65 protein-coding genes and 9 tRNA genes (2 of these 74 only partly in view) are annotated in these 56,803 nt (G+C 40.0%); 72 read left to right on the top strand and 2 right to left on the bottom strand.

From position 1 onward, the window contains the following. The 34 genes from rplR to VRHSUH10_RS04985 all read left to right on the top strand — a co-directional run. Positions 1-106, top strand: partial view of a 50S ribosomal protein L18 gene (rplR, locus tag VRHSUH10_RS05150; RefSeq protein WP_105089705.1) — the 3' end only. 275 nt of this gene lie to the left of the window's left edge; 106 of the gene's 381 nt are visible here — the last part of the coding sequence; its start codon lies off the left edge, out of view; its stop codon occupies positions 104-106. A gap of 18 nt (positions 107-124) precedes the next feature. After that, on the top strand, positions 125-628 hold the full coding sequence (rpsE, locus tag VRHSUH10_RS05145) for a 30S ribosomal protein S5 (protein ID WP_004695136.1): 504 nt from the start codon (positions 125-127) through the stop codon (positions 626-628). Between the two features lie 14 nt (positions 629-642). Then, the gene (gene rpmD, locus VRHSUH10_RS05140) at positions 643-822 is read left to right on the top strand and encodes a 50S ribosomal protein L30 (RefSeq protein WP_004695138.1); all 180 of its coding nucleotides are present in this window, start codon (positions 643-645) and stop codon (positions 820-822) included. Between the two features lie 22 nt (positions 823-844). Next, positions 845-1,288 carry a 50S ribosomal protein L15 gene (gene rplO, locus VRHSUH10_RS05135; RefSeq protein WP_060923780.1) on the top strand — a complete coding sequence of 148 codons (444 nt, stop codon included), beginning with the start codon at positions 845-847 and terminating at the stop codon, positions 1,286-1,288. Between the two features lies 1 nt (position 1,289). Continuing rightward, positions 1,290-2,552: a preprotein translocase subunit SecY gene (gene secY, locus VRHSUH10_RS05130; protein ID WP_060923781.1), complete on the top strand. Its 1,263-nt coding sequence runs from the start codon at positions 1,290-1,292 to the stop codon at positions 2,550-2,552. 12 nt (positions 2,553-2,564) lie between these two features. After that, positions 2,565-3,128 (top strand): adenylate kinase, encoded by a 564-nt coding sequence (locus VRHSUH10_RS05125; protein WP_005385513.1) that lies wholly within the window; start codon positions 2,565-2,567, stop codon positions 3,126-3,128. Positions 3,129-3,131: 3 nt separating this feature from the next. Further along, positions 3,132-3,902, top strand: coding sequence for a type I methionyl aminopeptidase (gene map, locus VRHSUH10_RS05120; RefSeq protein WP_060923782.1), 771 nt, complete (start codon positions 3,132-3,134; stop codon positions 3,900-3,902). Positions 3,903-3,925: 23 nt separating this feature from the next. Continuing rightward, positions 3,926-4,144 (top strand): translation initiation factor IF-1, encoded by a 219-nt coding sequence (gene infA, locus VRHSUH10_RS05115; RefSeq protein WP_004695147.1) that lies wholly within the window; start codon positions 3,926-3,928, stop codon positions 4,142-4,144. Between the two features lie 26 nt (positions 4,145-4,170). Then, positions 4,171-4,284, top strand: coding sequence for a 50S ribosomal protein L36 (gene rpmJ, locus VRHSUH10_RS05110; protein ID WP_004695148.1), 114 nt, complete (start codon positions 4,171-4,173; stop codon positions 4,282-4,284). Between the two features lie 23 nt (positions 4,285-4,307). After that, the gene (gene rpsM / locus VRHSUH10_RS05105; protein ID WP_059364029.1) at positions 4,308-4,676 is read left to right on the top strand and encodes a 30S ribosomal protein S13; all 369 of its coding nucleotides are present in this window, start codon (positions 4,308-4,310) and stop codon (positions 4,674-4,676) included. A gap of 19 nt (positions 4,677-4,695) precedes the next feature. Then, entirely contained in the window at positions 4,696-5,085 is a 390-nt protein-coding gene (rpsK, locus tag VRHSUH10_RS05100) for a 30S ribosomal protein S11 (RefSeq protein ID WP_004695151.1), read from the top strand. A gap of 71 nt (positions 5,086-5,156) precedes the next feature. Further along, positions 5,157-6,161 (top strand): DNA-directed RNA polymerase subunit alpha, encoded by a 1,005-nt coding sequence (locus tag VRHSUH10_RS05095; protein ID WP_105089704.1) that lies wholly within the window; start codon positions 5,157-5,159, stop codon positions 6,159-6,161. A gap of 12 nt (positions 6,162-6,173) precedes the next feature. Further along, on the top strand, positions 6,174-6,509 hold the full coding sequence (gene rplQ / locus VRHSUH10_RS05090) for a 50S ribosomal protein L17 (RefSeq protein WP_004695155.1): 336 nt from the start codon (positions 6,174-6,176) through the stop codon (positions 6,507-6,509). Positions 6,510-6,791: 282 nt separating this feature from the next. Next, positions 6,792-7,739: an energy-coupling factor transporter ATPase gene (locus VRHSUH10_RS05085; protein ID WP_105089703.1), complete on the top strand. Its 948-nt coding sequence runs from the start codon at positions 6,792-6,794 to the stop codon at positions 7,737-7,739. Further along, the gene (locus VRHSUH10_RS05080) at positions 7,739-8,599 is read left to right on the top strand and encodes an energy-coupling factor transporter ATPase (RefSeq protein WP_105089702.1); all 861 of its coding nucleotides are present in this window, start codon (positions 7,739-7,741) and stop codon (positions 8,597-8,599) included. Before VRHSUH10_RS05085 ends, VRHSUH10_RS05080 begins: the two co-directional genes overlap by 1 nt. Continuing rightward, a complete protein-coding gene (locus VRHSUH10_RS05075; RefSeq protein ID WP_105089701.1) occupies positions 8,589-9,392 on the top strand; it encodes an energy-coupling factor transporter transmembrane protein EcfT in 804 nt (267 codons plus the stop codon). The genes VRHSUH10_RS05080 and VRHSUH10_RS05075 overlap by 11 nt, the downstream gene beginning before the upstream one ends. Next, complete coding sequence (gene truA, locus VRHSUH10_RS05070) at positions 9,389-10,174, top strand: tRNA pseudouridine(38-40) synthase TruA (RefSeq protein ID WP_105089700.1); 786 nt, start codon at positions 9,389-9,391, stop codon at positions 10,172-10,174. The genes VRHSUH10_RS05075 and truA overlap by 4 nt, the downstream gene beginning before the upstream one ends. 270 nt (positions 10,175-10,444) lie before the next feature. Beyond that, a complete protein-coding gene (locus VRHSUH10_RS05065; RefSeq protein WP_105089699.1) occupies positions 10,445-12,196 on the top strand; it encodes a 2-oxoacid:acceptor oxidoreductase subunit alpha in 1,752 nt (583 codons plus the stop codon). 1 nt (position 12,197) lies between these two features. Beyond that, a complete protein-coding gene (locus VRHSUH10_RS05060) occupies positions 12,198-13,070 on the top strand; it encodes a 2-oxoacid:ferredoxin oxidoreductase subunit beta (RefSeq protein WP_105089698.1) in 873 nt (290 codons plus the stop codon). A gap of 341 nt (positions 13,071-13,411) precedes the next feature. Then, positions 13,412-15,262: an MAG1210 family protein gene (locus VRHSUH10_RS05055; protein ID WP_233187080.1), complete on the top strand. Its 1,851-nt coding sequence runs from the start codon at positions 13,412-13,414 to the stop codon at positions 15,260-15,262. Then, the gene (locus VRHSUH10_RS05050; protein ID WP_105089697.1) at positions 15,255-15,974 is read left to right on the top strand and encodes a LemA family protein; all 720 of its coding nucleotides are present in this window, start codon (positions 15,255-15,257) and stop codon (positions 15,972-15,974) included. Before VRHSUH10_RS05055 ends, VRHSUH10_RS05050 begins: the two co-directional genes overlap by 8 nt. Positions 15,975-16,046: 72 nt before the next feature. After that, on the top strand, positions 16,047-17,393 hold the full coding sequence (locus tag VRHSUH10_RS05045) for an MATE family efflux transporter (RefSeq protein ID WP_105089696.1): 1,347 nt from the start codon (positions 16,047-16,049) through the stop codon (positions 17,391-17,393). A gap of 101 nt (positions 17,394-17,494) precedes the next feature. After that, positions 17,495-18,382 (top strand): prephenate dehydrogenase/arogenate dehydrogenase family protein, encoded by an 888-nt coding sequence (locus VRHSUH10_RS05040; protein WP_105089695.1) that lies wholly within the window; start codon positions 17,495-17,497, stop codon positions 18,380-18,382. A 190-nt stretch (positions 18,383-18,572) separates the two neighbouring features. Continuing rightward, complete coding sequence (locus tag VRHSUH10_RS05035; RefSeq protein ID WP_105089694.1) at positions 18,573-19,610, top strand: nicotinate-nucleotide--dimethylbenzimidazole phosphoribosyltransferase; 1,038 nt, start codon at positions 18,573-18,575, stop codon at positions 19,608-19,610. Further along, entirely contained in the window at positions 19,607-20,710 is a 1,104-nt protein-coding gene (locus VRHSUH10_RS05030) for a nicotinate-nucleotide--dimethylbenzimidazole phosphoribosyltransferase (protein WP_105089693.1), read from the top strand. The genes VRHSUH10_RS05035 and VRHSUH10_RS05030 overlap by 4 nt, the downstream gene beginning before the upstream one ends. Before the next feature lie 198 nt (positions 20,711-20,908). After that, positions 20,909-20,983: transfer RNA gene (locus VRHSUH10_RS05025), tRNA-Gly, on the top strand. A 5-nt stretch (positions 20,984-20,988) separates the two neighbouring features. Beyond that, positions 20,989-21,064, top strand: a tRNA-Asn gene (locus VRHSUH10_RS05020). Between the two features lie 5 nt (positions 21,065-21,069). After that, positions 21,070-21,145: transfer RNA gene (locus VRHSUH10_RS05015), tRNA-Lys, on the top strand. A gap of 4 nt (positions 21,146-21,149) precedes the next feature. Beyond that, positions 21,150-21,224: transfer RNA gene (locus VRHSUH10_RS05010), tRNA-Glu, on the top strand. Positions 21,225-21,229: 5 nt separating this feature from the next. Then, positions 21,230-21,305: transfer RNA gene (locus VRHSUH10_RS05005), tRNA-Val, on the top strand. 3 nt (positions 21,306-21,308) lie between these two features. Beyond that, positions 21,309-21,383: transfer RNA gene (locus VRHSUH10_RS05000), tRNA-Gly, on the top strand. A 7-nt stretch (positions 21,384-21,390) separates the two neighbouring features. Next, a tRNA-Asn gene (locus VRHSUH10_RS04995) sits at positions 21,391-21,466 on the top strand. A 9-nt stretch (positions 21,467-21,475) separates the two neighbouring features. Beyond that, a tRNA-Glu gene (locus VRHSUH10_RS04990) sits at positions 21,476-21,550 on the top strand. A gap of 3 nt (positions 21,551-21,553) precedes the next feature. Further along, positions 21,554-21,629, top strand: a tRNA-Val gene (locus VRHSUH10_RS04985). Positions 21,630-21,682: 53 nt separating this feature from the next. On the opposite strand, the gene VRHSUH10_RS04980 is transcribed toward VRHSUH10_RS04985, so the two are convergent. Both VRHSUH10_RS04980 and VRHSUH10_RS04975 read right to left on the bottom strand, forming a co-directional pair. Continuing rightward, a complete protein-coding gene (locus tag VRHSUH10_RS04980) occupies positions 21,683-22,006 on the bottom strand; it encodes a YnfA family protein (protein ID WP_105089692.1) in 324 nt (107 codons plus the stop codon). Positions 22,007-22,201: 195 nt separating this feature from the next. After that, positions 22,202-23,101, bottom strand: a complete 900-nt coding sequence (locus tag VRHSUH10_RS04975) for a LysR family transcriptional regulator (protein WP_105089691.1) — start codon at positions 23,099-23,101, stop codon at positions 22,202-22,204. A 297-nt stretch (positions 23,102-23,398) separates the two neighbouring features. Here VRHSUH10_RS04975 and rpsD point away from each other — a divergent pair, with 297 nt between their 5' ends. From rpsD to VRHSUH10_RS04790, 38 genes are all read left to right on the top strand, one after another. Next, positions 23,399-23,986 (top strand): 30S ribosomal protein S4, encoded by a 588-nt coding sequence (gene rpsD / locus VRHSUH10_RS04970; RefSeq protein WP_004695181.1) that lies wholly within the window; start codon positions 23,399-23,401, stop codon positions 23,984-23,986. A gap of 214 nt (positions 23,987-24,200) precedes the next feature. Then, on the top strand, positions 24,201-24,641 hold the full coding sequence (gene rplM, locus VRHSUH10_RS04965; RefSeq protein ID WP_005381375.1) for a 50S ribosomal protein L13: 441 nt from the start codon (positions 24,201-24,203) through the stop codon (positions 24,639-24,641). A 20-nt stretch (positions 24,642-24,661) separates the two neighbouring features. Continuing rightward, entirely contained in the window at positions 24,662-25,054 is a 393-nt protein-coding gene (gene rpsI, locus VRHSUH10_RS04960; protein ID WP_005377846.1) for a 30S ribosomal protein S9, read from the top strand. Between the two features lie 186 nt (positions 25,055-25,240). Further along, the gene (locus VRHSUH10_RS04955) at positions 25,241-26,032 is read left to right on the top strand and encodes an enoyl-CoA hydratase (protein WP_105089690.1); all 792 of its coding nucleotides are present in this window, start codon (positions 25,241-25,243) and stop codon (positions 26,030-26,032) included. A 170-nt stretch (positions 26,033-26,202) separates the two neighbouring features. Beyond that, positions 26,203-26,958: a 6-phosphogluconolactonase gene (gene pgl, locus VRHSUH10_RS04950; protein ID WP_105089689.1), complete on the top strand. Its 756-nt coding sequence runs from the start codon at positions 26,203-26,205 to the stop codon at positions 26,956-26,958. 36 nt (positions 26,959-26,994) lie between these two features. Continuing rightward, positions 26,995-27,237, top strand: a complete 243-nt coding sequence (locus tag VRHSUH10_RS04945; RefSeq protein WP_105089688.1) for a twin-arginine translocase TatA/TatE family subunit — start codon at positions 26,995-26,997, stop codon at positions 27,235-27,237. A gap of 14 nt (positions 27,238-27,251) precedes the next feature. Then, positions 27,252-27,560 carry a heavy-metal-associated domain-containing protein gene (locus tag VRHSUH10_RS04940; RefSeq protein WP_105089687.1) on the top strand — a complete coding sequence of 103 codons (309 nt, stop codon included), beginning with the start codon at positions 27,252-27,254 and terminating at the stop codon, positions 27,558-27,560. 65 nt (positions 27,561-27,625) lie between these two features. After that, a complete protein-coding gene (locus VRHSUH10_RS04935; protein ID WP_105089686.1) occupies positions 27,626-28,069 on the top strand; it encodes a cupin domain-containing protein in 444 nt (147 codons plus the stop codon). Positions 28,070-28,200: 131 nt separating this feature from the next. Beyond that, complete coding sequence (locus VRHSUH10_RS04930) at positions 28,201-29,604, top strand: DASS family sodium-coupled anion symporter (protein ID WP_105089685.1); 1,404 nt, start codon at positions 28,201-28,203, stop codon at positions 29,602-29,604. Between the two features lie 237 nt (positions 29,605-29,841). Further along, positions 29,842-29,973 carry a hypothetical protein gene (locus tag VRHSUH10_RS09580; RefSeq protein WP_255403554.1) on the top strand — a complete coding sequence of 44 codons (132 nt, stop codon included), beginning with the start codon at positions 29,842-29,844 and terminating at the stop codon, positions 29,971-29,973. 193 nt (positions 29,974-30,166) lie between these two features. Beyond that, the gene (gene ilvD, locus VRHSUH10_RS04925; protein WP_105084905.1) at positions 30,167-31,837 is read left to right on the top strand and encodes a dihydroxy-acid dehydratase; all 1,671 of its coding nucleotides are present in this window, start codon (positions 30,167-30,169) and stop codon (positions 31,835-31,837) included. Between the two features lie 41 nt (positions 31,838-31,878). Further along, positions 31,879-33,102: a threonine ammonia-lyase gene (ilvA, locus tag VRHSUH10_RS04920; protein ID WP_105089684.1), complete on the top strand. Its 1,224-nt coding sequence runs from the start codon at positions 31,879-31,881 to the stop codon at positions 33,100-33,102. 18 nt (positions 33,103-33,120) lie between these two features. Then, positions 33,121-34,830 (top strand): biosynthetic-type acetolactate synthase large subunit, encoded by a 1,710-nt coding sequence (gene ilvB / locus VRHSUH10_RS04915; RefSeq protein ID WP_105089683.1) that lies wholly within the window; start codon positions 33,121-33,123, stop codon positions 34,828-34,830. Then, on the top strand, positions 34,830-35,318 hold the full coding sequence (gene ilvN, locus VRHSUH10_RS04910; RefSeq protein WP_105089682.1) for an acetolactate synthase small subunit: 489 nt from the start codon (positions 34,830-34,832) through the stop codon (positions 35,316-35,318). The genes ilvB and ilvN overlap by 1 nt, the downstream gene beginning before the upstream one ends. A gap of 11 nt (positions 35,319-35,329) precedes the next feature. Then, positions 35,330-36,115 (top strand): ABC transporter ATP-binding protein, encoded by a 786-nt coding sequence (locus VRHSUH10_RS04905; RefSeq protein ID WP_105089681.1) that lies wholly within the window; start codon positions 35,330-35,332, stop codon positions 36,113-36,115. A 184-nt stretch (positions 36,116-36,299) separates the two neighbouring features. Beyond that, the gene (ilvC, locus tag VRHSUH10_RS04900; RefSeq protein ID WP_004695212.1) at positions 36,300-37,307 is read left to right on the top strand and encodes a ketol-acid reductoisomerase; all 1,008 of its coding nucleotides are present in this window, start codon (positions 36,300-36,302) and stop codon (positions 37,305-37,307) included. Positions 37,308-37,452: 145 nt separating this feature from the next. Next, a complete protein-coding gene (locus VRHSUH10_RS04895; RefSeq protein WP_105089680.1) occupies positions 37,453-37,962 on the top strand; it encodes a hypothetical protein in 510 nt (169 codons plus the stop codon). A gap of 123 nt (positions 37,963-38,085) precedes the next feature. Next, positions 38,086-38,547: a DUF3290 family protein gene (locus VRHSUH10_RS04890; RefSeq protein ID WP_105089679.1), complete on the top strand. Its 462-nt coding sequence runs from the start codon at positions 38,086-38,088 to the stop codon at positions 38,545-38,547. Positions 38,548-38,559: 12 nt separating this feature from the next. Further along, entirely contained in the window at positions 38,560-39,279 is a 720-nt protein-coding gene (locus VRHSUH10_RS04885; protein WP_105089678.1) for a DUF421 domain-containing protein, read from the top strand. Positions 39,280-39,341: 62 nt separating this feature from the next. After that, positions 39,342-41,069 carry a radical SAM protein gene (locus VRHSUH10_RS04880; RefSeq protein ID WP_105089677.1) on the top strand — a complete coding sequence of 576 codons (1,728 nt, stop codon included), beginning with the start codon at positions 39,342-39,344 and terminating at the stop codon, positions 41,067-41,069. Between the two features lie 9 nt (positions 41,070-41,078). Continuing rightward, complete coding sequence (gene pgeF, locus VRHSUH10_RS04875; RefSeq protein ID WP_105089676.1) at positions 41,079-41,933, top strand: peptidoglycan editing factor PgeF; 855 nt, start codon at positions 41,079-41,081, stop codon at positions 41,931-41,933. A gap of 210 nt (positions 41,934-42,143) precedes the next feature. Then, positions 42,144-42,830: a YggS family pyridoxal phosphate-dependent enzyme gene (locus VRHSUH10_RS04870; RefSeq protein ID WP_105089675.1), complete on the top strand. Its 687-nt coding sequence runs from the start codon at positions 42,144-42,146 to the stop codon at positions 42,828-42,830. A 51-nt stretch (positions 42,831-42,881) separates the two neighbouring features. After that, positions 42,882-43,379 (top strand): cell division protein SepF, encoded by a 498-nt coding sequence (locus VRHSUH10_RS04865; protein ID WP_105089674.1) that lies wholly within the window; start codon positions 42,882-42,884, stop codon positions 43,377-43,379. Positions 43,380-43,405: 26 nt separating this feature from the next. Beyond that, entirely contained in the window at positions 43,406-44,200 is a 795-nt protein-coding gene (gene proC, locus VRHSUH10_RS04860; protein WP_105089673.1) for a pyrroline-5-carboxylate reductase, read from the top strand. A gap of 2 nt (positions 44,201-44,202) precedes the next feature. After that, the gene (locus VRHSUH10_RS04855; protein ID WP_060924544.1) at positions 44,203-44,988 is read left to right on the top strand and encodes an RNA-binding protein; all 786 of its coding nucleotides are present in this window, start codon (positions 44,203-44,205) and stop codon (positions 44,986-44,988) included. Between the two features lie 57 nt (positions 44,989-45,045). Next, a complete protein-coding gene (locus VRHSUH10_RS04850) occupies positions 45,046-45,693 on the top strand; it encodes a bifunctional precorrin-2 dehydrogenase/sirohydrochlorin ferrochelatase (protein WP_060924543.1) in 648 nt (215 codons plus the stop codon). Beyond that, positions 45,662-46,933: a glutamyl-tRNA reductase gene (hemA, locus tag VRHSUH10_RS04845; RefSeq protein WP_105089672.1), complete on the top strand. Its 1,272-nt coding sequence runs from the start codon at positions 45,662-45,664 to the stop codon at positions 46,931-46,933. The genes VRHSUH10_RS04850 and hemA overlap by 32 nt, the downstream gene beginning before the upstream one ends. Before the next feature lie 4 nt (positions 46,934-46,937). Beyond that, positions 46,938-47,876 (top strand): hydroxymethylbilane synthase, encoded by a 939-nt coding sequence (gene hemC / locus VRHSUH10_RS04840; protein ID WP_105089671.1) that lies wholly within the window; start codon positions 46,938-46,940, stop codon positions 47,874-47,876. Next, complete coding sequence (cobA, locus tag VRHSUH10_RS04835) at positions 47,873-49,381, top strand: uroporphyrinogen-III C-methyltransferase (protein WP_105089670.1); 1,509 nt, start codon at positions 47,873-47,875, stop codon at positions 49,379-49,381. Before hemC ends, cobA begins: the two co-directional genes overlap by 4 nt. A gap of 9 nt (positions 49,382-49,390) precedes the next feature. Further along, on the top strand, positions 49,391-50,365 hold the full coding sequence (hemB, locus tag VRHSUH10_RS04830; protein WP_105089669.1) for a porphobilinogen synthase: 975 nt from the start codon (positions 49,391-49,393) through the stop codon (positions 50,363-50,365). 9 nt (positions 50,366-50,374) lie between these two features. Continuing rightward, positions 50,375-51,682, top strand: coding sequence for a glutamate-1-semialdehyde 2,1-aminomutase (gene hemL / locus VRHSUH10_RS04825; protein WP_105089668.1), 1,308 nt, complete (start codon positions 50,375-50,377; stop codon positions 51,680-51,682). A 61-nt stretch (positions 51,683-51,743) separates the two neighbouring features. Continuing rightward, positions 51,744-52,205, top strand: a complete 462-nt coding sequence (locus VRHSUH10_RS04820; RefSeq protein WP_005385599.1) for a helix-turn-helix domain-containing protein — start codon at positions 51,744-51,746, stop codon at positions 52,203-52,205. 302 nt (positions 52,206-52,507) lie between these two features. Next, positions 52,508-52,936: a hypothetical protein gene (locus VRHSUH10_RS04815; protein ID WP_105089667.1), complete on the top strand. Its 429-nt coding sequence runs from the start codon at positions 52,508-52,510 to the stop codon at positions 52,934-52,936. 83 nt (positions 52,937-53,019) lie between these two features. After that, positions 53,020-53,508: a hypothetical protein gene (locus VRHSUH10_RS04810; RefSeq protein ID WP_105089666.1), complete on the top strand. Its 489-nt coding sequence runs from the start codon at positions 53,020-53,022 to the stop codon at positions 53,506-53,508. A gap of 59 nt (positions 53,509-53,567) precedes the next feature. Beyond that, complete coding sequence (locus VRHSUH10_RS04805; protein WP_105089665.1) at positions 53,568-53,999, top strand: hypothetical protein; 432 nt, start codon at positions 53,568-53,570, stop codon at positions 53,997-53,999. A gap of 78 nt (positions 54,000-54,077) precedes the next feature. After that, positions 54,078-54,545 carry a hypothetical protein gene (locus VRHSUH10_RS04800; protein ID WP_105089664.1) on the top strand — a complete coding sequence of 156 codons (468 nt, stop codon included), beginning with the start codon at positions 54,078-54,080 and terminating at the stop codon, positions 54,543-54,545. 310 nt (positions 54,546-54,855) lie between these two features. Continuing rightward, positions 54,856-56,553 carry a ShlB/FhaC/HecB family hemolysin secretion/activation protein gene (locus VRHSUH10_RS04795; RefSeq protein ID WP_105089663.1) on the top strand — a complete coding sequence of 566 codons (1,698 nt, stop codon included), beginning with the start codon at positions 54,856-54,858 and terminating at the stop codon, positions 56,551-56,553. Between the two features lie 65 nt (positions 56,554-56,618). Beyond that, on the top strand, positions 56,619-56,803 hold the start of the coding sequence (locus VRHSUH10_RS04790; RefSeq protein WP_233187079.1) for a hemagglutinin repeat-containing protein. The gene runs 6,295 nt beyond the window's last position; 185 of the gene's 6,480 nt are visible here — the first part of the coding sequence; it begins with the start codon at positions 56,619-56,621; its stop codon lies off the right edge, out of view.

The following is a 56,803-nucleotide window of genomic DNA, read 5'->3' as shown; positions in this document are numbered from 1 at the left end:
CGCTAAAGGCATTGACACAGTAGTGTTTGACCGTGGTGGTTACATTTACCACGGCCGCGTAGCAGCCCTTGCAGAAGGTGCTCGTGAAGCAGGCTTAAAATTCTAAGAAGGAGGAACTATAGACATGGCGAGAATTGACTACACCAGTCTTGATCTTAAAGAAAGAGTAGTATTCATCAACCGCGTAGCCAAAGTAGTTAAAGGCGGTCGTCGTTTTTCCTTCAGCGCTCTTGTAGTTGTTGGTGATGGCAACGGTTATGTAGGCGTTGGCTTAGGTAAAGCAGCGGAAGTACCAGAAGCAATTCGCAAAGGTATCGATGATGCTAAGAAAAATATTGTAAACGTAGCAATTAAAAATGGTACAATCCCTCACAGCGTAACAGGCGTATTCGGCGCAGGCCGCGTATTCTTGAAACCAGCTGCTGAAGGTACTGGCGTTATCGCTGGTGGCCCTGTTCGTGCCGTATTGGAATTAGTAGGTGTTCGTAACATCTTGACTAAATCTTTGGGCTCTTCTAACCCTAACAATATGGTTCGCGCTACAATCGAAGGTTTGAAAGATTTGAAACGCGCTAGCGAAGTTGCAGAACTTCGTGGTAAAACCGTTGAAGAAATCTATAACGCGTAATAAGGAGACAAGAAATGGCACAAGTTAAAGTAACATTAACAAGAAGCTTAATCGGTCGTCCTGAAGATCAACGCGCGACAGTTAAAGCTTTGGGCTTGAAAAAAACTAATTCTCAAGTTGTAAAAGAAGTAACACCTCAAATCGAAGGTATGCTTCACAAAGTTAGACATTTAGTAAAAGTTGAAGAAGTTTAATACTGATAAGGAGGTGCACTGAATGAAACTTCATGAATTACAACCAGCTGCTGGTTCCAAAAAAGCTCGTACTCGTGTAGGCCGTGGTTTAGGTTCTGGCTTGGGTAAAACATCTGGTCGTGGTCAAAAAGGTCAAAACTCCCGTTCTGGCGGTGGCGTTCGCTCCGGTTTTGAAGGCGGCCAAATGCCTCTTTATCGTCGTTTACCAAAACGTGGTTTCAACAACGTTTTTGCTAAACAATATGCTGAAGTTAACGTAGAACAATTGAACCGTTTTGAAGACGGTGCAACAGTTGATCCAGTAGCTCTTATTGAAGCTGGCATTTTGAAAAATGTACGCGATGGCATTCGTATTTTAGGTAACGGTACATTGGAAACTAAAAACTTAACTGTTATCGCTAATGGCTTCACTAAATCTGCTGAAGAAAAAATTACAGCAGCAGGCGGAAAAGTAGAGGTGATCTAGGGTGCTAGATAGCCTCTCGAACATCTTTAAGATTACCGAATTACGTAATAAGATTCTTTACACATTAATGATGTTTGCCATCTTTAGAGCTGGTATCCACATTCCTGTTCCAGGCGTTGATGCGTCTGTTATCGAATCCTTGTTTACATCCGGTAACCTATTCGGTCTATTAGACTTGTTTGCTGGTGGTGCGCTTAGTAAGTTCTCTATCTTTGCAATGAGTATTACACCTTACATCAATGCTTCCATCATCATGCAACTGCTTCAGTCTGTAGTTCCTCAGTTTGAAGCATGGAGTAAAGATGGTGAAGACGGGCGTAAGAAAATAGCGAAGGTAACTCGTTATGGCACCGTAGTCCTCGGCTTTGTACAAGCCGCAGGCATGGCATTTGCTCTTAGAGCAAACAACGCTTTGGTAAATAATGATTTCCTTAGTGTATTCGTTGTGGCCATCATCCTAACAGCAGGCACATGCTTGTTGATGTGGATTGGTGAACAAATCACAGCATATGGTATAGGTAATGGTATTTCCTTGATCATCTTTGCTGGTATCGTAGCTCGATTACCAGATGGTTTAGAAACTATTTATCAATATATCCAAAACGGAACAATTAATATGTTCCAAGCATTCTTATTTGCTGTAATTGCTCTTGCGATGATTGCTGTCGTAGTTGCAGTTACACAAGGCCAACGTCGTATTCCGATTCAATACGCTAAACGCGTAGTAGGTCGTAAAATGTACGGTGGTCACTCTACATTCTTGCCGTTGAAAGTCAATCAGGCAGGTGTAATCCCAATTATCTTTGCGTCATCTGTGTTGATGTTCCCTGTGACGATTGCGCAATTTATTGACAATGAATATGTTCATAAAGCTGCGGATCTCTTTACATGGGGTACGCCGTTACAAACGGCATTGTATGCATTATTGATTTTTATCTTTACGTATTTCTATACTGCAATCTCTATCAACATTACAGATATGGCAGATAATATGAAAAAATACGGTGGTTTTATCCCAGGTATTCGTGCGGGTAAACCAACTGCTGATTATGTGGATAACGTGATGACCAAGATCACTTTGGCTGGCGCTGTATTCTTAGCTGTCGTTGCTATTATACCGAATTTCCTCGGTAGTATTACCGGCGTCCAAGGCGTATACTTTGGTGGTACGGCTCTCCTTATCGTTGTAGGTGTAGCACTTGATACAATGCAACAAATTGAGTCGCTCATGGTAACACGCCACTATAAAGGCTTTGTGAAATAGGAGGGAAACAATATGTATATTCTATTAATGGGACCTCCTGGTGCTGGTAAAGGCACTCAGGCAGCTCGACTTATTGAAAAATACGGTATTCCCCAAATTTCAACAGGTGATATGTTCCGCGCTGCGATTAAGAACGAAACACCTCTTGGAGTTGAGGCTAAGAAATACATCGATGCTGGTCAATTGGTACCTGACAGTGTAACTGTTGGTATCGTACGTGATCGCTTGGTGAAAGATGACTGCAAATCTGGATTTATTCTTGATGGATTCCCAAGAACAACAGCGCAAGCTGTGTCCTTGGATGCAATCCTTAAAGAATTAGGAATTTCTTTGGACGCTGTACTTAACTTAAACGTTCCTTCCGAGGAATTAGTTAAACGTATTAGCGAACGAGCTGTTCTAGAAAATCGTGCTGATGATAACCCTGAAACAGTACAGAAACGTCTAGCTGTGTACGAAGAATCTACTAAACCTTTAATCGACTACTATCGCAATAGCGGTTTATATGAAGAAATTAATGGTTTACAAGATGTAGACGCAGTATTTGCTGACATCATTAAGGCTTTGGAGAAATAATCCATGATTATTTTGAAATCGCCCCATGAAATTGAATGTATCCGCAAGGCAAGTAAGCTTACAGCAGACACGTTGTCCTTGTTAGTAGAAAAGGCTAAACCTGGCATCACGACGCTTGAGTTAGATACAATTGCCGAAGAATATATTCGCAGCCACGGTGGTATACCAAGTTGTAAAGGGTACTATGGATTCCCTGCTACAATCTGTGCTTCTATCAATGATGAAGTTGTTCATGGTATTCCGAGCGCTAAGCGTAAGCTTAAAAACGGTGATGTCCTCAGTATTGATCTTGTATCATCTATTGATGGATATCACGGCGATTCGGCTGTGACGATTCCTATCGGTCACGTCAAACCTGATGTGATGAAATTGTTAAAAGTTACAGAAGAAAGTCTGTTCAAGGGAATTGAACAAGTGAAAGTTGGCAACCGTATCGGTGCTATCGGTCATGCTGTTCAAACGTATTGCGAGAAACATGGTTACGGTGTCGTTCGCGACTTCGTAGGTCATGGTTTAGGCCGCGAAATGCATGAAGATCCACAAATACCAAACTATGGTAGTCCTGACCAAGGACCTCTTATGAAACCTGGTATGGTATTGTGTATCGAACCGATGATTACTCTAGGTACACATCGTGTTCGTGTATTAGGGGATGACTGGACAGCAGTTACCGTAGATGGTAAACCTGCTGCTCATTTCGAACATACAGTGGTTGTTACAGAAAACGGCCCTGAAATATTAACCATGCGTGATGAACCGCGGTTAATTAAATAAAACAGGTAACCGGAGGAAAAGATATGTCAAAAGAAGACGTTATTGAGGTGGAAGGTACGGTAGTTGAGGCTTTACCGAATGCCATGTTCCAAGTTGAATTGGAAAATGGTCATATCGTATTGGCTCATGTGTCAGGTAAAATGCGTATGAATTTTATCCGTATTCTTCCTGGTGATAAAGTTACTATGGAACTGACACCGTATGACTTAAATCGTGGTCGCATCACCTATCGCTTCAAATAAGCATAGGGTCCACAAAGGAGGTACTAATGAAGGTTCAACCATCAGTTAAAAAGATATGCGAAAAATGTAAAATCATTAAACGCAAAGGCCGTGTAATGGTTATTTGCGAAAATCCAAAACATAAACAAAAACAAGGATAATCTGATAGGAGGTGGATGATTAGATGGCACGTATCGCCGGTGTAGATTTACCTCGTGATAAACGAGTGGAAATTGGTTTAACTTATATTTATGGTATTGGTCCAACTTTAGCAGCTGAAATCATTGCTAAAACTGGCATCAATCCTGACACACGTGTTCGTGATCTTTCTGAAGATGAAGTAGCGAAAATCCGTGAATTGTTAGATGCTGATTACAAAGTTGAAGGTGACCTTCGTCGTGAAGAAGCTCTTAACATTAAACGCTTAATTGAAATCAACTCCTATCGAGGCAAACGTCATCGTATGGGTTTACCACTTCGTGGTCAACGTACTAAAACGAATGCACGTACTCGCAAAGGTCCTAGAAAAGCAATTGCTGGTAAAAAGAAATAAGATAAAGGAGGGATAAAGCGTGGCTAAAAAAGTTGTTAGAACTAAAAGAAAAGAAAAGAAACATATTGAATCCGGTGCGGCTCATATTCGTTCTACATTCAATAACACTATCGTAACTTTGACAGATACAAACGGTAACGCGTTGTCTTGGGCTTCCGCTGGTGGCTTGGGCTTCCGTGGTTCCCGTAAATCCACTCCATTCGCTGCTCAAATGGCTGCTGAACAAGCTGCTAAAGCTGCAATGGAACATGGTCTTCGCACTGTTGAAGTATTCGTAAAAGGTCCTGGATCCGGCCGTGAAGCTGCAATCCGTGCTTTACAAGCTGCAGGTCTTGAAGTTACTTCCATTAAAGACGTAACTCCAATTCCTCACAATGGTTGTCGCCCTCCAAAACGCCGTCGTGTATAATTTATAGCGGCCGATTTGATACGGTGCTATAATTAAACTATGAACGTGTGTTGTATAGGAGGATGTTCCTGATGAGCGAAGAAAAGAAACTTAAAATCGAGAAAGTGGACATCGCCGAAGGCGGTCGCTATGGTAAGTTCGTATGTGAACCATTAGACCGTGGCTATGGTATCACTCTCGGTAATAGCTTACGCAGAATTTTGCTTTCATCCTTGGATGGGGCAGCTATCACCTCTATCAAAATTGATGGAGTTCTTCATGAGTTCTCTACTATTCCTGGTATTCGCGAAGACGTTACGGATATCATCCTTAACTTAAAGCAATTGTGCATCAAAGTTGAAGAAGATGTTCAATTACCTTTGGAAGTTCATTTTGACTTCCAAAAGGACGGCGTATTGACAGCTGCTGACTTAGCTGAACAATTCCCACCAGAAGTAGAAGTATTGAATCCTGAACTAGTGATTGCGACAATGGATGAGACAGCTCATCTCGTAATGGACGTAGTAATCGAACGTGGCAAAGGTTACGTTCCTTCCACGAAGAATAAAAAAGATACAGATGTAATCGGTTGTATTCCAATCGATTCCATCTTCTCTCCAATTCTTCGTGCCAAATACGAAGTGAGTGATGTTCGTGTAGGCAATGAAATGGACTTTGACAAACTTACATTAGAAGTTTGGACTGATGGTTCCATTACTGCTGCTGATGCAGTAGCAAAATCTGCTGCCATTATGATTGGTTATTTAGGGAACTTCACTAAATTAGCGCACTCTGCAGATGTTGTAGATGTAAACACAGGTGAAGGCGGTATCGTTGTTGATCCAGTAGGTTCCGATAATGAAGAACCAGCTGTAGATGACGGCCCAGCAAAGATTTCCATCGATGAGTTGGAACTCTCTGTTCGTGCGTATAACTGCTTGAAACGTGCTGGCATTAATACAATTGCAGATTTGCTAGACAAAACCATTGATGACTTAGGAAAAGTTCGCAATTTAGGCAAAAAATCCATCGATGAAATTGAGGAAAAACTCAACAATCATCCAGGTGGTTTTCAACTTAAACAAAAAGGCGAATAAGGAGGAAGACGAATGTACAGAAAATTAGGCCGCGACAGCTCCGCTCGTAAAGCGTTGTTCCGTAGCATGTTAACATCTTTCTTCCAATATGAGCGTATTGAAACTACAGAAGCTAAAGCGAAAGAACTTCGCTCTTTAGCTGATCAAATGGTAACTTTGGCTAAACGTGGTGATCTTCATGCACGTCGCCAAGTTCTTGCATACCTCATGGATGAAAGCGTAGTAAAAAAATTGTTTGATACAATTGCTCCAAAATATGCAGACCGTCAAGGTGGTTACACTCGTGTAATCAAAACTGGTCTTCGCAAAGGTGACGCTGCACCTTTGGCTATTATCGAGTTAGTTTAATCAAACTCATACGGTGTTGTAACTTATGTTGCAGCACCGTTTTTTTATTGTCAATTTTATGGTACAATCGATTAGTATAATATCGTAATATGTTAGCAGTTATCGTAAAGAATGAATAAATATTGTTAACCTTTTCACATAAATCTATGGCAATCATTAATGCTTAATCTATACAGTGGATTACATTAATTTGTTGTTGTTAATAGGTCAATACTGTTATATACAATTTAAAGGTTATACTTTCACAAAGACGAAATTGACTAGAAAGATATGAGGTTATCCATGAATGAAAAAGACATTATGATTGACGTCAATCATATGAGTCATATTTATAGTGATGAAAATGGCAATGATGTACATGCACTAAATGATGTGAGTTTATCCATCAAGCGTGGTGAGTTTGTTTGTATTATCGGTACTAATGGTAGTGGTAAAAGTACACTAGCCAAGCATTTCAACGTGTTATTACAACCTAGCGAAGGTTATATCAATGTATGTGGCTATGATACGCGTGATGAAGCGCATATTTGGGATATACGTCAACATGTAGGCATGGTGTTCCAAAATCCTGATAACCAAATTGTGGCGGCTGTCGTAGAAGAGGACGTTGCCTTTGGTCCAGAAAACCTTGGTATTCCTAGCGCGGAAATTAGAAAACGCGTCGATGCAGCGTTAGAGGCTGTAAATATGACTGAATATAGAGAACATGGTCCTCATTTGTTGTCTGGTGGTCAAAAGCAACGCATTGCCATTGCCGGCGTACTTGCTATGAAACCAGATTGTATCGTCCTTGATGAGCCAACAGCTATGCTCGACCCTAAAGGTCGCCGTGAAGTACTTGAAACAGTTCATAAACTCAATAAAGAGGAAGGTATTACTATCGTATACATTACACACTTTATGGAGGAAGCTGTTACAGCTGATCGTGTGGTAGTAATGAAAAATGGCGTGAAGTTACATGATGGAACCCCTCGTGAGATTTTTAGCCATGTAGATACTTTAAAAGGCCTTGGCCTCGATGTACCAGTTGCGTCTGAAATTGCTTTCAAATTGAATGAAAAAGGTTATGAAGTAGGTAAGAGTATCATCAACAATGAAGAATTAGCAGAAGGACTAAAACATTCTAAATTGGCGGATCAATTACTAAGTGAACATAACGTAAGTGCTCACAAGATGAGTTCTCCTAACAATGAAAATTCAAATGTAGTAAGAGGGGAGGGCACACACTAATGGCGATTGTATTAGATAATATTACCTATACCTATGGTGTAGGCACTCCATTTGAAAAAACGGCCCTTCATGGTGTATCTCTTACTGTTGAAAACGGTGAGTTTTTGGGCATCATTGGTCATACCGGGTCTGGTAAATCTACCTTTGTACAACATTTGAATGGTTTATTACATCCTACTACCGGAACCGTTACTGTTAATGGTGTAGATATTAGCGCTTCTACAGAGGAAGCTAAGAAGATGCGCCATAAGGTAGGCATGGTCTTCCAATATCCAGAACATCAACTATTTGAAGAAACCATTGCTGAAGATATTGCCTTTGGTCCTAAGAACTTAGGTCTTAGTGCAGCTGAAGTGGATGAACGCGTGCGAGATGCCATGAAATTTGTAGGCCTCGACTACGACACTTATGCAGAGCGTTCTCCATTCCACCTATCTGGTGGTCAAATGCGTCGCGTTGCTATTGCCGGTGTAGTGGCTATGAATCCGGACTTCCTAGTTCTTGATGAGCCATCTGCAGGCCTTGATCCATTTGGTCGTGAAGAAATCTTTGAAGAAATTATTCGTCTTCATAAAGAAAAGGGTATTACAGTAATCCTTGTATCTCATAATATGGAAGATATTTCGCGCATGGCATCTCGCCTTGTAGTCCTAGATAAAGGTCGCATCGTTCTCGATGGAGAGCCGATGGATATCTTTAATAATCATCGCGATGAATTACAGGCGGTTGGTGTAGACGTACCACCAGTGTCTGTCACTATGGAGTATTTGCGTGAACAGGGACTAGATGTGTCTAATCGTGTATTATCTGTAGATGATGCAGTACAAGCCATTCTAGAAGGAGGTAGCCATGTTAAATAACATTACTATAGGGCAATACTTCCCAGGAAACTCCTTCTTGCATCGCATGGATCCTCGTGCAAAGATTATTGCTACTACAATATTTGTGGTAGCCATCTTCCTAGCGAACTCTCCTCTTGCGTATGGCTTGGTAGGGGCATTTACAATCTTTGCTATGCTTTTATCACGATTGCCATTACGCTTGATGTGGTCTGCTATTAAACCACTTTGGATTATCATCGTATTTACCATGGGCATTCATATCTTTACAACACCAGGTAATACAATCTTCCAATGGTGGATCATCAATATTACAGATCAAGGCTTGGCTATGGGTCTACAAATGGCAGCGCGATTAATCTTTTTAATCTTGTTCTCGTCCTTATTGACCTATACGACATCACCAATTCGTTTGACCGATGGTATTGAACATTTGCTCAATCCATTCCGTTGTATTGGTGTGCCAGCTCACGAATTAGCAATGATGATGACTATTGCATTGCGCTTTATTCCAACTTTACTAGATGAGACAGATCGTATTATGAAAGCTCAATCTGCTCGTGGTGCAGACTTTGTAACCGGTTCTATCATTCAACGTGCTAAAAATATGGTGCCTCTCTTAGTACCATTATTTATTAGTGCTTTTAGACGTGCAGATGAACTAGCTATTGCCATGGAGGCTCGCTGTTATAGAGGCGGTGTGAATCGTACGCGCATGAAAGAACTACAAGTTACCTATGTAGATTATATCGGTGTAGGGGCGGTCATTCTAGTTACCATTGTACTCATCGTTTTATGGTGGCTTGATCTATGAGAAATATACGGATTATAGTCGCTTATGATGGCACTGACTTAGCAGGCTATCAAAAGCAACCCGACGATAAGGGCTTAACGGTACAAGGCTGTTTAGAATATGGATTGTCAAAAATTTGTAATGAACCAATTCAAATCTACGGTGCTTCTAGAACCGATGCAGGGGTACATGCGAAGTTTCAAGTCTGTACGTTCCAAACATCTGGATCTATACCGGCAGAAAATATTCCTCGCGCTATGATTGCACATATTCCAAAGGATATAGTTGTTCTTGAGGCGGTGGAAATTCCCCTCGATTGGAAGCCGCGATGGAATATATATGGTAAAGAGTATGTATATACCATCCATAATCAACTCATTGCCAATCCACTGACAAAGCGATACCATTGGCACGTTAAGAAGCCTCTTAATATTGAGCTTATGCAAGCAGCCGGTAATGAACTATTAGGCACGCATGACTTTACAACCTTAAAGGGTACGAATTCAACGCCTGCAGATCCAGTAAAAACAATCATGGGAATTCACGTAGAGGCAGATGGTCCTCATGTTACCATTTCTGTTATAGGTGATGGCTTCTTATATCACATGGTTCGCAATATTGCGGGATTGCTCGTCGATGTAGGGCTGGGACGACGTAAGGTAGAGGAGATTAAGGGCTATTTAGCAGCTAAAGATCGCCGTGTAATAGGCAAAACGGCACCAGCTCAAGGTTTGTGTCTAGAGGAAATCTTCTTTACCGAAGAACGGCAGCAAGAGGTATTACAGAATAAATATTCTATATAATTTTGTATAGACTACATTCTCCTATAATTTATTTAAAACGATAACTATTAATACTAAAAGGATACTACATAGCATGTAGTATCCTTTTTTCTTATAATTTTTAGTTATAATGCCTTAATTTATACCTATTATTATGTGAAATGATACATTGTAAACCCAAAATATACATGATACAATGACGATATAGACAGGTTCGTACTATAAAACATTAACATAGTAAGGTAGACTCTTGTCAGCAGTGTAATTTTTATCCTAAGGAGGGTGAATCTCTTGCAAAAACGTAAAGATTTTATCTGGAAAATGGGCGGCCAACAAGGTGAAGGTATTGAGAGTTGTGGCGAAATCATGGCGACAATCCTCGCTAAAGAAGGTTATTCCTTGTATAGCCAACGTTTATTTGCATCTCGTATCAAAGGTGGTCATACTACATTCGCATTGCGCGTTGCATTAGAACAAGTTATGTCCATTGGTGAAGGCGTAGACTTCTTGCTTTCTCTTGATCAAGAAACAGTTGATATGCATGGTTCTGAAGTTCGCGATGGCGGTTACATCATTTGTGACAGCAAAGTAAGTCCTGACTTCTCTAAATTTGAAGGTACAAAGGTTAATTGCTTGTCCTTGCCAATTTCTGAAACAGCAATGAAACAAGGTTCCATGTTGATGCGTAACATCGTTGCACTTGGTATGTCTGTTGCACTTCTTGGTTTTGATACTAAGATGTTCAAAGATGCGATTGCTGCTAAATTTGCGAAAAAATCCCAAGAAATCGTGGATAAAAACTTGGCTGCTTTTGACGATGGTCATAGCCTTGTAATGGAAAAATTAGGCGATGTTGAAATCGATACATTGCCAGCTCCTGGTAAGAAAGATCAAATGTTCTTATTAGGTAATGAAGCATGTGCTTTAGGTGCTATCGCAGCGGGTTCCCGTTTCATGGCATCTTATCCTATTACTCCAGCATCTGAAGTAATGGAATATATGATTAAAAACATGGATAAATTGGGTGCTACAATCGTTCAAACAGAGGACGAAATCGCAGCATGTATGACAGCTATGGGCGGCGTATACGCAGGTGTTCGTGGCTTCACATGTACTTCTGGCCCTGGTCTTTCCTTGATGGCTGAATCCTTATCCATGGCTTCCATGGCTGAATTGCCAATGGTTGTTATCGATGTTCAACGTTCTGGCCCATCCACAGGTATGGCTACAAAGGTTGAACAATCTGATATTGATGCGGCTTGCTACAATGCACATGGCGATTACGCTGGTATCGTAATTTCTCCAACATCTATCGAAGAATGCTTCTATGAAATTCAAAAAGCATTCAACTTGGCAGAAATGTACCAATGCCCAGTTATCTTCATGCCTGACTTACAACAAGGTTTGAATAAACAATCTGTTCCTTCCTTCGACTTGAACCGTGTGCCTATTAACCGCGGTAAAATGATGAAAGAAGCTGACCTTCCTGAATTGGAACAACCTCATTATTTCAAACGCTTTGAATTGACTGAAGATGGCATTTCTCCTCGTACAATTCCTGGCATGAAAAATGGTCTATTCCTTTCTACAGGTCTTGAACATAATGAAGAAGGTAAACCAGCAGAAGCGCCTACAATGCACGTAGCGCAAACTGATAAACGTTTCCGCAAATTGGAAACTGTAGCTGATAACTATGAACCATTCTTGAATAATGCTAAATACGACGAAGCAGATGTACTTGTTGTAGGTATGGCTTCCAGCCGTGGTGCTATCGAAGAAGCAGTTGCTGAATTCGATCAAGAAGGCGTTAAAGTTAACCACTTACAATTGCGCTTGATTAAACCATTCCCAGCAAAACAATTACAACCATTTATGGATGCTGCGAAAAAAGTGGTTATCGTTGAACACAATGCAACAGGCCAATTGACTAACTTATTTAAAATCAACATGCATAAGAAATCTAAAATTTCCAGCTGCTTGAAATACGATGGTAATCCATTCACAAAAAGTTATGTGAAAAATGCTATTAAGGAGGTCCTATAATATGACAACAGCTAAAGATTACAGAAACGATATTCGTCCAAACTGGTGTCCTGGCTGTGGCCATTATGGGGTTCAAGCAGCAATTACTGATGCTGTAGCAGCAAGAAATATTCCACCAGAAAAATTAGCAGTAATTTCCGGTATCGGTTGCTCTAGCCGTATCGGTGGTTATTTCTACGCATATGGTGCACATACAACTCATGGTCGTGCGCTTCCTTACGCACAAGGCGTTAAACTTGCTAACCAAGACTTAGAAGTTATCGCTTGCTCCGGTGATGGTGATGCATTCGCTATTGGTATGGGTCACACTATCCATGCTTTCAAACGTAATGTAAACATGACATACATCGTTATGGATAACCATGTATATGGTTTGACTAAAGGTCAAGCATCCCCTCGTTCCGACATCGGTTTTGTTACAAAAACAACTCCTCGTGGGGCATTCGAATCTCCATTGTCCGTTTGTGAAACTGCAATTGCTGCAGGTGCTACATTCGTAGCGCAAGGTTACATGATTAACCGTGCAGAACTTGTTGATTTGATTCAACAAGCAATGGATCATGAAGGTTTCTCCTTCATTAACGTATTCAGCCCATGTGTTACTTACAATAAACACAACAGCTATGACTGGTTCAAAGAACACCTAGTTGCATTGCCAGAAGGTTATGATCCAACAGATCGTGCAACAGCACTTAAAACTTTGGGTGAAACAGATGGTTTGGTTACAGGTCTTATTTATCAAGATACTACTAAACCTTCCTTCGAAAAAGCTATGGCTGCAGCAAATGGTGGTCCACATCCTCGCCCATTGACTGAAGATGTTGTAAAACCAGATCAAGCACTATTCGATAGCCTTTGCAATCAATTTAAATAATCTTATTTAAATTGGATCATTTATGATCTGAACCCCTCTTTACTGGATGTCTAGTAAAGAGGGGTTTTTACATTATTAATCGTATGATTACTTTAGCGTATCATGAATAGTATGGTTATTTTATAGTGATATAAGTAATATGGTTACTTTATTGTGTTATGAATAGTATTCTTACTTTACGGAGGTTTTCTTAATTGATATACTAATTTATAATTTAGGATATTTATAATTAAGTAAAAAATTGAAAGCTTATAAGTATAAGAGGCTGTTATTTCAGAATATGAGGCATAATGGAAACGTATAGATGTAGTACTTACTGTACGATTCATTAAGGAGAGGGAATGAGTAACGTGTCGAATGAATATAATGAAGCATTGCTAGAGCCGCTTAAGTATTATCGGGAAGAGTTAAAGGATGCCTTCCAGCAAGTCACCGAGGAATACTTTCAAGATTTAGTCAATCAATCCAAGGTAGATATAGATACCAATAAAGTTTTAATAGACAAATATACCTCTGTATCAGAGAATCGAGATCAATCGAATACATCATATAAACGATTTGGCATTATTAAAAAGATTGATATTGTTATCGGTATAGGGGCCATTATTTATGGTGTCTATCAGTTTTCACAAAATCATGTAGATATTGTATCTATTATTATTTGTATTGCGGTTCTAGTTCTATGTGTAGGTTTATATCTATATTGGATTAAGCCCAATAGTAAGAGCCTTGAGGAAAAGCTTAAAGACCTAGATGCGGCCTTAGCTCAAATGCGCCAAGAAGGTTATGAGATGATGGCGCCTTTGAATAATCTCTTTCATAGTGAAATGACTATGGAACTCATAAAAAAGGCGATTCCTTTTATTCATATGGATTCTAATTTTAATATTGAACGATATGAACAGCTCGTTAAAGATTATGGATTCTTGGAAAAAGGTGATGTGAACCATTCCACATTAGATATTGCATCTGGCGATATTTTAGGAAATCCCTTTGTGTTTCTTAAGCGTATAGTCCACTGGCTGGATGACTATACCTATGAAGGCACATTAGATGTGACCTATACTGAGGAGTATGTAGATTCTAATGGGAATTTGAAGACTAGAGATGTGAACGAAACACTACGTGCAGTCATAAGACAACCTGGTCCGTATTATGCCAATAGAGTATCTTTAGTGTATGGCAATCATGCGGCACCTAACTTAACATTTCATAGAAAACCACCGGAAAAAGGATTCTTTAATTTTGGTGGTGCCAAGAGTCGCTTAGCAAAAGGCATTGCTAGTCTTAGAAAGAAAGCTGAAGATTCATTGGAGGACGGAGGTAATTTCCAAGCTCTAGCCAATGAAGAGTTTGATGCTCAATTTAATGCATTAGATCGTAATAATGAAGTTGAGTTCCGTGTATTGTTTACGCCGTTAGCACAAAGCAACTACAAGGATATTTTTGAAAACTCACCGTATGGCGATGATTTTATATTTAACAAAGAATGTAAAATTAATGAGGTTAAAGCTGACAACTCTCAAAACTGGGATTTTGATACTTCGCCATCTCAGTATTATGATTTTTCATTCGAAAAGATTAAAGAGAAGTTCATTAATTACAACTGTAGTTACTTTGATCATATGTATTTCTCATTCCTCCCAATTTTAGCAATTCCTGTGTATCAACAGATGGCATCTAATGATTATATTTATAGTAAATCTTATGCTTTCAAATATAATGATTACATTACAGAAATGCTAGCCAATAAAATGGGACTCAATTTATTTGTTCCCCCTAATGCGTCGGAGCGTAATAATGTAAAAACAATCCTTAAGACTAGCCACCATAAAAATGAAGGTGACTCAGAAGTGATTAAGGTAGATGCCTATTCGTATAGAACGATTGAACACATAGATGAAGTGCCTGTGCGAGCGGGTAATGGTAGAACCTATTATGTACCAGTCCGCTGGGACGAGTATGTTCCTGTTACAAAACACGAATTGATAGAGGTTTCAGAAATTAAATCTGCTGGAGAGGATTTTAATCATATTAAAGGTCTAGACCAGTATCAAAAATCTGAAAATAATAGAGATCGGTCTTTTGCATACGATCACTTTATGGCAGGTAAACTATATCGACAAAATCAGTCTCTCGACGATTTATTAAATACTATTTACAAAGAATTTGGAGGTACCCAAAATGGCTAACCAACTCGACGAAATGAATCCGGAAATTATGTCTGAAGGCAGAGATGTGCATGTTATCGCTAAGGTAATCCCTGTTGAAACTAGTGGCTTTGAAAAACTTCTTCCAACGATCCTTATGGCAGTTGGTGTTATCGGTATCGTTTTAGGCATAGTTATAGACAAGTATCTAGTATCTATTATTGGCGCCATTGTATTGATTTATCCATGGTGGCGATTAAAACAAATTAGCTCAGAGTTTAATATGATGGAACAAAGAATTCAAAATGCTGCATCTGAAATTGATAACTATATGGAGCAACGTGTTGTGATTCTTTCTAATGCGGCTAAACTTGTGGAAAAATCTATTGAAGTTGATAAGGATATCCTTGTAGACATTGCTAAGTATAGAAGTGGTAATTTTTCTGAAGAATCTAGAAGTGATGTGAATGCACAACTTAACAAGGCTACAAGAGCCCTCAACGTAGCTATAGAAAATTATCCAGAATTACAAAGCCAAGATACAATTCGTGATGCAATGCAACAAAATTCTTACTTACAAAAAGAAATTACTGCAGCTAGAACGTTGTATAATGATGCTGTAAATACTTGGAATAGAGAAATCTTTGAATTCCCATTTAAAAAGATTGTAGCGGCCAAAGAAGGTAGAACTACTAGAATTCCATTTATTGCAGATCAAGAAACTAAAGAAAAATCTAAAGGCGTTTTCTTTTAAGGGATAGGCAATTGGAGGTTAGTGTATAAAGGGCATACTATAAAATCTGACATTAGTATATAAGGGGATACTATGAAGTCTTATGAAAAAGGGATTAGCTTGTCTATCTGGACATTGAGCTGGCCTATATTTATCGAAGTATTCCTACAGCTGTTAGTAGGTAATATAGACCAAGTAATGATGAGCCATTACTCTCCTCAAGCGGTAGCAGCTGTGGCTAATGCCAATCAAATTTTAAATATCTTTATTATGCTCATCATTGTTATGAGTACAGCTACGACGATTTTGATTGCCCAGTATTTAGGGGCTAAGAATCAGTCTAAGCTATCTGAGGTGTGTACGGTCAGTTTGGTGTTGAACTTTTTGTTTTCATCTGTTGCGGCCGTATTCTTTATCACCTGTCATGAATGGATTTTTACATGGCTAGGTATACCTCCCGAAACGATGAGTGATACGTCGATATATACGACCATTGTGGCCGCAGGATTACCGATTCAGGCTATGTATTATGCGCTGGTTGCCGTATTTAGAGGCCATTCATTAACGCGTGTTACTATGTATATCGCGTTAGTTATGAATGTTATCCATATCACAACTAACTATGTATTAATATTTGGTCATGGTCCCATACCAAGCCTTGGTGTACTAGGGGTATCAATTTCTACCTGGTTATCTAAGGTGGTAGGCCTCGTAATTATTGGCTATACCTTTAAGAAGTTGCTTACTTTAGAGGTGAGCTTCAAATTTTTAAAACCATTCCCGTGGCATACGGTTAAGTCTTTACTGAATATCAGTGTTCCCTCTGGTGGTGAAACATTAAGCTATCAGCTATCTCAGACAACGATTATGAAAATGGTCAACATCCTAGGGCTAGCTGTTATTAATACAAAGGTGTATGTATCAGTTATTGCCATGCTTTGCTATGTATATACCATAGCATTAGCAAATGCATCTCAAGTTATTGTGGGTTACCTGATGGGGGCTAAACGACAAGCTGAGGTGACAAATCGCGTATGGCATTCTATGTTGTTAGCCATTGCCATTAGTGTAGGACTGGCTACGTTCTTTTATATTACCAGTGATATTGTACTATCCATATTTACTACGGATCCAGAAATCCTATCGTTAGCACATAATGTATTACTGATTGAGATTTTTCTTGAGTTAGGTCGTGCCGTTAATATTGTTATGGTTGGCTGCTTACAAGCAGCAGGGGATATTAGAACACCGATGCTCGTAGGCATTTTTGGCATGTGGTTATGTGCTGTACCATTGTCCTATCTATTTGGAATTTACTGGGAATGGGGGCTCGTAGGCATTTGGATTGCCATGGCGGTAGATGAAATTTTACGAGGTTTATTATTTGTATATCGCTGGTATAGTGGGAAGTGGAAAAATAGACGCCTCATAGAGGCATAGTCTTATATTTACACGATTTCAATATACTTTTAGTAGTTTGTAGATATAGTTAGCCTTACATTAGAGAGTGTAAGGCTAATTATTTGTGAAAGTAGGTTTATATGAGTAAGACAGTAGGCATTATTGGCTTAGGTCTATTAGGTGGTTCGTTGGCGAAGGCTTTAAAGGCCTATACCGATTATGAGGTAGTAGGGTATGCTCGTCGCCAAGAGGTTTGTGATGCGGCCATTCAGGATGGGGTGGTAAAAGCTGCTTGGACTGAGGTAGAACCATTGATTGAAAATTCAGATATCGTTGTATTTTCATTGCCTCCAGATACAAATGCAAGACTATTTACAGAAATGGCACATCTTTTTAGACCAGGACAAGTGGTGACTGATGTATCTAGTGCAAAGGAAAACTTTGTACGAGCTGTATATGATTCTATTCCGAAAGGGACAATTTTTGTGTCTGTTCATCCTATGGCTGGCTCTGAAAAGGGTGGCTACGAAGTATCTCATAAAAACCTATTTAAAGGTATGGGTTGGATTGTACTAGAGGATAAGGCCTCTGATGTATATAATGAAGAGGTTGCTCAAGAACTAGCTGAAATGGGACGCGCTGTAGGATCACGTATTGAATTCGTCGATATCTATGCTCACGATGCGTATTTAGCTATGGTGAGTCATATGCCACATTTATTGGCATCCATTTTAACTCAAGTTTCCGGTGGTGATGAATTAGGCGAGTTGCGCATGAAATTATCTGCAGGAGGCTTTAGAGATTGTACACGTGTTGCCGGTGGTTTGCCATCTATGTGGCGTGAAATCATTTATGGTAATAGACACAATGTAATTGAAGGTCTTTCACAAATCGAATCCGAAATCAAACGGGTAAAAGAGATACTTTCACAAGAAGATGAAGGTCAAGCTTTAGAATCCTATCTTGAACGAGGAAGAGAAATCCGCGGTAAATTACCATATTTAACCGGTCAAATAAAGAATAGCTAATGATAAATAATTATTAGCTAAGGCTATACATTGATTAGCACTCATAGAATACTGACAATGAATAATTAACATTCATTTGAACTTGATGTATATTTATGTAGCTGAAGCAACGCGGTTTATGCAGTATAATGTGTATACTAGGGTTCGTAAAGAATATACATTTAACATATTATTTAGTTAAGGAGATACCATGAGTTTGTTACAAGAAACTTGTGACTCTATTAGAGGTCGCAGTCATGAAATTGAACAACATATAATCGATAGTTGGAATGTAGGTTCACCTGTAGAGCAATATGGGCGACTTGTAAACGTGGTGGCTCAATATGGTGCGGCTACAAATCAGGAACAGTTAACAGTTCCAAAACCTTGTATGATTATTGCCTCTGCCGATCATGGCGTGGCTGATATGGGCGTTAGTGCGTACCCAAAGGAAACAACCGTAGGGATGACACAAAATTACCTAATTCCTAAAGGGGCTGGCGCTAATTCCTTAGCTAATTACTGCGGTGCTCAAATGGAAGTTATCGATATGGGTATTGATGCGGATATGAGCTGGGTACCAGGATTACGTATTCATAAACTTGGCATGGGTACAAAGAACTTTGTGGAAGAACCTGCCATGACACGTGAGCAAGCTATTGAAGGTATTGAAACGGGTATTCGTCTTGTAAAAGAGAAAATTGACGAAGGCTTTAATGTCTTCTTAGTAGGGGAAATGGGTATTTCCAATACTACCGCTAGTGCTCTTATGACTGCTAAATTTGCAGGACTCACAGCAGAGGAAGCGACAGGTCGAGGCACTAATATTTCTGACGAACGTTTGAAATTAAAACAACGCATTGTGCATGATGTATTAGAAAAATATAAAGATATTCCAAAAGACGATGCCATCGGAATTTTATCCTCCGTGGGGGGCTTTGAATTCTCCTGTATCGTAGGTGTTATTCTAGGTGCTGCAGCTAATAATGCATTAGTTATTATTGATGGCTTTAATACATCTGCTTGTGCGTTGGTTGCTAAGACATTGGTGCCACAAGCGATGGACTATGTGATGGCATCTCATTTATCTGCTGAAAAAGCGGCTAAATCTTCCTTAGAAAATCTAGGCCTTGAAGCCTATGTTGACTTAGGACTTTGCCTCGGTGAGGCATCTGGTGGCTCCATTCAAATGGGTATGCTAGACCTTGCCGTTCATATGTATTTGGCTGTTACAGGAGGTAAGGTATGAGAACATTTACAATCGAACCATTACATGCGCCATCCATGGAAGCATGCCGATTACGTATCGATAATTTAACAAAACCTATTTATAGCCTTGCTACATTAGAGTTAATAGCTGAGCGCTTTGCGGGCATTCTGGCAGATCCTCAACCAAATCATTTGCGATATGGTGTATTTGTGGTGGCGGCGGATCACTTGGTAGATGGTCCTCAAAATAGTCAGCATGGCAGTGAAAGCAACGCAGCTATTAAGCGTTTCAATGATGGTAGAACGGCTACGCAAGGTGCGGCAAATAAGTTACAAGCAGCTGTACATGTAGTAAATATAGGCCTTGAACAAGATACGACAGATTTGACGAATATTGAACAAAAGGTTATCCGTAAGGGGTCCCACTTCTTTGGTGTAGAACCTGTTATTTCTCGTGATGAGTTAGAAGCGTCTATTGAACTAGGCTTTTCCTATGCTGATAAACTGCACAACGAAGGATTACAAGTCGTTGCTCTTGGTAACATAGGGGAGAGGGCATTCCTCGATTCCCTTGTAACGACTGCAACTATTACAGGTTGTGCTTATGACGATATTCTAGTCCATACTGAATGTGGACCTACCATTGAGCAACGAGCTGCTCATATTCATTCCTTTGTAGATCGTTTCAACATTGATGTTGATGATTGGTCTGCTTTGAGTGAAAGCGAGCGTCGTGATGCGGTATTGCATTTGCTTCATGTCGCAGGTGGTTTAGATATTGCATTCTTAACTGGTTTTATCTTAGGTGCTGCTAGTCATCGTATGGCGGTAGTATTTGATAATGCCGTAACAGGTGCAGCTGTATTGGCTGCCGTTACTATTGATCCATTAGTTAAGGACTATATATTCCCATCCGCCGCATATGAGGAGCCAATCCATAAGGAGCAATGTCGATTCTTAGGTGTAAAACCATGTTTGCACTATAACTTACAAATTGATGAAGCATTGGGCTCCACAATGGGACTATCCATTATCGATGCATCCATGCATATGTTAAATGATATGAAAACCTTCGTGGAAGCTGAGGTTAAAGCAGCTGAAGATGGAGCCGGTAAAGGTAGACAAAAGAACAAAGATTAATCTATATAAAAGAGGGAGTATTAAATCCCTCTTTTTATATGTTTTATGCTCAATTATGCAAAATTAACTGAGAATTTCATGGAAAAACCATTGACACTATATGTGTAAATTGATATTATTATAGGGCAGTCAGGACAGACATAAATTGTTCTTGACGACAGATTGATGATTATGTTATATTAATTATCGGTTCTGTATGCGGGAATAGCTCAGCGGTAGAGCACCGCCTTGCCAAGGCGGGGGTCGCGAGTTCGAATCTCGTTTCCCGCTCCATACATTCCTCGATAGCTCAGTTGGTAGAGCAATCGGCTGTTAACCGATCGGTCGTAGGTTCGAGTCCTACTCGAGGAGCCATTTATGACTCACTAGCTCAGTTGGCAGAGCACCTGACTTTTAATCAGGGTGTCCCGCGTTCGAGTCGCGGGTGAGTCACCATTCTGGCCCGTTGGTCAAGCGGTTAAGACACCGCCCTTTCACGGCGGTATCCCGGGTTCGATTCCCGGACGGGTCACCACATATGGACGATTAGCTCAGCTGGGAGAGCGCCTGCCTTACAAGCAGGATGTCGGCAGTTCGATCCTGTCATCGTCCACCACATGCGGGAATAGCTCAGCGGTAGAGCACCGCCTTGCCAAGGCGGGGGTCGCGAGTTCGAATCTCGTTTCCCGCTCCATTAATGTTCCTCGATAGCTCAGTTGGTAGAGCAATCGGCTGTTAACCGATCGGTCGTAGGTTCGAGTCCTACTCGAGGAGCCAATTTCATATGGCCCGTTGGTCAAGCGGTTAAGACACCGCCCTTTCACGGCGGTATCCCGGGTTCGATTCCCGGACGGGTCACCACATGGACGATTAGCTCAGCTGGGAGAGCGCCTGCCTTACAAGCAGGATGTCGGCAGTTCGATCCTGTCATCGTCCACCAACGTAAGCGGTCATCTTCAGATGACCGCTTTTTGTTATAGTAAACAAGACATATTAACGTGGCGCGTACATGATGATATAAACGCCTACAAGACATACGAGACCACCGATGATATCATATGTGTCTGGTCGTAAACCATCGATGAGCCAACCCCATAGGATGGAGAGAGCGATAAATACGCCACCATAGGCTGCGTAAACTTTACCGAAGCTTGCTTCCGGTTGGAAGGTAGGGATGATGCCGTATAAAAATAGGATGATCGCACCAGCTAGTAAATAGACAGGACTTTTATCGTCGCGCATATATAGCCATACGAGATAACCGCCGCCAATTTCAGCTAAACCAGCCAATATAAAGAAGAAAATAGATAAGAGCATAATAACCTCACAATATTAATTGAAATCTATTCTCTATTTTACAACTTGTAACGGTAGAGAGCAATTGTTTAATGGGATAAGATTGATAGCTACTAGTTGTAAAGAAAAGATTATTAAAGATAGCTATTGATGGAGAATAAATAAGTGACATTAAAAAACCCGTACACACATATGTGTACGGGTTTTGTTTCTCTTTTATAAACGTGCTGGTGATTCGCTATGCACATAATCCATAAAGGTATGCATTGTTTCAGATTTAGAGTTATTCTTTTTGAATGCGAAGCACACTTGTAATTTAAATGGTTTTTCTAAAGGTATGAAGCCATCATTGATGTTTAAAGAATTTAAGATTTGGCGTGCTACGATGCAGCCAGATTTATTTTTTTTGCAGTAGTCGATCATTGTATATGGGTTGGATAAACGGCTACCTCTAATATGTAGATTTTGTTGGCCGTTACCCACATAGTTTTTCAATGTGCGATACATAAAGTACTTAGGTGGATACATAAGCAACGGTTGTTGCTGAATTGCTTTCAAACTAGCAACTTCCATACCATCGATAATGTTTGGAGCATAGTATACGAATTCGTCCTCCCGAAGGGCCGTAGATTCATAGGCTGACATATCTTTGTTGTTTGGTAAGTAGAGGAGAGCGATGTCAATACGATTTTCGCGTAAGTCGAGCATCAATTCTTCTTCTTCCATGTCGTAAATGCTAACTGAAAACTCAGGATGGTTTTGGAAGAAGTGAGATACATAGCCATTAAGACGGATATCACCTAAACTACGCAATACACCAATATTTAAGATCGGACGCTCTACCTTGCTGGCTAAACGAATCGATTGGATAGCGCGTTCCAATGTGTCAAGAACTTGCTCTGCTTCTGGTAGGAATAATTCGCCTTCAGGCGTCAAACGGCTACCTCTTGTGGAGCGTGATATTAATTTCACACCAACTAGACGCTCTAATTTTTTCATTTGAGCGCTGAAAGCTGATTGTGTAATATTCATAGATTGTGCAGCTAATGTAAAGCTTCCTGTTTTATTATAGGTAATAAAACTTTGTAGCTCTTGCATTGTAGGTAACTCTTTCATAGTATTCCCCCAATATTGACATAAAACTCCAATGATACCTATTACCTTTCTTACTCATATTGTAGCATACTATAATTGTTTTTTCATCTAAATCTATAAAATATGATGAATCATGCACAATCGATATAGTGGGCAATATTATCGTAAAAAATCGTGATAAATAAATGCGATTATGCACTTATTTCAATGACTTTCACAATTATCAATAATTGACATAACTAAATGAAAATGATATTATACATGAGTACCATTCCGTGTAGGTACAGGTTTATATTAATCTTATGAGGTGATAATCACATGGCAACGAGAAGAGAGGCTCGATTCAAACTTTGTCGTCGCTTTGGTGTGAACGTATTCGGTCACGCAAAAGCCTTGAATCGCGTCAAAAAAGACCAACGTCAGAAAAAAATGTCTGAGTATGGCACACAATTATTAGAAAAACAAAAAGTTAAAGCTTACTACAACTTGCTAGAACGCCAGTTCGTACGCTATTATGATAAAGCGAAAAAAATGCAAGGTGTTACAGGTCAAAACATGTTGATCCTTTTGGAACAACGTCTTGACAACCTTGTATATCGCATCGGCTTCGGTAACTCCATTCGTCAAGCTCGTCAAATGGTAAACCATGGCCACATTTTGGTAAACGGTCGTCGCGTAGACATTCCTTCCTTCTCCTGCAAACCAGGCGATGTAATCGAATTGCGCGAAGCATCTCGTGACAACGAAATGTTTAAAACTAACTTCCAAGAACTTCGTTCTTTCGAACTTCCTTACATTGAAAAAGACTTGGAAGGCTTCAAAGCTACATTCACTCGTCTTCCTCAACGTGAAGAACTTCCTATCGAAGTTAACGAAACACTTATCGTCGAATTGTACTCCAAATAATTTGGCGCTTATGGGAAAACCACTCAGAATTGGGTGGTTTTTTCTTTATGACATATCACTGTTAATGGGCTATAACAGTGTAAAAAACAATTGACATAGAACACCAAAATCTGTATACTATTTTGAGTAAGCTTTAGTCGTGTTTCCATTAGCCCCGGAAGCGAGGACTAGCTGATTTTGGTAGAATTATGACGTTATTAGGAGGATATGCAGCATGAAAACTACATTTATGGCCAATCCGAACACAATCGAACGGAAATGGTATGTTGTTGACGCTGAAGGTAAAACTTTAGGACGCCTTGCTGCCGAAGTTGCAAAAGTTCTTCGGGGCAAAAATAAACCAACTTTCACACCACACGTAGACACTGGTGATCATGTGATCGTTGTAAACGCAGAAAAAATTCGCGTAACTGGTAAAAAATTGGAACAAAAGGAATACTTCCGTCACTCTGGTTACCCAGGTGGTTCCCGTTTCACTAAATTGTCCATGATGCTTGAAAAACAACCTGAACGTGTTGTTGAAATGGCAGTTCGTGGTATGCTTCCAAAAAACAAATTGGGTGCACAACAATACCGTAAATTAAACGTATACGCTGGTCCTGAGCATCCACATGCAGCTCAAAAACCAGAAGTATTAGAAATTTCCGTACGATAATCTAGAGGGAGGAACATATAATGGCAGTAGCACAATATTACGGCACTGGTCGTAGAAAATCTTCCGTTGCTAGAGTTCGTCTGGTACCGGGCACAGGTAAAATCACTGTTAACAAACGTGAACTTAATGAATATTTCGGTCGCCAAACTTTGGAATTGATCGTAAAACAACCTTTGAACTTGACTAATACAGTTGAACAATACGATGTAATCGCAACTGTAGCTGGTGGCGGTCCTTCCGGTCAAGCTGGTGCAATTCGTCACGGTATCTCCCGTGCGTTATTGGACGTAGATGGCGAACTTCGTCAATCTTTGAAAAAAGCTGGCTTCTTGACTCGTGACCCACGTATGAAAGAACGTAAAAAATACGGTCTTAAAAAAGCCCGCAAAGCAAGCCAATTCTCCAAACGTTAATATTTGGAAAACAGGTTATTACACCTGCAGACAATGTCTGCAGGTGTTTTTTTATACTATGATTACTATAATATTGTCGTTAGAGTGGAAATTTATTTTTACGTTTACATCTATATTTAATTCCCCTATAATAGAGATATATCATCGAATTTTTTCGAATATAGATTTTCATATAGGAGAACTCATATGATTTATAATACAATTCAGTACGTAGTGGACAACGGCATTGGTACGTTGACATTTAATCGTCCCGCAGTGGCGAACGGTTTTAACATCGAAATGTGCAAGGAGATCCTTGAGGTCTTAGATAAGGCTCACAACGATGAAAGTGTTCGTGCGTTGCTCATCAATGCAGAAGGTAAAGTATTCTCTGCAGGTGGTGACTTAACAGAAATGGAACGCGCTGTAAATGATGGCGATACAGAATCCTTGTTTGAAATTGTTGAGCTGGTAGCTCAAATTTCTATGGCTATGAAACGCTTGCCTAAACCTGTTATCATGAGCCTTCAAGGTGCTGCAGCAGGTGCGGCATTTAATATGGCATTAGCAGCGGACTTTGTGGTAGCAGCTAACAACGTACGCTTTATTCAAGCTTTTGTGAACGTAGGTCTTGCTCCTGATGCAGGCGGTTTATTCTTGTTGACTCGTTCCATTGGTATGAACCGTGCTATGCATATCGTTATGACTGGCGAAGCTGTATCTGCAGAAAAAGGTAAAGAATGGGGCTTTGTATATAAAGTTTGCGAACCTGAGGACTTAGAAACTGCTACAAGACGTCTTGTTGAAAAATTAGCTAAAGGTCCTGCACAATCTTACCGCGTTATGAAAGAAATGATGTGGAATAGCTTCTTATCTGGTTGGGAAGAGTACAAGAAGTTTGAAGTAGAAAATCAATGCTCTTTAGGCCTTTCTGAAGACTTTAAAGAAGGCGTACGCGCATTTACTGAACGTCGTCGTCCTAAATTTGGTCAAAAATAATAATTATTCTCTTGTAATTCTATGAAATATCATGTATTTTATAAGCAGTTACTAATATAATTCGAACCGATGTGGCTCTATATATTGAGTTACATCGGTTTTTGCTTTCATAAAAAAGCAAAAGTGTATATAATAGTACTATTATAATAGTTTTAGGAGGTCATTATTACATGGCTCAAGATACAATTAAATGTTATGACAGTCCTAGTGATGTAGTCCAAGCTTTAGCAGAGGATTTTATTGCTTTCACCAATGATGAAATAAGCCGTACAGAAACGTGCGTTGTTGGTATTACTGGGGGCACTGTCGTAAATGGTTTGTTAGAATTACTTAACTCACCTGAATATATTGAGCGCCTCAATTGGGAACGCATATTCTTCTTGTGGACGGATGAACGTTTCCTACCGCAATCGAATGAGGATAATTACTTTAATCGCGTAAAACCTCATTTGCTATGTAAGGCAAAGGGGGCTGCTCACTTCTTGCCAATTAATACGGATTCTAAAACCGTATTAGAAGCGGCTGAAGAATATGAAAAAGAGGTTCGCAATGTCCTCAAGGCGTGTAAAAAATCTGGTCTCGATTTAGCTTTACTTGATCTAGGCGAAGATGGTCATACAGCAGGATTATTTGCAGGCTCTCACGCGCTTCGCGTGGCAGATCAAGAGGTGGTTGCCGTTGAGGATGGTAAGGTATGGGAACGGATTTCTATGACATTCTCGTTCTTGGCTAAATCCGATGCCGTTTGGTTTACTGTAACTGGTGAAAGCAAGCGAACTGCATTGACAAAGGTATTGTACCAACGCGAGGATTACGAAGATTTAACGTGGGAAAAACGCATTGGTCGTACATTGCCTGGTGCTGTACTTTCACAAGAAGCTATGACCTGGTATGTGGACAAGGCAGCCTATAATGATGTACACTAAAGGATGTAAGTTTTAGTAAATATAAAGGAGATACATATGGGATCTATAGGAACACCTGAATTAATAGTTATATTAGTGATCGCTTTAGTTATCTTCGGACCTGGTAAGTTGCCTGAAGTAGGTAAAGCTATAGGTAAGGGCATCAATGAATTCAAAGATGCTATTTCCGGCCCTAAAAAAGCTGTTGAGGAAACGAAAGAAGCCGTTAAACAAGCGACGACTATCGACGTGACAGCAGGGGCTAAAAACGACGATAAACATAAAGAAGCTAACGATTAATAGGAGGTATCACTATGTGCAAAGATTGTGGTTGTGGCGAAGATAATGGCGTTGTAACAAAGGTATTTACTGTACCTGGTATGATGTGCAATAACTGTAAAGAAACTGTAGAGGGCGCATCCCTTGGCTTGCCTGGCGTATTAAGCGCAGAAGTGGATTTACCAGAAAAAACTGCTACTGTTTCTTTTGACCCAAACAAAGTATCTGTAGATGTTATCACAAAAGCTATCGAAAAAACTGGTTTTGAAGTAGAGAGCATTGCAGATGGTGTACAAAAACATAGTCATGGTTTACTAGGAACATTGAAACGTTTCTTTAAATAATTGAACCGATTGGGCTGTATTGAAACACTGTTTCGATGCAGCCTTTTTTTATGAGAGGTAATAGAATGATACGCAAGTTTGATGCTAAAAATTTCAAGTGGGATGGCGTCGATACCTTGGTGTATAAGCAAGACGGTAGTCCGTTTAAAGACGTAACACGTCAAGTCTTATACGATGGAGCTTTTGATATTCCATGCCAATTCCGCTATTTTGAATGCTTGCCAGGAGGTTACTCCACACTTGAATATCATGAACATACACATATGGTTATGATATTCCGTGGGAAGGGTCAAGTCTTATTAGGCGATGAGATCCATGATGTAGAAGCTGGTGATTTTATTGAGATTCCAGGTAAAACGATACATCAATTCCGGGCTAATAAAGGAGATTATATCGGATTCCTCTGCTTGGTTAACCAAGATCGGGATAAGGTTAAATTATTATCCCCTGAAGAGATGGATACATTGCGCTCTAATCCGAAAATCAAAGAATTTTTGGAAAGTTGTTAATTCATATGGCGGTTATGTGTGATGACCGCCATATAGTTTTTTATAATCAACTGTAACTGTAACTGTAACTGTAACTGTAACTGTAACTGTAACTGTAACTGTTGATATGTGTAGTTTGATAGGGAGGTTCTATGAATACCTTTACACGCGCCGCACTGACGGTACTGGTAGGACTTGTAATCTGGTTCTTGCCTCATACGGAGGCAATTAAGCCGGAAGGTTGGCATTTATTAGCTATCTTTACGGCTACTATTGTGGGCTTTATTTTAAGACCGTGGCCAACAGGCATTATGGCACTCTTTGGTATTGTTGCTGCCGTAGCAACAAATTCTATTACCATGGTACAAGCATTAGGTGGTTATGCTGAGGCTAATGTATGGCTTATCGTGGCAGCTGTATTCTTTTCTAGAGGTATTATTAATTCTGGTCTCGGTAAGCGTATCGCGTATACCTTGATTCGTGCGTTTGGTACTAGTTCCTTAAAGTTAGCCTATGCATTGGCTTGTACGGATCTTATTATTTCTCCTGCCACACCATCTAATACGGCGCGTGGGGGCGGTATTATTTTCCCAATCGTACAAAACATTTCCTTAGCTTTTGACTCTGAACCGAATGGTAGTACAGCACGTCGCATAGGGGCGTACTTGATGACTACAGCCCACACAATTAATACCATAACCGTAACAATCTTCTTGACTGCTTGTAGTGGTAACTTATTGATTACATCATTGGGGGCCAAATTATTTGGCTATGATATTTCTTGGTGGGAATGGTTCCAAGCAGGTGTGATTCCTGGTGTACTATGCATGATTTTGATGCCTTGGTTTATCTATAAAATCTATCCACCAGAAATTAAAGAAACTCCACAAGCAGCTGAAATGGCTCAAAAGGAGTTAGATGCGCTTGGTCCGATTACAAAGGCTGAAATTTCTGTAGCTATCATCTTTATACTTTGTATCTTGCTTTGGGCTACAGCGATTTGGACGAAGTTACATCCTACAGTAGTTGCTATGATGGGCGTTCTTGCTTGTGTAGTAACTGGATCCCTTACCTGGGAAGATATTCTCGGTGAACGCACTGGTTGGGATATCCTTATCTGGATGGGCACACTTGTAGGTATGGCTGGTTTACTTGGTAAATTAGGTGTTGTAGCTGTATTTGCAGATTTTGTAAGTCAACATCTTGTAGGTATTGATTGGTTCTGGGCATCCTTTATTATCTCTGCAACCTTTGTATACTCTCAATATTTCTTTGCCAGTGGTACAGCGCGTATTACAGCGTTGTTCTCCGCTTTTGCAGCAATCTTGGTGGCAATGGGTGCACCAATTCCGTTTACCATCTTGCTCTTTGGTTTGATGAATAGCCCTGGCTGTACATTAACGCATTATAGCTCTGGTGTAACGCCAATCTTCTTCGGTGCAGGCTATGTACCGCAAGGAACATGGTGGCGTGTAGGTCTTGCTATTTCTGTAGTAAGCTTCCTTATTCACTTCTGGGGCGGTACCCTCGGCATGTGGTTATTTGGAATCTTATAATATAAAAATCCCTCGCTTCGGTGAGGGATTTTTTTTTGAGCTGAGCTGTATATAGGTTGGTTATCTATTTATTTTGTATAAGCGCTATATAGATGTTGTATCTAATAGTATTTGCTATAGTTTTTATATATGGTAAACTTTAAAAATTTATATAATAAATCTATAGAATATTTATTGCATGTAGAAATATAAAGTGTTATTATTATTTTATGATTACAGATTACTTTAGGAGGAAACATGTTGGGTTTAGTCATTAGCTTGTTGATTATCGCGCTCGTCGTGATTATTAAAGACATTCGAATTATGAACAACAACTTAACACGTTTTTGTCTTAACGGTTCCACGAATGGTTTAATATACAATCAATAAGATTTGACTATATGGTTTGTTTCTTATGTGTATATATTCCAAGGGGTACATAGGATTGTTTATGTATATCGGAATTCTGTAAACAAAAGGAATATCATTTGTAAACTTTTAAGACGATTCATAAGAATCGTCTTTTTTTGTTAAGTTGAAAGACATCCAAGTGGATGCTTTCAAGAAAAGTGAGGAGATTAACATGAGTTGTAGAAGTGACAATTTAAAAACAGGCGTAGCACGTGCACCACATAGATCTTTGCTAAAAGCTCTTGGTTTCGTTGATGAAGAAATGGGTAGACCAGTCATTGGTATTGCGAACTCTTTCAACGAAATTATCCCTGGTCACGTGGGCTTGAAAAATATTGTACAAGCCGTAAAAGACGGCATTCGCAACGCAGGTGGTGTGCCAATCGAGTTCAATACAATCGGTATTTGCGACGGTTTGGCTATGAACCACATCGGTATGAAATACTCCTTGGTAACACGTAATATCATTGCTGACTCCATCGAAGCAACAGCTATGGCAACACCTTTTGATGCTATGGTATTCATTCCAAACTGCGATAAAGTAGTACCTGGTATGTTGATTGCTGCGGCTCGTCTTAACATTCCATCTGTATTCGTATCGGGTGGCGCTATGCTTGCTGGCGTACACAATGGCAAAAAAATCGGTTTGTCTGACGTATTCGAAGCAGTAGGTAAACATCAAACTGGTGAAATGGGTGATGCTGAGTTAGCTGAAATCGAAAATACAGCATGTCCTACATGTGGTTCTTGCTCTGGTATGTATACAGCTAATACAATGAACTGCTTAACAGAAGCTCTTGGTATGGGCCTTCCTGGTAATGGTACAATTCCAGCAGTATACTCTGAACGTTTACGTCTTGCTAAATTAGCAGGTATGCAAGCAGTAGAGGTATTGAAAGCAAACCTTCGTCCTAAAGATATTATGACACGCGAAGCCTTTGAAAATGCAGTAGCTCTTGATATGGCTTTGGGTGGTTCCTCTAATACAGCTCTTCATTTGCCAGCTATCGCTCACGAAGCAGGTGTACCATTGTCCTTGGACGACTTCGATCGCATTGCACAAAATACACCTCAATTGTCCAAACTTTCTCCATCTGGTAAATACTTCATCGAAGACTTGTATGCTGCAGGTGGCGTATCTGCTGTGTTGAAACGTTTAGCAGAAAATGGTCGTTTACATACAGACTGCAAAACTGTAGCTCTTAAAACACAAGGTGAAATTGCAGCGGTAGCTCATGTAACTGATGAAGATGTTATTCATCCTTGGAATAATCCTGTTCATGAAACAGGTGGTATTGCCGTTCTTAAAGGTAACCTTGCTGTAGACGGTTCCGTTGTAAAAGCAGGTGCCGTAGATGAAGATATGCTCGTTCACTCTGGCCCAGCAAAAGTATTCAACAGCGAAGAAGAAGCTGTTGAAGCTATTACAGGCGGTAAAATCGTAAAAGGTGATGTGGTAGTTATCCGTTACGAAGGTCCTAAAGGCGGCCCTGGCATGCGTGAAATGTTAACACCAACATCCATGATCGCAGGTATGGGTCTTGATAAAGATGTAGCATTGTTGACTGACGGTCGTTTCTCCGGTGCTACACGTGGTGCATCCATTGGTCACGTATCTCCAGAAGCTGCGGCTGGTGGCACAATCGCTGTTGTTGAAGATGGTGATATCATCAATATCGATATTCCAAATGGCAAATTGGAATTAGCTGTATCTGACGATGAAATCGCTCGCCGTAAAGCAGCATTGAAACCATTCAAATCCAATGTAACTGGATATCTAAAAAAATACGCTCTTCACGTATCCTCTGCAGCACAAGGTGCTATCGAAGTATTTGAAGACTAATAGTAGACTTTCATTAATACTAACTAGAGGAGATGGTGCAGATGCATAAGTTATATGATTTTATGGAGGCTCGTGAGCGACTAAGCACAATTACTGTAAAAACAAAACTGCTTCACAGTGATGTGTTCTCCGATGAAAGTGGCAATGATGTATATATCAAGCCAGAAAACTTGCAAATAACAGGTTCCTTTAAGGTTCGTGGTGCATATAATAAAATTGCAAAATTAACAGAAGAAGAAAAGGCGCGCGGCGTTATTGCCGCGTCTGCCGGTAACCATGCGCAAGGTGTAGCGCTTGCTGCAAAACGTCTAGGCATTAAAGCGACAATCGTCATGCCAAAGCATACGCCTCTCATTAAGGTGAATGCCACAAAACAATATGGTGCAGAAGTCGTTCTGCATGGTGAAATTTATGATGAAGCTTACCAAAAAGCGATGGAATTACAACAAGAGCACGGATATGTGTTCGTCCATCCTTTTGATGACGAAGATGTTATCGAAGGGCAAGGTACAATCGCATTAGAAGTTCTTGAGGAATTGCCTGATGCGGATGTATTGCTAGTTCCTGTTGGTGGTGGCGGTATTGTTTCTGGTATCGCAGCTGCTGCAAAATTAAAAAATCCTAGCATTAAAATTATTGGTGTAGAACCTGAAGGTGCAGCAAGTGCCATTGCTGCGTTAAAAGCAGATCATCCTGTACCACTTCGTGAGGTGGCAACTATCGCAGATGGTACAGCTGTACGTCAAATCGGCGAAACTACATTAGAATATATTAAGAAATATGTAGATGAAATTGTTACTGTCTCTGATTATGAATTGATGGAAGCATTTTTGTTGCTTGTAGAAAAACATAAATTAGTAGCAGAAAACTCCGGTATTTTACCATTAGCAGGTCTAAAAAAATTAGACTGTAAAGGCAAAAAGGCAGTGGCTATTGTTAGCGGTGGTAATATCGATGTACTTACTATTTCCTCTATGATTAATAAAGGCCTCGTATTGCGTGGTCGTATCTTCACTTTCTCTGTCAATCTTCCTGATAAACCAGGTCAATTGGTTGCGGTATCTCAAATGCTTGCAGATGCCGATGCCAACGTTATTAAACTTGATCATAATCAGTTTAAAAATCTTGACCGCTTCCACGAAGTGGAATTACAAGTTACTGTAGAAACAAATGGTGAAGAGCACATTCAACATATTATTGATACTTTCAAAAATAATGGTTACATTATTAAACGTTTAAATTCCAGCGAGATTTTATCTGAATAGCTGGTCGAAAGGGTTCCTATGAGCGCAGAAACAATCAATGGGGCACGCATTGTCCTTGAAACATTGCATCGCCTAGGTGTAACTGACATGTTCGGTTATCCAGGTGGCGCGGTAATTCCAATTTATGATGAAATTTATAGCTTCCCTGAAATTAAACATTATTTTGTTCGTCATGAACAAGGTGCAGCCCATGCAGCAGATGGTTATGCACGCGTATCTGGAAAAGTAGGCGTATGCCTTGCTACGTCCGGTCCTGGTGCAACTAATCTTGTTACAGGTATTATGACTGCTTACATGGATTCTGTACCTATGGTGGCCATTACTGGTCAGGTTGGTCGTCCGTTTATTGGTAAGGATTCTTTCCAAGAAGCAGATATCCAAGGTATTACCATGCCGATTACAAAACATAACTACCTTGTTCAAGATATTCGCGATTTACCTCGTATCATTAAAGAAGCGTATTTTATTGCTAGTACAGGTCGTCCAGGACCTGTTCTTATTGATATTCCTAAGGATATTCAAACAGAAAAAATATCCATGACAGAATACAATAAATTATATGAAGTACCTATCCATCTTGAAGGGTATGATCCAACCTATAAAGGTCATCAAGGGCAAATTAAGAAAGCGGCTACACTCATTAAAAATGCGAAACGTCCGCTCATCATTGCCGGTGCCGGTGTATTGAAATCTGGCGCTATGGATGAGTTAAAGGAATTGGCAGAAAAGGCTCAAATTCCTGTAACAAATACATTAGTTGGCCTTGGTGGTTTCCCAGGTAACCATGAGCTTGCTCTTGGTATGGTGGGGATGCATGGCTCTGTAGCGGCTAATAATAGTACAGAAGAAGCAGACCTTGTTATTGCAGCCGGTATTCGTTTCCACGACCGCATTACAGGTCATCCAGATTTCTTCTGTAAAAAAGCTAAAATCATTCATATCGATATTGATCCAGCAGAAATTGATAAGAATGTTACTATTAACGTACCAATCGTAGGCGATTTGAAGAGAGTTTTAACCGAACTCAATGCACTTGTGGAGCCTACAACTCATGAAGCGTGGATCGGACAAATTCGTGAATGGCAAGCGGAATATCCTATGGTAATCCCTGAATCTCAAGATGGTGTATTACATCCACAATATGTATTATCTGAACTTAACAAGATTGCCAAAGAGGATGCAGTTATTGTAAGTGACGTAGGCCAACATCAAATGTGGGCGGCTCAATTCTTAACTCATAAAAAACCTCATACCATTGTTACATCTGGTGGTGCAGGTACCATGGGCTATGGCTTACCAGCTGCAATTGGGGCTCAAGTGGGGGCACCTCATAAACAAGTTATCCTTGTTGTTGGTGATGGTGGATTCCAAATGACCTTCGAAGAACTCATGATGGTTCGCCAATATAATTTACCAATTAAGATTGTTATCATTAATAATGGTTACCTTGGCATGGTTCGTCAATGGCAACAAATCTTTAATGACCGCCGTTATTCTTATGTAGATTTGGAAACGAGCCCAGACTTCTTGAAACTGGCAGATGCCTTTGATTTGAAAGCCGCTCGTATCGATAATGTAGAGGATTTCAATAAAGAATTTAAATCTTTCATTACATCTGATGAAAGTATCATCTTGGATTGCCGTGTAGCAAGAGAAGATAATGTGTTGCCGATGATTCCAGCTGGCGGTACCGTAAGTGGTATGATGGGCAAGAAAGGGGTGCTATAATGGCGAGAGAACATCAAGTCTTAGTAATTGCAAAAAATACAGCAGGCATTGGTGTACGTATATTGGCACTCTTTAACCGTCGCGGTTTTAATGTTACAAAGATGACATCTGGTATTACAAATACACCAGGCTATGCTCGTATTACCCTCACCGTTGAGGCAGATGATCGCATCTTAGACCAAATTCAAAAACAAATTTACAAGCTCATTGATGTTGTAAAGGTTAAAGTTTTTGAAGATCATGATGTAGTATGCCGTGAGTTAATGCTTATCAAGGTAAAAGCAACTGCTGCAACACGCTCTCAAATTGTACAAATTGCCGATGTATATCGTGGCAATGTACTCGATATTTCTCCTACTTCTATGATTATTGAAGTAATTGGTAGCGTAGAAAAATTACGCGGCTTCATTCAAATTATGGAAACCTATGGTGTCCTTGAAATTGCCAAAACTGGCATTACCGCAATGAGCCGTGGAGAAAAGATTTAGGAGATGATTGTGTGAGTAGTGAATTACTCCATTATGAAGACGTCAAGTTTCGTCGTGAAGGCCGAGAAATTTTAAAAGGCATTAATTGGCATGTTGAAGAAGGGGAGAATTGGGCCTTATTAGGTCTCAATGGGGCTGGTAAATCGACGATGCTCAGCATGATTCCAGCTTACCAAATTCCTACAACAGGTCTATTACGCGTATTTGGTCATGAATTTGGCAAATATGCATGGCCTAAGATCAAGGCGCGATTAGGCTTTGTTAGTTCGGCGCTTGGGCAATTTCAGTCTACCTTGGATAAACAAGTGGTAGAAGATGTTGTTATTTCTGGTGCCTTTAACAGTATCGGTATCTATCAGAAGGTAGATCCTGAGGTGCGCGAACGAGGACTGCAATTATTATCCGAGTTTGGTTTGTCCTATTTGGAAGGCCATAGATTTCATACCTTGTCCGCTGGTGAACAGCGCCGCGTATTATTAGCACGCGCTATTATGGCTAATCCAGATTTGCTTATTTTAGATGAGCCTTGCTCTGGTCTTGATTTGCCTGCTCGCGAGCAATTCTTAAGAACTGTTGAGAATATGGCACGAGAGGAGCATAAGCCTTTTATTTATGTATCTCATCAAATTGAAGAGATTATGCCCAGTATTACACATGTAGCTATTATTAAAGATGGCCTCATTGTGTATAAAGGCAAGAAGCGAGACATCTTGACAGATGAAATTCTAAGCGACGTATTTGGTATTGATGTATCTGTAGTATGGGAGAAAAATCGCCCATGGATTATTGTTAAGTAAGAGCTAAAAATGGGATAATTCATTTTTTCTTAATACAAAAAGGGTACAAATTTAAGTTGTAGATTAGTCTATTTGACTATTCGATAAATTACGATATACACTACAAATCTTGCATTTATTTGTGAGATTGTGTACAGTATATATATTAAATATTCTATTGAATATATATTGGAGGTTGTCTAGTATGGCAGGTAAAATTTTAGGTACTACAGTTTATTATGATGCAGATTGTAATTTGAGCAAATTGGAAGGCAAAAAAATTACAGTTTTAGGTTACGGCTCCCAAGGTCATGCTCATGCATTGAACTTAAAAGAAAATGGTATGGACGTAACAATTGGTCTTCGTGGCGGTTCTTCTAGCTGGAAAGCTGCTGAAGAAGCTGGCCTTACAGTAAAAGAAACTGCAGAAGCAGTTAAAGGTGCTGACATCGTTATGGTATTGATTCCGGACGAATTACAAGCAGACGTATATGCACAAGATATTGCTCCTAACTTGAAACAAGGTGCATACTTGGCATTTGCTCACGGCTTCAACATTCACTTTGGTAAAATCGTACCTCGTGAAGACATCAACGTATTCATGGTAGCTCCTAAAGGCCCTGGTCATTTAGTACGTCGTACATACCAAGAAGGCTCCGGTGTTCCTTGCTTGTACGCTGTAGAAAAAGATCCATCTGGTGATACTGAAGAAGTTGCATTAGCATGGGCTTCTGGTATCGGTGGTGGCCGTTCCGGTATCTTGGAAACTAACTTCAAATCTGAAACTGAAACTGACCTCTTCGGTGAACAAGCTGTATTGTGCGGCGGTGTTACTGAATTGATCAAAACTGGTTTCGAAGTATTAACAGAAGCTGGTTATGAACCTGTAAACGCTTACTTCGAATGCTTGCATGAAATGAAATTGATCGTAGATCTTATCTACGAAGGTGGCTTCCAAAAAATGCGTCACTCCATTTCCAACACTGCTGAATATGGTGACTACCATGCAGGTCCTCGCGTAATTACTGCAGATACTAAAAAAGCTATGGAACAAATCTTGGCTGATATCCAATCTGGTAAATTCGCTGACGAATTCTTGGCTGATTCCAAAAATGGTCAAAAATTCCTTAAAGAACATCGTGAAGCAGCTGCAAACCATCCAATCGAACCAGTTGGTGCAGAACTTCGCAACTTGATGAGCTGGTTGAAATAAGAGATTACTGTAGTAATTTCTTGATAAGCATAAGCTTACTGAAAGCGACCCCATTTGGGGTCGCTTTTTTATTGAGTAATACAAGTACGTATGATATAGTTAACGTAGAGTTAGTGTAGTATGTTTTGGTATAAGGAGAGATACTATGAGTTCTACAACTATTATTATCATCGTGGCTGTCGCAGTCATTTGGGCCATTTTGTTTGCCGTATTTATGAAGTTCAATAAAAAACGACAAGCCGGTGAACAACAATTTGTACAAGAGAATGCTAATAAAGCGATTCTTCATATTTATGGTAAATCTGTAAAGGTTGATGGTAAGGAGCTTTCTACTATTGATCATAAAACTGGTCAATATGGTCAAGTCATTGTGGCATTAACACCAGGAGAACATACTATTGAATCCGTATATTACACGACGGATAATGTAGGCACTAAAACAAAGAATGTTGAAACACAGCCTGTTACTATCACAATTCCAGTACAAGCAGGTAATGAATATAATGCGGCTATGTATTTCTATTCCGCGGAACAACGTAAGGCGTATTATAAAGGTGACGTTGACGATGCCGTTTTAGAAGTTGAACTAGAATTAGAATCTGGTTTTACAGCGAATACCCATGCTTATATCATCGTGTACCGTGAATGTAAATAAATTAGTATAGAAACTGTTTAATAGAGCTATCGTTGTGGTAGCTCTATTTTTTATAAGTCGTTGTTGGTTATTAGCATATTTATTTGTGATATAATAAAGAATAATATATGAAAGGAGAACAATATGGATTTTTACACGTTGGCCTATGTTGAAAGTCAGGCTGTGACAGGCCAAACATGGGGCTTTATCGTTTTTGTTGCCATTCTTTTAGCACTGCTTGTTCTAGGTGTACAGGTATTGCGAAATGGTTTTACTAATCGCTATCGTGATTTATTGGTTATTTTGTCTTTAGTTGTAGTGTTTTTCTTAGGACTGGAGTATCAAGAATATAACCGAATGAAAACATACTCTGAAGACTCTTCTCGTATGGCTCAATTTCTACATTCGATTAGTACTGATCAATCCATACCAAGTGAACAACTGGCGGTTAACTCCTTAAAGATTCGTAATGGTATGATTTTAAAGGTTAATGATGCTTATTATGAGGTTCAGTTCAACCCAGAGTTTTCAACCTATACGATTACCCGTGTATATAAGGTAAGCCCTACTGATCGAATTCATGATGTTGAGGATGTATTACCATAAGGAGGACCACATATGACAGAAGCTATGGCCGTCTATGGGATGGTCTTTGCCAAACTCGCCATAGGTCTCTTGGCGATTATTTTACAAATTAACTTAATGGGGAAGGGCAATTTAGCGCCAACCTCTGCGTTAGACCAATTACAAAACTATGTACTTGGTGGTATTATTGGTGCCATTATTTACAATGACCAAATTGGTATTTTACAATTTATGTTAGTCCTCATTTTGTGGACTATCCTTGTAATGTCTCTTAAATTCTTAAAAGGTAATCTTCGTTTCTTCAAAACCATTCTCGATGGTCATCCAGTTATTGTAATTGAAAAGGGTCACGTATTAACTGAAGAGTGTATGCGTTATGGCATTCAAGCAGCGGAGCTTAAATTGAAATTGCGTACTGCTGGTGTTCAATATGTAACAGATGTAAAACGTGCTGTACTAGAACAAAATGGTCAGTTAAGCGTTGTTCAATTCGGTGATGAAAATATTAAATTTGATCTTATTGATGATGGTCAAATTAATCACTTTACATTAGCTGTAATTGAAAAAGAACAAGAGTGGCTTGAAAAAGAGGTTGAAAAGCAAGGGTATAAAATAAAAGATGTATATATTGCTGAATACAAAGATGGTGAGGTAGTCATCTATCCGTATGAAAGAAAACATCGTCCTCAAATTGTAAGTGCTTTAAAGACTAAAACTATTTCTACTAAAAATACATTGAAATCTAAATTTTAAAATCTAATATGTAGTATTTTTAAGCCCACTATTCATAGTGGGCTTATATAGAAAGGGAACTAGTGAATCGTAAAGATTTAATTGATCGATTACAAGAATTATATAAAGACGAAGATAGTCGGGTTACTGTAAACCCTCATGCAGGGCAAAAGGTAGCAATCGTCTATCCTAATACATATTTTGTAGGCATGAGTAATCTTGGTCTGCACATTATTTATGAGGAAATCAACTTACGCAATGATAGCGTATGTGAACGCATTTTCTTGCCTGAGAAGAAAGAATTAGAAGCATACGATAAGACTAAGACACCGTTGATGAGTGTTGAAACACAGCGGCCTATGCATCAATTTGATGTGGTAGCCTTTGACGTGACCTTTGAAATGGACTATTTTCATATTCCGTTGATGTTACGTCATGGACGCGTACCTATTATGGGGAAGGACCGCACCGAATTTGATCCTATCGTTATTGCCGGTGGCCCATGTGCTACCTTTAATCCTGAGCCATTTGCTGACTTTATCGATGCTTTCATCATCGGTGAAGGGGAAGGTATCGTTAGTCGCGTTCTAGATATCATTCGCGATGGCAAAATGGAGGGTCTAGATCGACATGCTATTTTGCGTCAATTAGCGAATGTATCTGGCGTGTACGTCCCATCCTTATATGTGCCGATTTATAGCGAAGATGGGGGCTTTAAAGGCTATGATATTGCAGACGGTGCGCCGAAGACGATTAAACGCCACTTTGAAATGCTCACTAGTGGCGGCGAAACCGTAGTAGCAACAAACTATACAGAATTTGGCGCTATGTACATCATCGAGGTTGCGCGTGGTTGTGGTCGTCATTGTCGATTCTGTATGGCCGGCTATTGTTTCCGTGTACCGCGCGTACGACCTTTAGAAATATTAAAAGAAGGCGTAGATAGAGCAGAGAAATTAGGTAAAAAGGTAGGCCTTATGGGGGCCGCTATTTCTGATTATCCAGAGGTAGACGAACTAGTTAATTATATTCGCTCAAAAGATATGCGCTATTCCTGTGCATCCTTACGGGCGGACTCCTTAACGCAAGCCGTAGTAGATGGCTTGGCAGACAGCGGTCAAAAGACGATTACCATTGCCCCAGAAACAGGCAGTGAACGGTTACGCCGTGTTATTAATAAAGGGATTAGTGAAGAGCATTTGAAAAATGCTGCCACTTTATCTGCTAAGTCTGGCATTCAACATATGCGCCTCTATATTATGATTGGATTACCTACAGAAACAGACGAAGATATTGAAGCAATCGTAGGCCTTGCAGAACGGACGCAAGCCCATATGGCAGAGGTGGGATGTAAAGGGCGATTAACGCTCAGCATTAATCCATTTATTCCTAAACCATTTACACCATTTCAATGGATGGCGATGGACAATCAAAAGACAGTAGAGAAAAGGCTACAATATATTAAAAAAGCATTGCAAAAGAACCGTCGTATCGAGGTGCTCGTTGAATCTCCTAAAGAGGCATATATCCAAGGTGTACTAGCTCGTGGAGATCGTCGCCTTGGTGCGGTTCTTGCAGCCTGTGCAGCAGACCGAGGTAGTAAGTCCTTTAAGGCTGAAATGAAGGCGGCAGGTCTTGATATGGATGAGCTGAATTATCGAGAACGTAGTTTTGATGAATTCTTGCCATGGAGCCACTTAGATATGGGCATGGACGAAGGTTATCTTGAAATGGAATTGAAGCGCTCCGTCGATGAAGCGTATACACCGCCGTGTGTGCAAGGCTGTAAACGTTGTGGTGTTTGTAAATAGGAGATACTCATGAATGAATCTGTAAAACGTATAGATGTAAAAGGACCTCATGGTACTTGGTCCTATGAAGCACCTAATTGGGCGGAACAGTTCCCTATCCTTATGGGTGATACCTATCGTCATGGTGGCGTATCTCAGGCCCCTTATGCATCACTAAATTTAGCATTTCACGTAGGGGATGAGCCTCAGAATGTACGGGCTAATCGAGCTATTGTGGCGGACCATCTAAGCGTAGATCCAAAGCGTATTTCCTGTGGTAATCAAGTACATGGTCTGAAGGCTGTAGAAATTACAGAAAATCTCATTGGTGCTGGTGCCCTTGGGGAGGATACGGCTATTGCTGATTGTGATGCTGTATTTACAAAGTTACCAAATGTACCACTCTTTTTATTTACTGCCGATTGTGTAGCTGTAGGTATTTATGATGCTAAGCATCATGCTATCGCTACAGTGCATGCAGGCTGGCGTGGAGCGATAGGACATTTGCCAGTTCTTACTATTGAGGCTATGAAAGAAGCGTATGGTACGGAGTTCAAAGATTGTTATATCTATCTTGGACCTAGCATTGGACCAGAATCCTTTGAAGTCGATGTAGAGTTAGGGAAACGTTTTGAATTAGCATGGCGTGGTATGACCGACCGTAGTGTGGCTGATGTTGTAAACTATCCAGGTGATAAACTAGATAAAGCCTATATCAACTTATGGAACTTTATCGCCGAAGGACTTATGGTGAATGGTGTACCTAAAGAAAATATCGCTATTGGCGGTACTGACACAGTAACAGATAGAGATTGTTATTCCTATCGTCGAGAATCTGGTAAAACAGGTCGTATGGCTTTATTTAGTATGCTACAAGAACGATAGTACTAGATTCTCATCAATATTAGTATTAGGCTTTTACTAGAAGCTTTTACCAAAGATAGAATTATTTGTATAATTTTTAGTATATACATACATGGATTTACGCGCTTTATAAGACCTAAATGATGTACAATCAATAATAAATACTATATAATAGAATAGTCTATACAAATATATTTTATGATTTTTAAATATAGATTGAAGGGGGATCACATGATTGAAGAATCCCTACACGCAATACAGCAGCGCATGGCAGATGCTATGGCGCGCGTTGGTCGCGTAGATACAGCATTGTTAGTGGCGGTTACAAAGAACCACCCTGTGTCAGCTGTAGAGGAGGCGGCTAGTCTCGGTGTGACTCATGTAGGGGAAAATCGAGTACAAGAGGCCAAGGAAAAACAGCTCACCTATAAGGGGCCACAGTTAACATGGCACTTGATTGGCCATTTACAGGTCAACAAGGTGCGTCAAGCGGTGCCTATGTTTGATTTAATTCATTCTGTAGACAGCCGTAAATTATTAGATGAAATCGAAAAGGTCGCTACAAAGCACGACAAGGTGCAAGACGTATTGTTGCAAGTCAATGTAGCTCGAGAAGCCTCCAAAACGGGCATGTCCGTAGAGGAGTTTCCTGATATTCGAGACTATGCAAAGACATTGCCTCATGTACGTGTACGGGGCTTGATGTGTATGGCGCCATTTTTCGACGATCCAGAGGAAGCACGTCCAATCTTCCGCGTAGCAAACGCCTTGTATGAGGATATGAAAGGCTACTTTGAAGAGGGGCAGATTCAATATTTATCTATGGGGATGACTCACGACTTCGAAGTCGCTTTAGAAGAAGGGGCTAACATCGTTCGTGTAGGCACAGCAATTTTTGGGGAACGTGTGTATGATTAAGGCTCGGGTTGCCTGATAATCGATAGCGTTAAGTATTAGGAGGAAATCCAAATGGCATTGGGAGATTATTTAGACAAAGCAAAAAACTTATTCTTAGGCAAAAATGATGATGACTATGAATATGATGATTATGACTATGAAGATGAAGAAGAATATGAAGCGGAACCTACACCAGTAGCTCCAGTAGCTCCAGTATCCGGCGCATCTGAATTTCATCCACGCAAGGTAGGAGGCCAATCTACGATGACACAACGTCCAACAGCTATGAAAGTAGTTGTAATTGAACCAAAAGTATTTGAAGATTCTGAAAATATTACACATCAATTACGCGACATGCGTCCTGTATTGATTAACTTTGAAAATACAGATCCTCATGAAGCAGCACGTATTGTGGACTTCGTATCTGGTGCGACTTTTGCATTGGATGGTAAATTGGAAAAGGTGGGTAAGGACATTTTCATGTGCGTACCTGTAAATATTTCCATTGATTATTCTGATAATGAAAGTAACAAAACTGAGCAAAACGAATACGCTTGGGAAAACAAATAATTTCTCTATAAACGGTGGTGACAACGATGTTAGGTAAAACCTTATGTATTGGCGTTGGCTCGATGGGGGGCGCTTTATTGCGCGGTGCATTACAGCATGGCGTGTTGAAAGCAAGTGATACGCACATTCTCGTGCGTCGCGAAGAACAATGTAAGGCTCTTACAGAGGAGCTCGGTGTAGTAGGTTTTACTACATTGCCTGATGTTAATGAGTACAATACCATTTTGTTGGCCGTAAAACCACAAGTGTTACCATCTGTATTAGAGACGTTAAAAGAAGTACCTTATGGGACTGTTATGATTTCCGTTGCTGCAGGTATTACCTTAGATACTCTAGATGCAGCGATTCCACAAGCTAACTGGTTTAGAGCTATGCCAAATACACCGGCTTCTATCGGTGCAGGTATGACGGCTCTTGCAGGGGATGATGTAAATACAGACCTGGGTCGTGATGTCCAAGCATTATTTGAGGCTGTTGGCGAGGTAGCGGTGGTAAGTGAAGCCGATTTAGATCGCTTAGGTGCACTATCTGGTGCAGGTCCTGGCTATATGTTCGTCATTCTTGATGCGTTAGCTGATGCGGGCGTTCGCATCGGATTGCCTCGTCACTTGGCAATCAAAGCAGCAGCTCAAACGATGTATGGTGCTGGCAAGATGGCTCTTGAAAGTGGCAATCATCCAGCAGTACTACGAGATCAAGTAACAAGTCCAGGTGGCACGACCATTGCCGGTATTGGTGCCATGGAAAAAGGTGGACTTCGCAGTGCTCTCCAAGACGGCGTAGTAGCATGTCTTGCTCGGTCGAATGAATTGGGGAAATAATTTTGGCAGATACTAGTAAATTAATACGATATTTTGAAGCCAGTGGTAGTGGTGAGGAAGCTCGCCGCATGCTAGACTTGGCTGAGCAGGTTGTAAAAGGTCGCCCTTATCGCGTGGCGGACTTTACGAGCCCTGCAGGCCTTGTCATTGCAGACGCAATCAAGGCTAACTACCCACAGCTTATCGTTAAGACAGACGGTGGCTATGAAGGGGCGGAACGTATCCGCATAGCCTTTGTAGATAGCGACTTTAATGGTACTGTGGATATGGGTATTCGAGCCCTTAAGGTAAATTGGGACCCACGGTTCCGATTGCTTACCCATCGCGATGTGCTTGGCTCTTTGATGGGGCTCGGCATTGATCGCTCCAAATTTGGGGACGTTATCGTTCAACAAGGGGGCGCTCAAATTTTGGTGGATGAAAGCATAGCAGACTTCGTGATTCAAAACTTCACAAAAATCGCTATGGTTTCCGTATCTGTAGAGGCTATTGACCTATCAGATATTGCACCAAAAGAAGAAAAAATTAAAGAAGTCCGCACTACAGTTGCTTCTTTGCGCTTAGATGCGGTGGCAAGTTCTGGTTTTAGCGTGTCTCGTACTAAATTGGTAAGCGCTATAAATGCAGGATTATTGCAAGTAAACTGGCAACCAGCTAAGGGTGCATCCCAAGAAGTTAAAGAAGGGGATGTGATTTCTATGCGTGGTCGTGGCCGAATGAAGGTAGAAGCCATTACAGGTACATCTCGTAAGGGGCGTATCGGCGTATATCTGAAACGATTCATGTAGGCAATTGAAAATCGGCTTGACCATCAAGCCGATTTTTTTACATATAGTAGGACAACCATGGTATCCATAACATTTCAATCTACAACAGAAGATACAATCCTATTCGTAGGCGGCGGAGAGGTGGCAGAGCGACGAATACAGCTCTTTATTGATGAGCCGTGCAACATTGTGGTAATTGCTCCCACTGTAACAGATAGGATTTGCCAATGGTCAAAGGATAATCGTATCACCTGGTACGACCGTGCTTTCACAATGGACGATGAACACCACATTATAACGAGCAGTTTGTTCTTTATCTGCACAGATAATGGCGAATTAAACGATACGTTATATGATATGGGGAAAAAACACCGCGTTTGGACTAATCGAAGTGATGACCCTAGAGCGTGCAGATTTACTGTGCCTTCATCCCTTGAACTAGGCGATCTTCATATTGCTATTAGCGCTAATAACGTAGGGCCTCGTATCAATCGCCTCATAAGGCAAGATATGATGAATCGTTATGGTCAGTTGCAAAAGGCTATGCCTAGACTTAAAATATTTAGAGAAGAAGTAAAGTTACTACTTCCTACTCCAGAGGCTCGACAGAAATTTTGGCGAAACCATCTGACTGTAGAAACTTTTGAAGCCATTCTCAAGGGAGAGTGGATGACTATAGAGGAGAAACTTGACCATGAAATTAGTGGTATTAGGTCTAAATCATAGAAGTGCTGCTGTTGCGGTGCGTGAACGTTTCTCGTTTGATAAGGACGAGGTCGCTTCAGCACTGAACCGCCTCTATGAATTCGACTGTGTAGCAGAATGCGTTATTTTGTCTACATGCAATAGAACTGAAATCTATGCGGCCTTAGAAGGTGTAGAGTTCCCTAAAGAATATATGTTGGCCGTGTTAAAGGATTTAAAAGGTGCCGACCACATCGATGAAGATGCGTTTTTCTATTATGAAGGACGAGATTGCATCGAGCATTTATTCCGCGTATCTGCAAGTCTTGATTCCCTTGTATTGGGGGAAGGTCAAATTTTGAGCCAATTAAAAGGGGCTTATATTCAGGCTTATAGCGCAGGTTGTACAGGCACAATTTTTAATATCTTATTCCAACGCGCTATTAGTGTTGGTAAAAAGGTACGGACGAACACAGGTATTGCTAATACGCCTGTATCCGTTAGCTACACTGCTGTTAACCTTGCGGAGGACAGCCTAGATAAACCATTATCTGAAGCGACGGTGCTCATCTTAGGTGCTGGTACCATGAGTGAGTTGACCGCAACGCACCTACAAGCAAAGGGCGTAAAAACGATTTTTGTATCCAATAGAACCTTTACCAAGGCAGAAGCTCTAGCAGAGCGATTTAATGGTAAAGCTGTTAAGCTAGATAACTTTGTAGATTATGCTAAAGATGCGGATATCCTCATTACATCTACAGGGGCGCCGCACTATATTATTACTGAACGTGAAGCAAAGAAAATTACCTCCCTTCGCAAAGGTGAGCCAATCGTTATGATTGATATTGCGGTACCACGCGATATCGATCCTGCCGTAGCAGATATGGAAGGTATTTACCTGTTTAATATCGACTCTCTTGAAAGCGTAGTCGAAGAAAATAAGGCACAGCGCGAAGAGGAAGCTCGTCGTGCAGAGCCTATCATTCACGACGCCATTGAAGAATTATTAGATAAATTGAGTTATTTAACGGTGCGTCCTATGATGGCATTGCTCACGGAAAAAGCAGAGCGCATTCGCCGTCGTGAGTTACATCGTGCATTAGCGAAATTACCTGATATTTCAGATAAGGAGCGCCGTATTATGGACTCAATGAGTCGCATGATCATTCGCAAAATGTTGCGTGAACCGATGATTCACTTCAACGAAATCGCTGGTACAGAGGAAGAAGGTTTGTACTGGGATTTATTCAAAGATATGTTTAATCTTGAGAAAGAAGGCTAAGGCCATGAGAGACCATATTCGAATCGGCACGCGAAAAAGTGCCCTTGCCCTATGGCAGGCTGAACATATTAGTGCAGAGTTACAACGTCTGTACTCAAACATTACGGTCGAGCTAGTTCACTTTAATACAAAAGGGGACCGCATCTTGGAAAAACCACTGGCTCAAGTTGGTGGTAAAGGTTTGTTTACCGCTGAATTAGAAGAAGCTATGCACAAAGGCGATATTGATATCGCCGTACATAGCTTGAAAGATATGCCTACAGAGTTACCAGAAGGGCTAACTCTTGGTGCTATCTCTGCTCGTGAAGTGCCTTACGATGCGCTTGTGAGCCCCGTGTATAAAACATTAGATAAATTGCCTGAAGGTGCTCGCGTCGGTACAAGTAGCTTGCGTCGTCAAGCGCAATTATTACATGTGCGACCGGACCTTAAGGTCGAGGTTATCCGTGGTAATGTACAAACTCGGTTGAGCAAGATCGAAACAGAAAAACTAGATGGCGTTATCTTGGCACAAGCTGGTCTTAAACGGTTGGGCTTAGATGATCAAATTACTCAAGTATTTAAAGCGGATGAAATGATTCCTGCTGTTGGTCAAGGGGCACTTGCTATCGAGTGTCGTGCTGACGATACGGAAATGCTTGAAATGCTAGCTCCTATTAACGACGAAGCTACGCGCTATGCTGTTGAAGGGGAACGCAGCTTCTTGCGTCAGTTAAATGGTGGTTGCCAAGTGCCGATGGGGGTACATGGTACTATCGATAAAGGTCAATTGACCTTGAAGGCCATGATTGCATCCCTCGATGGTAAAACTGTGTACGAAGGAGAAATTTCTGGCCCAGCAAAAAAAGCTGAAATTCTTGGTAAAAACCTTGCAAAAGCCTTATACGAAGAAGGTGGCAAACATATTGTGGATGCTCTCATAGAGGAAGGAATCATAAAATGACAGGTATGGTATATCTAATCGGTGCAGGCCCTGGCGATGTTAAACTCATTACTGTAAAAGGTCGTGAATGCATTGAAAAAGCAGATGTAATTGTATATGACTATTTAGCAGATGCTCATTTGTTAGAATGGGCTCGCCCAGATGCAGAGTTGATTTATGCTGGTAAACAATGTAAAGATCACACAATGCACCAATGGGAAATTAATGAGCTGTTAGTTCAAAAAGGTAAAGAAGGTAAAATCGTAGCGCGCTTAAAGGGCGGCGACCCACTTGTATTCGGTCGCGGTGGTGAAGAGGCGATGGCTCTTGGGGAAGCTGGTGTACCATTTGAATTTGTACCTGGCGTAACATCTCCTATTGCAGCCCCTGCTTATGCAGGTATTCCTGTAACACAACGCGCTATGGCTACATCCTTTGCGGTTGTAACAGGTCATGAGGATCCTACTAAAGAAGTATCTGGCATTCATTGGGAAGGCCTTGCTACAGCAGTAGATACACTTTGCTTTGTAATGGGCGTTGGCAACTTGTCTACCATTGCAGAAAAATTGATGGCTCATGGACGCCCAGCTTCTACACCAGTAGCGCTTATTCGTTGGGGTACAAAAACGGTTCAAGAGGTTCTCGTATCTACCCTTGAACATGTAGTAGAAGACGTAGAAAAGGCACAACTAAAAGCGCCAGCTATCATCGTAGTAGGCGATGTAGTTAACCTTCGTGAAAAATTACAATGGTTCGATAATAAACCTTTATTCGGCAAAACTATTGTAGTTACACGCGCTCGCTCCCAAGCTAGTGCATTCCGCGAAAAATTAGCAGCTCAAGGTGCTAATGTAGTGGAAGCGGCAGCGATTAAAACATCTCCATTGGAGTTGTTTGATGAAGATCGTCGCATCATTAACAATACAAAACAATACCAATGCATCGTATTCACATCTGGTGAAGGGGTACGTTACTTCTTCGATGCTCTTTATAAAGAGGGCAAGGACACTCGTGCATTAGGTAATTCTAAAGTGGCGGCTATCGGATGTGCTACGGCTCGAGAGCTTCAAAAATACGGTATCGTACCGGATATCATTCCTGTAGACTACAAGGCTGAATCTGCTGTAGAGGCTCTTGAAGAAGAACTCAAAGCAGGCGACTCCGTATTGCTCATCCAACCAAAAGTAGCGCGCGACGTAATTCCACGCTCTTTGCGTCATCACGATATAGATGTAGATATTTTGCGTTTATATGAAACGACACAAGATACATCTCAACAAGAGGCCTTAGTAAATGCCTTAACAGAAGGTACTGTAGACTATATTACGTTTACAAGTTCCTCTACAGTAACCAATACAATTCAATTATTGGGAGACGATGCATTGAAACTATTAGGCAATACTAAGATTGCTTGCATCGGACCTATCACAGCTGCGACAGCTATGAGTGCAGGTCTTAAACCGGCTGTCATCAGCGATGTATATACAACTGATGGCTTGGTAAATGCTATTGTAAAGGACATTTAGGAGGATTACATGTACGATTTAACATACCGTCCTCGCCGCTTGCGTATCAATCCAGAAATGCGTGATTTGGTACGGGAAACGACACTCGACGTAACTGATTTAATTTATCCATTATTTATCGTTCCTGGTGAAGGTATCAAAAAAGAAATCGATACGTTGCCAGGCCAATACCACTTATCCGTTGATGAAGCTGTAAAAATGGCTCAAGAGGTATATGATCTTGGTATTCTTGGGGTAGAAATCTTTGGTATTCCTACATATAAGGACGAACAAGGTTCCTCTGCATGGGATATGTCCCAACCTGTACAACAAGCTATTAAAGCTATTCGCGCAGCAGTGCCAAATCTCTTGGTTATTTCTGACGTATGCTTGTGCCAATATACCTCTACAGGTCACTGTGGCATGATTGATGACCATGAAATCTTGAACGATGAAACATTACCATTACTTTGCAAAGTAGCGGTAAGCCAAGCGGAAGCAGGCGCCCATATGGTGGCTCCATCCGATATGATGGACGGCCGTGTAGGTGCTATCCGTGAAGCCCTTGATGCGGCAGGTTATACAAATGTATCCATCATGAGCTATGCTGCAAAATATGCATCTGCGTACTATGGCCCGTTCCGTGGTGCGGTAAACTCTTCTCCAAAATTTGGGGACCGCAAATCCTATCAAATGGATCCAGCAAATCGCTTGGAAGCTTTCAGAGAAATCGAACTCGACATCGCTGAAGGTGCAGATATTATCATGATTAAACCAGCCTTATCCTATTTGGATATCGTTCGTGAAACACGTGACCGCTATGAATTACCTGTAGCGGTATACAATGTATCTGGCGAATATGCGATGGTTAAATCTGCTGCAGCAGCTGGTCTTATCGACGAAGAACGCCTCGTTATGGAAACAATGCTTTCTATGAAGCGCGCCGGTGCTAAAATTATCATTACGTACCATGCTATAGATATTGCTAAATGGTTACAAAAGTAAGGAGAAACCATGTTCCAACTCGGTAAATCTGAAAAGGCCTTTGAAGAGGCTAAACGTTATATGCCAGGCGGCGTAAACAGTCCTGTTCGCTCCTACCGCAGTGTAGGTTCTAACCCTCCGTTTATCAGCAGTGCTAGCGGCAGCCGTATTTATGATATCGACAACAACGAATACATCGACTATGTGTTGAGCTGGGGCCCTATGATTTTGGGCCATGCGAACCCTGAAGTTATTGCTAGCTTGCAAGAGGCGATTCCTCGCGGCACTAGCTATGGTGCGCCTACACTACTAGAAACAGAATTGGCTAAAAAGGTGCAAGCCTTCATGCCATCTATGGAGGTTATCCGCCTCGTTAACTCCGGTACAGAGGCGACTATGAGTGCCTTGCGTGTAGCTCGTGGCTATACTGGTCGCGATCGTATCGTGAAATTCGTTGGCTGTTACCATGGTCATAGTGACGCGCTTTTGGTAAAAGCTGGCTCTGGCCTTGCTACCTTTGGCGTGCCAGATAGTCCTGGTGTTCCTCAAGGCGTAGCAGAAAACACCATAACCTTGCCGTACAATGACTCTGATGCGGTTCGCAAATTATTCGACGATATCGGAGATACTATTGCGGCTATTATCGTAGAACCTGTAGCAGGCAACATGGGCTGTGTGCCTCCAGAACCAGGTTTCCTGGAAACCTTGCGAGAAGTGACTAAGGCTCATGGTGCAGTTTTGATCTTTGATGAAGTTATGTGTGGCTTCCGCGCTAGCAGCGGCGGTGCACAAAAACGTTACAATATTAAACCTGACCTTACATGCCTAGGTAAAATCGTTGGCGGCGGCATGCCACTCGCAGTATTTGGTGGCTCTCGTGAGATTATGAACCAAATTGCACCAGCTGGTCCTATTTACCAAGCTGGTACATTGAGCGGAAACCCGATTGCCGTTACCTCTGGTCTTGCAACACTTTCTATCTTGCAACGAGATCCCACAATTTTTAAACAAGTAGAAGATGCAACTATTGCTCTTTGTGAAGGCTTCGAACGCTTGGCAGCACAATACAATGTGCCTGTTGTAGTACAACGGGTAGGCTCCATGTTCACCATATTCTTCACTGATAAACCAGTTAAGAACTTCGATGATGCAGCATCTTGTAACGAAGAACACTTTAAAATGTTCTTCCATCATAACTTGAGCCATGGTATCTACTATGCGCCAAGTCCTTATGAAAGTAATTTTGTATCTATCTGCCATAAGAGCAGTGAAATCGAACGCACATTGGCAGTAGCTGATGAAGCTTTCAAAAAAATCGGTGATACATTAAAGAATTAGTGATACATTATTGTAAAATATATAGTTTGTAGTTGTTTATGTATCGATGTAGGTGATGAACATGCAGTTTTATAAGAACTTAAAGCGTGCTCGCGTGCGCATGGGCAAAAGCCAAATCGAAGTAGCAAAGGCCGTAGGTATTAGTAATGCGGCACTTTCAAATTACGAAACAGGGTATCGCGAACCAGATTTAGATACACTCTGTGCCCTGTCTCGCTATTATGGATTGACCTTGGATGAGCTGCTAGATGTAAATGGAGAACAACACGAGCCCATCTATGATCTCAGTCCTGTACTCAAAAATAAATACATCGCATATAAAGGTGAAGTATTCGAGTTGAAAGACTCACAAAAACGTGCGCTCTTGCGCGAGCTAGATAATCTATTTACTAAATTTGAGAAATCAAAGGTAGAAGATAAAAGTAGCAAGCCAAAAACGTACAAACATGGGAACCCACATATCAATCGGGCTGGCCTAGCGAGCAGCGCTGGTAGTTTAGCGGCACGACGGAATATAAAGTAGTTTAATATACTACTTTGTAGATTGAGTGGCACATGTTTATTAGCGCAACTTAATTAGAACAATAAAAGCACCATCTATTTGGGATTCTATACGATATGTAAGAGATTCCTTATTAGATGGTGCTTTTGTATTATCATAATATAAATGACCGAGCTCAAGCTTTAGTATTCTTTATTAAGGTTAAATATAAAAATAAATAAAAGATAATAATGTTAAAATATTCGTTGGTGATATAAGTTAGTTTAATATATAATTGAGATATAGAAGTGGATTAAATATTTACTGGTCTTATAGGAGACATTATGAAGGTATGGAGCGGTGTAAAATCTATATTGAATCGAGCACCTTTTACGGTTAAATTTTATATTGGTTTTGTCTTATTTGGATTCCTACTAATGGGCCTTGTTTCTTTAAATGCATATATTAAAAGGCCGGAGCAAATGCAAAGCCTTCAATTATACGAGCAAAAATTAGAAGATATATCTTTTAAAAAAGTAAGTGAAGAATATTATGCGTCTGGTAGAGCTTATCAAAATAATAATCTTAAAATTATTTATGACTCTCTTACAATTAACGATGTTAAGGGGATACTTTCTAAACAAAATATAGGATGGAATGAAATAAGTAAGAATCGAATAGTTGGTCATGATTATGATACTAATATTTATCTCGAATTGTTTAAAGAAAGTGGCTCTGATAAAGTGACTTTAATATTACAAAGAAGAAATTGATTTAGTATAGGCAGCAAAGTTCTGATAGCGTAATAACTAATATATATGTAGAATTCTGAATGAAAGTAGAGGTAAATTAGCAGATGTGGAAAAAGCGATTACTAATAATTAGCATATTAGGAAATATTTTTTCGCTGTTTTTAATTGGAATCTATTTTCTAGTGAATTCCTGTTTTTTTCATGCTGAATTAGGAAGTGTGGTTGGTATAAAGCCCGATTATTTAGTTCAGTTAAATAATGAAGGCGTATTATATGATTATAGACAGATGATTAGAATAGCATCTGGTATAAAGTCATATAAACTGATAAACTCCTTAGAATCAGATAATTATCATATTTACAAATCAATTAAAAATCATCAAATTTTCATTGGCCAAGTAGACCATGTTCAACAAAAATATATTATTTATGATGGATATTTAGATCACTATATATTTGTAAATCTTAAATTTAATATGGATGAAAAACAATATGATGATTTTATTGGAAGAATAAAGTTAATAGATGGTTATGAGAATGTACCTACAAGATATCGGCGTTTAATTGAAAGTGGTAACTGGGAATATCTTTAATTCTCTAGCTACTCTGCTAGATAGAACTAGTATATAGGTAACATAGAGGGCTTTTAAGTATGAAATATAGAACAATTTATTCCATTGTTTGGTACATATTTCTAGGCTGTTTTAGTTTATGGCTAATTTGTGGATTAGGCTATAAGTTTTTGTTTAATGATACTGTTGAGCAGTCTAGAATGGAATTGACACAAGCTTTAAATGCAGCTTTTCCACGGGAACACTATATAATTGATGGAGATGTATATGATTCGAACAGAAGAAATCTATTATCTATAGGAGTATCAATAAACATAACGAAGGATTCACTACATAAAGATATAGAATCAATAAAACCTATAAGTGGGGAGTGGGAGTTAATTGACCAAACTAAGTCTCTTTATGTATATGAAAATGAATCATATAGAGTATATGTAACAAAGAATTCAGAGAATGATGGATATATTGTAGTGTTAGCACGTAATAATTGGTTAGAAATATTGCATTTATAATTCATTATTAGGGATAAAAGCTTTTGTAGGTTGTTATATTATAGTGAGCTTATGGAGAAATATTACAATTATATAAATATGAATAAAATAATAGATTTTTTAAAGAGTTTACTGCAGCTATCAAAGGTATTGGTAATTACTTTTGGTCTATTTCTCTTTATAGGTGGGGGTTGGTTATATCATGATTTACAGTATCGGTATGTAGTTGATAGCAGATACAATACAATTTTTGATAAGGCCTATAGTGTTTATCTTATTAACAAAGGTATTTCGATGGATATTATTAATGATAAAATTTATGCGATGAATGATGATGTATATGTTATTATCAATCAAGAGAGCAATACAATTATTGTATATTATTTAAATCCAGAAGATGTTGAAACTATAAATAATTTTACTAGATTACAACAACGGTATTACGGTGATAATATGATATTACAACCGATTGAAAGTTTAGGTCCATCTGAAACATTTGATATATATAAGAAATTGTCAGAAGTGCCTGGAAGGTTTAAATCACAAGGTAGCCGAATTTCTTTTTGATAACAGTATAATTTAAGATTCCAAGTTCTAACAATATAGTTAGGACTTGGAATTTTTTTGAGTTTTGGTTTATTAGCTTTGTATAGGCTTTATTATCAACGTCTCTATATTTACTTTTAAACTTGAAATATTGTGGAAGCGTAAAAACTTGAGTCTAAATGGAGTATCTCTTCTTCTGAATAGTATTTTAATTCTTTAATAATATTAGAACACCCAAAATATAAACAAAATATTAAAATATTTAATATTTTGTTGCAAGAAAAAGACAATTTAATATATAATTTACCTTATAACGAAAGGAGAGGAATTAATGAGAGTTGTATGTATTGCAGCAGGTTGTGTTAGCTTGCTGACCACATTCGGTACGATGCCTAGTTTTGCGGCAGAAGTATCAAACCCATTTATACAACAAGAAGCGGCCCGAGCCGATGCTTCATTACGCCAACGTGTAGAAGCACCAATGACTGGGGCCGCTTCGTCGCGTTCAGAATCTGCTTATACAGGTTTAGATAAAACACCAATGAAGTCATTACCTAAGGAGAGTACATCATTTGCAATAGAGCATATCGTAGTAACCTCCTCAGAACCAGTGCTTCAAAAATATAAAAATCGATTGCAGGTATATAACCATAATCGCATTGGAACAGAGGGTATTCAGTTTTTACAAAAGGAATTACAAGAGCAACTGTTATCTGATGGGTACATTACGAGTCAAGTAGTTGTGCCAAATCAAGATTTACAGTCTGGTACACTCACTTTTGAAATTATGCCTGGTTATGTAGAGGATATTGTTCTTACAAATCCTAAAGCACGCACTAATTGGCGTAGTGCCTTTCCTGTAAGACCGGGGTACGTATTACGTCGACAAGCATTAGAGCAAGGGATTGACCAAATGCGTAATGTACCAGGTCAAGATATTAAGATGACTATAGAGCCAGGTACAAAACCATTACATTCTATTGTTAAGCTTACCGTTGAGCAAAAAGGATTTGTACACGGATCTTTGATGCTAGATAATTCTGGAAATAAATCAACAGGGACGTATCAAGGTGCTGTATTTTTATCTTTCAGTCAATTAGCAGGACTCAATGACGTATTAACCACTAGCTTTACAAAAGACATCAGTCATCATGATGATGGACATGGGTCAAAACAATATGCGGTTAGCTATTCCGTTCCTGACAGAAATCGTACGTATCGTATTTCAACGTATAAGTATAGTTATAACCAATTAGTATTCATGCCAAATGCATTTCGTTCTTCTGGCACTACGCAAGGCACAGAATTTGCAGTAGAGCAAGTATTAAATAGAACAAGTCGCTCTAAGACTTCGGCTGTAGCTAAAGTCATTCATAAGGAGCGTCATAATTATTTAGATGATGTAGAGCTTGGTGTACAAGAGCAACATACAACAGCTGTTGAAGTTGGTTTATCTCATCGTCAATATAGTGGGAATACTGTATCCGATGTTTATCTATTCTATCGACAAGGTATTAATGGATTGGGTGCTCAAGTACGGAGTTGGGAAGGCTTGTCAGATAATCCTACTACACTATATAAAATGGCAGGCTTAGAAGGTCAAGTTCAAACCGGTGTTCGTATGGGCCATAAGCAAGGTACATATACGATGCGTTTTAGAAGCCAGTTCACAGATCAACGTCTATTCGGCACCGATCAATTTAGTATTGGTGGGCGCTATTCTGTACGAGGTTTTAGTGGAGAAGAAACATTAAGAGGCGACTCTGGCTATTACGTACAAAACGAGTGGGCGTTACCATTTAGAAAACAACAAATTACTCCATATGTGGGTATAGATATTGGCCATGTATGGGGGCCATCTACAGAAACACAATTAGGTAATACCTTAATTGGTGGTGTACTTGGTGTACGTGGTATGGTTGGTGACGATGTAAACTATGATGTATCATTAGGAACACCAATTAAGAAACCAGAAGGTTTTGATACAGATACGCGTGTGTGGGCCTTTAGAGGTAGCTATCAATTTTAAGTGTTGTAATCTAGTGCAGCCATACAATTAAATTGTGAATGTTAGTACTAGAAAAGGAGAGTAATATGAATATAAGAAAGCATACGGCAATGGCTATCTTTGCTGCATTGTTAGCGACTAACTCTGCACCATGGATTCCTCTGGCCCTTGCTAATCCTGTTGTACCTGATCAAGGTAAATTAGGACCCAAAATAGAAGAAGCTAGAAATGGCATGACTGTCGTTAATATTAATACGCCTAATGATAAAGG

It is taken from the genome of Veillonella sp. T11011-6 (assembly GCF_002959755.1).
Taxonomy (GTDB): Bacteria; Bacillota; Negativicutes; order Veillonellales; family Veillonellaceae; genus Veillonella.
Note: the sequence above shows the minus strand (reverse complement) of the source record. Positions and strands in the feature narration are given on the sequence as shown.

Excerpts from the sequence above, each read along its gene's own strand:
- rpsE (WP_004695136.1), top strand. The coding sequence starts at position 125 with ATGGCGAGAATTGACTACACCAGTCTTGATCTTAAAGAAAGAGTAGTA.
- rpmD (WP_004695138.1), top strand. The coding sequence starts at position 643 with ATGGCACAAGTTAAAGTAACATTAACAAGAAGCTTAATCGGTCGTCCT.
- rplO (WP_060923780.1), top strand. The coding sequence starts at position 845 with ATGAAACTTCATGAATTACAACCAGCTGCTGGTTCCAAAAAAGCTCGT.
- VRHSUH10_RS05125 (WP_005385513.1), top strand. The coding sequence starts at position 2,565 with ATGTATATTCTATTAATGGGACCTCCTGGTGCTGGTAAAGGCACTCAG.
- map (WP_060923782.1), top strand. The coding sequence starts at position 3,132 with ATGATTATTTTGAAATCGCCCCATGAAATTGAATGTATCCGCAAGGCA.
- infA (WP_004695147.1), top strand. The coding sequence starts at position 3,926 with ATGTCAAAAGAAGACGTTATTGAGGTGGAAGGTACGGTAGTTGAGGCT.
- rpmJ (WP_004695148.1), top strand. The coding sequence starts at position 4,171 with ATGAAGGTTCAACCATCAGTTAAAAAGATATGCGAAAAATGTAAAATC.
- rpsM (WP_059364029.1), top strand. The coding sequence starts at position 4,308 with ATGGCACGTATCGCCGGTGTAGATTTACCTCGTGATAAACGAGTGGAA.
- VRHSUH10_RS05095 (WP_105089704.1), top strand. The coding sequence starts at position 5,157 with ATGAGCGAAGAAAAGAAACTTAAAATCGAGAAAGTGGACATCGCCGAA.
- rplQ (WP_004695155.1), top strand. The coding sequence starts at position 6,174 with ATGTACAGAAAATTAGGCCGCGACAGCTCCGCTCGTAAAGCGTTGTTC.
- VRHSUH10_RS05085 (WP_105089703.1), top strand. The coding sequence starts at position 6,792 with ATGAATGAAAAAGACATTATGATTGACGTCAATCATATGAGTCATATT.
- VRHSUH10_RS05080 (WP_105089702.1), top strand. The coding sequence starts at position 7,739 with ATGGCGATTGTATTAGATAATATTACCTATACCTATGGTGTAGGCACT.
- VRHSUH10_RS05075 (WP_105089701.1), top strand. The coding sequence starts at position 8,589 with ATGTTAAATAACATTACTATAGGGCAATACTTCCCAGGAAACTCCTTC.
- truA (WP_105089700.1), top strand. The coding sequence starts at position 9,389 with ATGAGAAATATACGGATTATAGTCGCTTATGATGGCACTGACTTAGCA.
- VRHSUH10_RS05060 (WP_105089698.1), top strand. The coding sequence starts at position 12,198 with ATGACAACAGCTAAAGATTACAGAAACGATATTCGTCCAAACTGGTGT.
- VRHSUH10_RS05055 (WP_233187080.1), top strand. The coding sequence starts at position 13,412 with ATGAGTAACGTGTCGAATGAATATAATGAAGCATTGCTAGAGCCGCTT.
- VRHSUH10_RS05050 (WP_105089697.1), top strand. The coding sequence starts at position 15,255 with ATGGCTAACCAACTCGACGAAATGAATCCGGAAATTATGTCTGAAGGC.
- VRHSUH10_RS05045 (WP_105089696.1), top strand. The coding sequence starts at position 16,047 with ATGAAGTCTTATGAAAAAGGGATTAGCTTGTCTATCTGGACATTGAGC.
- VRHSUH10_RS05040 (WP_105089695.1), top strand. The coding sequence starts at position 17,495 with ATGAGTAAGACAGTAGGCATTATTGGCTTAGGTCTATTAGGTGGTTCG.
- VRHSUH10_RS05035 (WP_105089694.1), top strand. The coding sequence starts at position 18,573 with ATGAGTTTGTTACAAGAAACTTGTGACTCTATTAGAGGTCGCAGTCAT.
- VRHSUH10_RS05030 (WP_105089693.1), top strand. The coding sequence starts at position 19,607 with ATGAGAACATTTACAATCGAACCATTACATGCGCCATCCATGGAAGCA.
- VRHSUH10_RS04980 (WP_105089692.1), bottom strand. The coding sequence starts at position 22,006 with ATGCTCTTATCTATTTTCTTCTTTATATTGGCTGGTTTAGCTGAAATT.
- VRHSUH10_RS04975 (WP_105089691.1), bottom strand. The coding sequence starts at position 23,101 with ATGAAAGAGTTACCTACAATGCAAGAGCTACAAAGTTTTATTACCTAT.
- rpsD (WP_004695181.1), top strand. The coding sequence starts at position 23,399 with ATGGCAACGAGAAGAGAGGCTCGATTCAAACTTTGTCGTCGCTTTGGT.
- rplM (WP_005381375.1), top strand. The coding sequence starts at position 24,201 with ATGAAAACTACATTTATGGCCAATCCGAACACAATCGAACGGAAATGG.
- rpsI (WP_005377846.1), top strand. The coding sequence starts at position 24,662 with ATGGCAGTAGCACAATATTACGGCACTGGTCGTAGAAAATCTTCCGTT.
- VRHSUH10_RS04955 (WP_105089690.1), top strand. The coding sequence starts at position 25,241 with ATGATTTATAATACAATTCAGTACGTAGTGGACAACGGCATTGGTACG.
- pgl (WP_105089689.1), top strand. The coding sequence starts at position 26,203 with ATGGCTCAAGATACAATTAAATGTTATGACAGTCCTAGTGATGTAGTC.
- VRHSUH10_RS04945 (WP_105089688.1), top strand. The coding sequence starts at position 26,995 with ATGGGATCTATAGGAACACCTGAATTAATAGTTATATTAGTGATCGCT.
- VRHSUH10_RS04940 (WP_105089687.1), top strand. The coding sequence starts at position 27,252 with ATGTGCAAAGATTGTGGTTGTGGCGAAGATAATGGCGTTGTAACAAAG.
- VRHSUH10_RS04935 (WP_105089686.1), top strand. The coding sequence starts at position 27,626 with ATGATACGCAAGTTTGATGCTAAAAATTTCAAGTGGGATGGCGTCGAT.
- VRHSUH10_RS04930 (WP_105089685.1), top strand. The coding sequence starts at position 28,201 with ATGAATACCTTTACACGCGCCGCACTGACGGTACTGGTAGGACTTGTA.
- VRHSUH10_RS09580 (WP_255403554.1), top strand. The coding sequence starts at position 29,842 with ATGTTGGGTTTAGTCATTAGCTTGTTGATTATCGCGCTCGTCGTGATT.
- ilvD (WP_105084905.1), top strand. The coding sequence starts at position 30,167 with ATGAGTTGTAGAAGTGACAATTTAAAAACAGGCGTAGCACGTGCACCA.
- ilvA (WP_105089684.1), top strand. The coding sequence starts at position 31,879 with ATGCATAAGTTATATGATTTTATGGAGGCTCGTGAGCGACTAAGCACA.
- ilvB (WP_105089683.1), top strand. The coding sequence starts at position 33,121 with ATGAGCGCAGAAACAATCAATGGGGCACGCATTGTCCTTGAAACATTG.
- ilvN (WP_105089682.1), top strand. The coding sequence starts at position 34,830 with ATGGCGAGAGAACATCAAGTCTTAGTAATTGCAAAAAATACAGCAGGC.
- ilvC (WP_004695212.1), top strand. The coding sequence starts at position 36,300 with ATGGCAGGTAAAATTTTAGGTACTACAGTTTATTATGATGCAGATTGT.
- VRHSUH10_RS04895 (WP_105089680.1), top strand. The coding sequence starts at position 37,453 with ATGAGTTCTACAACTATTATTATCATCGTGGCTGTCGCAGTCATTTGG.
- VRHSUH10_RS04890 (WP_105089679.1), top strand. The coding sequence starts at position 38,086 with ATGGATTTTTACACGTTGGCCTATGTTGAAAGTCAGGCTGTGACAGGC.
- VRHSUH10_RS04885 (WP_105089678.1), top strand. The coding sequence starts at position 38,560 with ATGACAGAAGCTATGGCCGTCTATGGGATGGTCTTTGCCAAACTCGCC.
- pgeF (WP_105089676.1), top strand. The coding sequence starts at position 41,079 with ATGAATGAATCTGTAAAACGTATAGATGTAAAAGGACCTCATGGTACT.
- VRHSUH10_RS04870 (WP_105089675.1), top strand. The coding sequence starts at position 42,144 with ATGATTGAAGAATCCCTACACGCAATACAGCAGCGCATGGCAGATGCT.
- VRHSUH10_RS04865 (WP_105089674.1), top strand. The coding sequence starts at position 42,882 with ATGGCATTGGGAGATTATTTAGACAAAGCAAAAAACTTATTCTTAGGC.
- proC (WP_105089673.1), top strand. The coding sequence starts at position 43,406 with ATGTTAGGTAAAACCTTATGTATTGGCGTTGGCTCGATGGGGGGCGCT.
- VRHSUH10_RS04850 (WP_060924543.1), top strand. The coding sequence starts at position 45,046 with ATGGTATCCATAACATTTCAATCTACAACAGAAGATACAATCCTATTC.
- hemA (WP_105089672.1), top strand. The coding sequence starts at position 45,662 with ATGAAATTAGTGGTATTAGGTCTAAATCATAGAAGTGCTGCTGTTGCG.
- hemC (WP_105089671.1), top strand. The coding sequence starts at position 46,938 with ATGAGAGACCATATTCGAATCGGCACGCGAAAAAGTGCCCTTGCCCTA.
- cobA (WP_105089670.1), top strand. The coding sequence starts at position 47,873 with ATGACAGGTATGGTATATCTAATCGGTGCAGGCCCTGGCGATGTTAAA.
- hemB (WP_105089669.1), top strand. The coding sequence starts at position 49,391 with ATGTACGATTTAACATACCGTCCTCGCCGCTTGCGTATCAATCCAGAA.
- hemL (WP_105089668.1), top strand. The coding sequence starts at position 50,375 with ATGTTCCAACTCGGTAAATCTGAAAAGGCCTTTGAAGAGGCTAAACGT.
- VRHSUH10_RS04820 (WP_005385599.1), top strand. The coding sequence starts at position 51,744 with ATGCAGTTTTATAAGAACTTAAAGCGTGCTCGCGTGCGCATGGGCAAA.
- VRHSUH10_RS04815 (WP_105089667.1), top strand. The coding sequence starts at position 52,508 with ATGAAGGTATGGAGCGGTGTAAAATCTATATTGAATCGAGCACCTTTT.
- VRHSUH10_RS04810 (WP_105089666.1), top strand. The coding sequence starts at position 53,020 with ATGTGGAAAAAGCGATTACTAATAATTAGCATATTAGGAAATATTTTT.
- VRHSUH10_RS04805 (WP_105089665.1), top strand. The coding sequence starts at position 53,568 with ATGAAATATAGAACAATTTATTCCATTGTTTGGTACATATTTCTAGGC.
- VRHSUH10_RS04800 (WP_105089664.1), top strand. The coding sequence starts at position 54,078 with ATGAATAAAATAATAGATTTTTTAAAGAGTTTACTGCAGCTATCAAAG.
- VRHSUH10_RS04795 (WP_105089663.1), top strand. The coding sequence starts at position 54,856 with ATGAGAGTTGTATGTATTGCAGCAGGTTGTGTTAGCTTGCTGACCACA.